The organism is Subdoligranulum sp. DSM 23681, assembly GCF_057005535.1.
Genome location: NZ_CM168050.1, coordinates 1,838,272 through 1,895,942 on the forward strand (window position 1 = coordinate 1,838,272; position 57,671 = coordinate 1,895,942).

Annotated in this window: 44 protein-coding genes, 4 tRNA genes and 3 rRNA genes (2 of these 51 only partly in view); 43 read left to right on the forward strand and 8 right to left on the reverse strand. The window is 49.1% G+C overall.

Annotation, left to right across the window (positions count from 1 at the left end; genetic code table 11):
- The 3 genes from AC127K_RS08425 to AC127K_RS08435 all read left to right on the forward strand — a co-directional run.
- Nucleotides 1-600, forward strand: the 3' portion of a protein-coding gene (locus tag AC127K_RS08425) for an AAA family ATPase (protein WP_483720220.1). The gene continues 645 nt to the left of window position 1, outside the view; 600 of the gene's 1,245 nt are visible here — the last part of the coding sequence; the start codon falls outside the window, past its left edge; it ends in the stop codon at nt 598-600.
- A 97-nt stretch (nt 601-697) separates the two neighbouring features.
- Complete coding sequence (locus tag AC127K_RS08430; protein ID WP_483720221.1) at nt 698-1,789, forward strand: tyrosine-type recombinase/integrase; 1,092 nt, start codon at nt 698-700, stop codon at nt 1,787-1,789.
- Nucleotides 1,790-2,010: 221 nt separating this feature from the next.
- Nucleotides 2,011-3,186: a tyrosine-type recombinase/integrase gene (locus tag AC127K_RS08435; protein WP_483720222.1), complete on the forward strand. Its 1,176-nt coding sequence runs from the start codon at nt 2,011-2,013 to the stop codon at nt 3,184-3,186.
- 61 nt (nt 3,187-3,247) lie between these two features.
- Here the strand turns inward: AC127K_RS08435 and AC127K_RS08440 are convergent, their stop codons facing one another.
- The gene (locus tag AC127K_RS08440) at nt 3,248-4,597 is read right to left on the reverse strand and encodes a PTS transporter subunit EIIC (protein ID WP_483720223.1); all 1,350 of its coding nucleotides are present in this window, start codon (nt 4,595-4,597) and stop codon (nt 3,248-3,250) included.
- Between the two features lie 26 nt (nt 4,598-4,623).
- A complete protein-coding gene (locus AC127K_RS08445; RefSeq protein WP_007048508.1) occupies nt 4,624-6,090 on the reverse strand; it encodes a family 1 glycosylhydrolase in 1,467 nt (488 codons plus the stop codon).
- Nucleotides 6,091-6,227: 137 nt separating this feature from the next.
- Between AC127K_RS08445 and AC127K_RS08450 the strand changes: the two genes are divergently transcribed.
- Nucleotides 6,228-7,217, forward strand: a complete 990-nt coding sequence (locus AC127K_RS08450) for an AraC family transcriptional regulator (RefSeq protein WP_007048507.1) — start codon at nt 6,228-6,230, stop codon at nt 7,215-7,217.
- A gap of 71 nt (nt 7,218-7,288) precedes the next feature.
- Here AC127K_RS08450 and AC127K_RS08455 read toward each other — a convergent pair whose 3' ends face one another.
- Complete coding sequence (locus tag AC127K_RS08455) at nt 7,289-7,462, reverse strand: ribbon-helix-helix protein, CopG family (RefSeq protein ID WP_483720224.1); 174 nt, start codon at nt 7,460-7,462, stop codon at nt 7,289-7,291.
- A gap of 918 nt (nt 7,463-8,380) precedes the next feature.
- On the opposite strand from AC127K_RS08455, the gene AC127K_RS08460 reads away from it, so the two are divergent.
- The 9 genes from AC127K_RS08460 (at nt 8,381) to AC127K_RS08500 (ending at nt 20,757) form a co-directional block, all read left to right on the forward strand.
- Nucleotides 8,381-9,928: an ATP-binding protein gene (locus AC127K_RS08460; protein ID WP_483720225.1), complete on the forward strand. Its 1,548-nt coding sequence runs from the start codon at nt 8,381-8,383 to the stop codon at nt 9,926-9,928.
- Entirely contained in the window at nt 9,918-12,743 is a 2,826-nt protein-coding gene (locus tag AC127K_RS08465) for a Z1 domain-containing protein (RefSeq protein WP_483720226.1), read from the forward strand. The genes AC127K_RS08460 and AC127K_RS08465 overlap by 11 nt, the downstream gene beginning before the upstream one ends.
- Nucleotides 12,733-13,761, forward strand: coding sequence for a PD-(D/E)XK motif protein (locus tag AC127K_RS08470; RefSeq protein WP_483720227.1), 1,029 nt, complete (start codon nt 12,733-12,735; stop codon nt 13,759-13,761). Before AC127K_RS08465 ends, AC127K_RS08470 begins: the two co-directional genes overlap by 11 nt.
- A complete protein-coding gene (locus tag AC127K_RS08475) occupies nt 13,736-15,850 on the forward strand; it encodes an AIPR family protein (RefSeq protein ID WP_007048500.1) in 2,115 nt (704 codons plus the stop codon). Before AC127K_RS08470 ends, AC127K_RS08475 begins: the two co-directional genes overlap by 26 nt.
- A gap of 20 nt (nt 15,851-15,870) precedes the next feature.
- The gene (locus tag AC127K_RS08480; protein ID WP_007048499.1) at nt 15,871-17,568 is read left to right on the forward strand and encodes a DNA cytosine methyltransferase; all 1,698 of its coding nucleotides are present in this window, start codon (nt 15,871-15,873) and stop codon (nt 17,566-17,568) included.
- Entirely contained in the window at nt 17,546-17,935 is a 390-nt protein-coding gene (locus tag AC127K_RS08485; RefSeq protein ID WP_483720228.1) for a very short patch repair endonuclease, read from the forward strand. Before AC127K_RS08480 ends, AC127K_RS08485 begins: the two co-directional genes overlap by 23 nt.
- Nucleotides 17,936-17,937: 2 nt before the next feature.
- The gene (locus AC127K_RS08490) at nt 17,938-18,177 is read left to right on the forward strand and encodes a methionyl-tRNA formyltransferase (RefSeq protein WP_483720229.1); all 240 of its coding nucleotides are present in this window, start codon (nt 17,938-17,940) and stop codon (nt 18,175-18,177) included.
- A gap of 234 nt (nt 18,178-18,411) precedes the next feature.
- Entirely contained in the window at nt 18,412-19,974 is a 1,563-nt protein-coding gene (istA, locus tag AC127K_RS08495) for an IS21 family transposase (protein ID WP_483720230.1), read from the forward strand.
- Between the two features lie 6 nt (nt 19,975-19,980).
- On the forward strand, nt 19,981-20,757 hold the full coding sequence (locus AC127K_RS08500; protein WP_302380986.1) for an ATP-binding protein: 777 nt from the start codon (nt 19,981-19,983) through the stop codon (nt 20,755-20,757).
- Between the two features lie 295 nt (nt 20,758-21,052).
- Here AC127K_RS08500 and AC127K_RS08505 read toward each other — a convergent pair.
- Together AC127K_RS08505 and AC127K_RS08510 are read right to left on the reverse strand one after the other, a co-directional pair.
- Nucleotides 21,053-21,129 (reverse strand) — tRNA-Arg (locus AC127K_RS08505).
- Nucleotides 21,130-21,741: 612 nt separating this feature from the next.
- Nucleotides 21,742-22,521, reverse strand: a complete 780-nt coding sequence (locus tag AC127K_RS08510) for a type III pantothenate kinase (protein WP_483720231.1) — start codon at nt 22,519-22,521, stop codon at nt 21,742-21,744.
- Nucleotides 22,522-22,999: 478 nt separating this feature from the next.
- Here AC127K_RS08510 and AC127K_RS08515 point away from each other — a divergent pair.
- The 10 genes from AC127K_RS08515 (at nt 23,000) to AC127K_RS08560 (ending at nt 32,260) form a co-directional block, all read left to right on the forward strand.
- Nucleotides 23,000-24,514, forward strand: a 16S ribosomal RNA gene (locus tag AC127K_RS08515).
- Nucleotides 24,515-24,675: 161 nt separating this feature from the next.
- Nucleotides 24,676-24,751, forward strand: a tRNA-Ala gene (locus AC127K_RS08520).
- Nucleotides 24,752-24,754: 3 nt separating this feature from the next.
- Nucleotides 24,755-24,831: transfer RNA gene (locus AC127K_RS08525), tRNA-Ile, on the forward strand.
- Between the two features lie 214 nt (nt 24,832-25,045).
- Nucleotides 25,046-27,878, forward strand: a 23S ribosomal RNA gene (locus AC127K_RS08530).
- A 101-nt stretch (nt 27,879-27,979) separates the two neighbouring features.
- Nucleotides 27,980-28,096, forward strand: a 5S ribosomal RNA gene (rrf, locus tag AC127K_RS08535).
- Together the 16S, 23S and 5S rRNA genes with 3 tRNA genes alongside form the textbook arrangement of a ribosomal RNA operon.
- Nucleotides 28,097-28,262: 166 nt before the next feature.
- A tRNA-Lys gene (locus AC127K_RS08540) sits at nt 28,263-28,338 on the forward strand.
- A 156-nt stretch (nt 28,339-28,494) separates the two neighbouring features.
- Entirely contained in the window at nt 28,495-28,965 is a 471-nt protein-coding gene (locus tag AC127K_RS08545; protein ID WP_483720232.1) for a helix-turn-helix domain-containing protein, read from the forward strand.
- 178 nt (nt 28,966-29,143) lie between these two features.
- Nucleotides 29,144-30,598: an ABC transporter substrate-binding protein gene (locus AC127K_RS08550; protein WP_483720233.1), complete on the forward strand. Its 1,455-nt coding sequence runs from the start codon at nt 29,144-29,146 to the stop codon at nt 30,596-30,598.
- Between the two features lie 10 nt (nt 30,599-30,608).
- Nucleotides 30,609-31,484 (forward strand): carbohydrate ABC transporter permease, encoded by an 876-nt coding sequence (locus tag AC127K_RS08555; protein ID WP_483720234.1) that lies wholly within the window; start codon nt 30,609-30,611, stop codon nt 31,482-31,484.
- Nucleotides 31,481-32,260, forward strand: coding sequence for an ABC transporter permease family protein (locus AC127K_RS08560; RefSeq protein ID WP_483720235.1), 780 nt, complete (start codon nt 31,481-31,483; stop codon nt 32,258-32,260). Before AC127K_RS08555 ends, AC127K_RS08560 begins: the two co-directional genes overlap by 4 nt.
- Nucleotides 32,261-32,335: 75 nt before the next feature.
- On the opposite strand, the gene AC127K_RS08565 is transcribed toward AC127K_RS08560, so the two are convergent.
- Together AC127K_RS08565 and AC127K_RS08570 are read right to left on the reverse strand one after the other, a co-directional pair.
- A complete protein-coding gene (locus AC127K_RS08565) occupies nt 32,336-32,698 on the reverse strand; it encodes a plasmid mobilization protein (RefSeq protein WP_204647964.1) in 363 nt (120 codons plus the stop codon).
- Nucleotides 32,699-32,764: 66 nt separating this feature from the next.
- Entirely contained in the window at nt 32,765-33,871 is a 1,107-nt protein-coding gene (locus AC127K_RS08570) for an SAP domain-containing protein (protein ID WP_483720236.1), read from the reverse strand.
- Between the two features lie 399 nt (nt 33,872-34,270).
- Between AC127K_RS08570 and AC127K_RS08575 the strand changes: the two genes are divergently transcribed.
- Complete coding sequence (locus tag AC127K_RS08575; RefSeq protein ID WP_483720237.1) at nt 34,271-34,570, forward strand: hypothetical protein; 300 nt, start codon at nt 34,271-34,273, stop codon at nt 34,568-34,570.
- A 262-nt stretch (nt 34,571-34,832) separates the two neighbouring features.
- On the opposite strand, the gene AC127K_RS08580 is transcribed toward AC127K_RS08575, so the two are convergent.
- On the reverse strand, nt 34,833-36,056 hold the full coding sequence (locus AC127K_RS08580) for an IS110 family RNA-guided transposase (RefSeq protein ID WP_087185407.1): 1,224 nt from the start codon (nt 36,054-36,056) through the stop codon (nt 34,833-34,835).
- A gap of 573 nt (nt 36,057-36,629) precedes the next feature.
- On the opposite strand from AC127K_RS08580, the gene AC127K_RS08585 reads away from it, so the two are divergent.
- The 19 genes from AC127K_RS08585 to AC127K_RS08675 all read left to right on the forward strand — a co-directional run.
- A complete protein-coding gene (locus tag AC127K_RS08585) occupies nt 36,630-37,949 on the forward strand; it encodes a radical SAM protein (protein ID WP_483720238.1) in 1,320 nt (439 codons plus the stop codon).
- Nucleotides 37,950-38,146: 197 nt separating this feature from the next.
- Nucleotides 38,147-39,757, forward strand: a complete 1,611-nt coding sequence (locus tag AC127K_RS08590; protein ID WP_204646460.1) for an ABC transporter transmembrane domain-containing protein — start codon at nt 38,147-38,149, stop codon at nt 39,755-39,757.
- Nucleotides 39,758-40,503: 746 nt separating this feature from the next.
- On the forward strand, nt 40,504-41,427 hold the full coding sequence (locus AC127K_RS08595) for a ParM/StbA family protein (RefSeq protein ID WP_204646462.1): 924 nt from the start codon (nt 40,504-40,506) through the stop codon (nt 41,425-41,427).
- Nucleotides 41,424-41,702: a hypothetical protein gene (locus AC127K_RS08600; protein ID WP_204646464.1), complete on the forward strand. Its 279-nt coding sequence runs from the start codon at nt 41,424-41,426 to the stop codon at nt 41,700-41,702. Before AC127K_RS08595 ends, AC127K_RS08600 begins: the two co-directional genes overlap by 4 nt.
- Before the next feature lie 145 nt (nt 41,703-41,847).
- The gene (locus AC127K_RS08605; RefSeq protein ID WP_204646472.1) at nt 41,848-42,396 is read left to right on the forward strand and encodes a translation initiation factor 2; all 549 of its coding nucleotides are present in this window, start codon (nt 41,848-41,850) and stop codon (nt 42,394-42,396) included.
- A 117-nt stretch (nt 42,397-42,513) separates the two neighbouring features.
- On the forward strand, nt 42,514-43,572 hold the full coding sequence (gene dcm, locus AC127K_RS08610) for a DNA (cytosine-5-)-methyltransferase (RefSeq protein ID WP_483720240.1): 1,059 nt from the start codon (nt 42,514-42,516) through the stop codon (nt 43,570-43,572).
- 118 nt (nt 43,573-43,690) lie between these two features.
- A complete protein-coding gene (locus AC127K_RS08615; RefSeq protein WP_483720241.1) occupies nt 43,691-49,054 on the forward strand; it encodes a SpaA isopeptide-forming pilin-related protein in 5,364 nt (1,787 codons plus the stop codon).
- Nucleotides 49,051-49,779, forward strand: coding sequence for a class B sortase (locus tag AC127K_RS08620; protein ID WP_204646480.1), 729 nt, complete (start codon nt 49,051-49,053; stop codon nt 49,777-49,779). Before AC127K_RS08615 ends, AC127K_RS08620 begins: the two co-directional genes overlap by 4 nt.
- A 39-nt stretch (nt 49,780-49,818) precedes the next feature.
- The gene (locus AC127K_RS08625) at nt 49,819-50,502 is read left to right on the forward strand and encodes a DUF3846 domain-containing protein (protein ID WP_483722184.1); all 684 of its coding nucleotides are present in this window, start codon (nt 49,819-49,821) and stop codon (nt 50,500-50,502) included.
- 99 nt (nt 50,503-50,601) lie between these two features.
- Nucleotides 50,602-51,744: a methionine adenosyltransferase gene (gene metK / locus AC127K_RS08630; RefSeq protein WP_483720242.1), complete on the forward strand. Its 1,143-nt coding sequence runs from the start codon at nt 50,602-50,604 to the stop codon at nt 51,742-51,744.
- Nucleotides 51,744-52,715 (forward strand): DUF3991 domain-containing protein, encoded by a 972-nt coding sequence (locus AC127K_RS08635; RefSeq protein WP_483720243.1) that lies wholly within the window; start codon nt 51,744-51,746, stop codon nt 52,713-52,715. The genes metK and AC127K_RS08635 overlap by 1 nt, the downstream gene beginning before the upstream one ends.
- Nucleotides 52,716-52,735: 20 nt before the next feature.
- Nucleotides 52,736-53,767, forward strand: coding sequence for a hypothetical protein (locus AC127K_RS08640; RefSeq protein ID WP_483720244.1), 1,032 nt, complete (start codon nt 52,736-52,738; stop codon nt 53,765-53,767).
- Nucleotides 53,768-53,779: 12 nt separating this feature from the next.
- The gene (locus tag AC127K_RS08645) at nt 53,780-54,586 is read left to right on the forward strand and encodes a DNA-methyltransferase (protein WP_483720245.1); all 807 of its coding nucleotides are present in this window, start codon (nt 53,780-53,782) and stop codon (nt 54,584-54,586) included.
- Between the two features lie 99 nt (nt 54,587-54,685).
- A complete protein-coding gene (locus tag AC127K_RS08650) occupies nt 54,686-55,024 on the forward strand; it encodes a DUF7768 domain-containing protein (protein ID WP_204646491.1) in 339 nt (112 codons plus the stop codon).
- Between the two features lie 155 nt (nt 55,025-55,179).
- On the forward strand, nt 55,180-55,446 hold the full coding sequence (locus AC127K_RS08655) for a hypothetical protein (RefSeq protein WP_483720246.1): 267 nt from the start codon (nt 55,180-55,182) through the stop codon (nt 55,444-55,446).
- 70 nt (nt 55,447-55,516) lie between these two features.
- Nucleotides 55,517-55,930, forward strand: a complete 414-nt coding sequence (locus AC127K_RS08660) for a hypothetical protein (RefSeq protein ID WP_483720247.1) — start codon at nt 55,517-55,519, stop codon at nt 55,928-55,930.
- 2 nt (nt 55,931-55,932) lie between these two features.
- Nucleotides 55,933-56,241, forward strand: a complete 309-nt coding sequence (locus AC127K_RS08665; protein ID WP_483722185.1) for a plasmid mobilization protein — start codon at nt 55,933-55,935, stop codon at nt 56,239-56,241.
- Nucleotides 56,235-56,996: a hypothetical protein gene (locus tag AC127K_RS08670; RefSeq protein WP_483720248.1), complete on the forward strand. Its 762-nt coding sequence runs from the start codon at nt 56,235-56,237 to the stop codon at nt 56,994-56,996. The genes AC127K_RS08665 and AC127K_RS08670 overlap by 7 nt, the downstream gene beginning before the upstream one ends.
- Nucleotides 56,997-56,999: 3 nt before the next feature.
- Nucleotides 57,000-57,671, forward strand: partial view of a relaxase/mobilization nuclease domain-containing protein gene (locus AC127K_RS08675; RefSeq protein WP_483720249.1) — the 5' portion only. The gene runs 645 nt beyond the window's last position; 672 of the gene's 1,317 nt are visible here — the first part of the coding sequence; its start codon is at nt 57,000-57,002; the stop codon falls past the right edge of the window.

Genomic DNA, 57,671 nt, shown 5'->3' on the forward strand with positions numbered 1-57,671 from the left:
AAAGCGGTGGCCGACCGGAACGATATCTGTATGGTGGTTGTACACCATCTGCGCAAACTGAAGGATGAGGATCCTTTCAAGCAGATGTCGGGAACGAACGGGCTGAACGGTGCCGCCGACGGATCAATCGTTCTCGACCGCCGAAAACGCCAGGAAGGGACGGCTACGATGTCAGCCACCGGACGGGATATCGAAGATATGGAACTGACGCTGGACTTTTCCGACTGCCGCTGGAGCCGAGGCTGCTCACCGGAGCAGCTGCAGATGCTTCAGCTCCTGTCCGCTCTGCAGCATTTGTTGGCCGACAAGCCGTTTTCCGGTACTGCCACCGAATTGACAGCCCGGCTGGGGGACGAGGGAAACTTATGGGGGCCGGCTCAGCTGTCCCGGTATCTGCAGAGCCATGAAGAGGAACTGGCAAGGTATGGTATTTTGCTGAGTACCCGGCGTACCAGCAAGCAGCGCCTTCTGCAGCTTTGCTACCGTCCGTATGACGAGAATGACGGTTGTGACGCTTCTGACACGGGATTTGAAATACCGGATATTTCGTCGCAACCGTCACAACCGTCACTGACGTCACTCACGTCACAGGCATCTTAAGGAAGGAGGAACAAACATGGCCTATATTCAACAACGCGGAGAAAGAAAATATAAAATTACAGTTTGTAATGGCTACACCACAACAGGGAAAAAACGGATGCAGGCACGCACCATTGATGTTCCCAAGGAAGTTCCAAAGCGCGGTATCAAACAATATGTCTATGCAGAGGCTGAGCGCCTGGAAAAACGATTCCGTACTGGTATCGACGAAAGTGAAAACACCAAGTTCGAGACCTACGCGGAGCATTGGATGGACCGGGCAGCCAAGCGATACAAAGCCAGTACGCTGGCCGGTTACCGAAAAATGCTGGAGGTGGCTTACCCAACCATTGGCGGTTTGCCGCTCTGCAAAATCCGGCCCATGGTCCTGGAGGAATTTGCAGAAGAACTGCGCAAGAGGCCCGGGCGGGGCGGCAAGCCTCTGAGCGAAAACACCGTACATAAATATCTGGATGCCGTTTCCGCGGTGCTGCAGGACGCAGCGAAAAATGACATCCTGCTCTACAATCCTGCCCACCGGGTCGAGAGAGTCCGGGTGGAAAAGGTACAGCAGCGTATTCCCCAACAATGGGAGATGCAAAAGCTCCTGCAGTGCATTTTGCAGGAGCCGCTGCTTTATAGAGTGTATTACCTGATGGCCCTCTCCACTGGCCTGCGCCGCGGTGAGCTGTGCGCCCTTCGGTGGAGTGACCTGCACGGCGGCAATCAGGTGAAAATTCAGCATTCCCGCAGCACTGTGGTGGGGCAGGGCGTGCTGGAAAGCGACACCAAGAATCACCGCACCCGCATCGTGGTCATGCCTCAGATCGTCTTCGACGATCTGGGAGAACTGTTCACTGAGCAGGCCCTGGAAAACAACGGGGCCGACTGGAACGGGTTGATTTTCCAGCGAAAAGGCAAGCCAGTACACCCCAATACTTTCAGTCACCATCTGCGGCGGCTGTATGACCGGAACGGTTTTCCCGAGGAATACCACCTGCACACCATGCGGCATTTCTTCGCCACCTATCTGCTGGAACATGGCACCAGCAAGCAGGTAGCAGCCGACCTGCTGGGACACGCAGATACCGCCTTTCTGGAACGAACCTACTGCCATCCGCAGGATATCTGCAAAGAGGAGGCTGCCGGGTTGTTTGATTCTCTGCTGGCACCGGCAGAGGAAGAATACTGCGACACTTTGCAGGACTAACATTCCCCGGGCAATGAGCCCGGGGTTTTTGTTTGTCCGGCACACCCACAGTGAGGATTTTCCCTTTTGAGAGAATCCTCACTATTAGTTATGTTTGCAAACTCTCGGTGTTTTGCCAGGTTTACACAAGTATCGTGGCCGTTCTTCGTTGGGTTTGGTGATAGCTTTGTATCGCAGAGGTTGGTATCCTTTGTGTCAATACACACAAAGGAGTGGTCAAAATGGCAAGCATCCGAAAACGAGGGCAAAACAGTTATCTCATCGTGGTATCCCGCGGCTACGATTACGAAGGGAACCGACTGAAAGCCGCACAGAAAACAGTACATCCACCGAAAGATCTCACACCCGGCCAGTGCAAAAAATGGCTGAACGAACAGGCTGTTCTGTTCGAGCGGGAAGTGCGGCACGACCCGCAGCCGGTGAACCATGCCATGACGCTGGCAGCGTATACAGAACACTGGCTGCGGGATATCGCCCCAGGCAAGCTGGCAGCCAGCACCTATTCCCGTGACCAACAGGATATCCGGCGCATCCTGCCAGCACTGGGACATTACAAACTGACCAATCTGCGCAAGGAAACCATCCGTGCCTTCTACGAAGCCATGCGTTCGGAGCCTAAACTGACGGACGGACAGCCGCTCTCAGAACGGTCAGTGGAGGGACTGCACAACACACTGTGCAGCATCTTGTCCGGTGCCGTGGAGGAAGGTTATCTGACCCATAACCCGGCCTGGCGGGTGTACAAGCCAAAAGGCGTGCGTAAAGAGCGCCCGGTGGCCGACGAGGAAACGGTGCAACGCCTCATCGCCGCTCTGGAAACACAAAGCATGAAATATGAGGTGTACTTCAAGCTGGTACTGGCCACCGGGATGCGCCGGGGTGAAGCCTGCGGACTGCGCTGGTCTGACATTGACTGGAGGCACCGGGCCATCCATGTGCAGAGGACGGTGGTCAAACTCAGCGGACAAAAGATCTTTACCAAGGAGCCGAAAACCGCAAGCGGCAACCGGAGAGTGTACATCAGCAAAGAGATGTGCAAGCTGTTGAAAGCGTGGAAGCAGGAATGTACCTGGCAGATGGAACAGGCAGAAGGGCAGGCCCTGACGGAGGAAGATTACCTTTTCCGGCAGCCGAGCGGCGATCCCATGGTACCCACGACCTTTACCTTCCGCTTCAAGAAAATCCTTAAGGAAAATGGGTTGCCTCAGAACTTATCTGTCCACAGCCTGCGCCATACCAACGCCAGCCTGCTCATTGCCCAGGGCGTGGATGTCCGCACCGTGGCAGGACTGCTTGGTCACTCCCAGCCCAGTACCACACTGGATATCTATGCCCACGCCTTTGATAAAACCAAGCGAGAGGCACAGGAAAAGCTGGGAAAGGTGATGAGGCTATGAAAATACATAAAATGCCCCAAGCGGAGCAACATTTTGCTCTGCTTGGGGCACATTGTTTTATTCAGGATTTGTTCTTTCTGGCGATATGCCCACCCAGCACAAAACTGACCACACAGCTGACAGCCCAGCTGACCAGGATGCAAACTACCATCAACAGAAGGTTTGTCAGAGTACCATCACTACCTGCATATACAGGCAGCGACGTAATACCGGGCATCACAAAGCCGAAGCACTTCACCCCCAGGATCACAGTCAAGGCACCGCCCACACCGTTGCCGATCATGGCTGCGATCAACGGGGTTCGATTCACCACCTGCACCGTGAACAGTGCCGGCTCGGAAATACCGAGAAATGCCGAAAAACTGGTACTCATAGCAGCAGCACGCATTTTGGAATCTTTCATTCGCAGTGCAGCGCCCATGGCGGCACCGGATTCTGCCATATTGTGGCAGAAAGAAACGGGCAGAAGATAATCATACCCCAAGGTGGCAATATTGGAGATCTGAATTGGAGAAGTAGATTGGTGCATACCACACAGCACAATGAGCGGCATAAAGAAGCCCAGCAGGAAGCCGGCTACCGGTCCCAGTGCAGAGAAAAGCCAGACGATGCCGTTTGCCAGCGCCAGACCACCGTAGTTGCCCAGAGGGGCCAGCACCAGGTAGGTGACGGGAATGGTTACCACAAGAGATACCATGGGCACAACGACCATTTTGAGAACATCGGGAATAAAGCGATCCACAAAGTGGTATACAATGGCCAGCAGGCCAACACCCAGCACTACCGGAAATACCGAACTTGCGTAGCTGAATACCGGAATGGTGATTCCCAAGAAAGAGAAAGGGTTTTCCGCCGCACCAACCGCATCCACAAAGGTGGGATACATTAGTGCGCCCGCTACGCAAAGTCCCAGATACTCGTTGACCTTGAATTTTCTTGCGGCGGACACAGCCAGCAGGAATGGCAGAAAATAGAACGGAACATCAGAGATGACGCTGAATACTGTCCAGGTCCCTCCGCCGGAGGACATCCCCATGGCCTCCAGCATAGCCAGAATGCCCTTGAGCATACCGCCTGCCACCAGTGCGGGCAGAATGGCAGAGAAGATGCCTGTAATGATATCCAACACATTGCCCATCCGGGTCTTGGGCGCTTCGGAACCGCTGTGCCCCAGCAGGTCCTCCACTTCCAGGAACACATCCGCCACCATGGGACCGATGATGATCTGATACTGGCCATTCTTGATCTGCATACCCATGACGCCGTCAATGGCTTCAATGGCCGCCCCATTTACCTTGGCATCCTCTTTTACATTAAAGCGCAGCCTCGTGACACAATGCAGCGCGTTGGTGATGTTTTCTTTTCCACCCAGGTGTTCGATCACCTGTTGTGCAACTTTGCGGTTATCCATTTCTGAATCCTCCTTACATGACAGAATTATTCAAGATCTTCTCCATTGGAGGCAATGCATTTTTTATACCAGTAGAAGCTGTCTTTGCGGTACCGCTTTCCGCTGCCTTTTCCGCCGTTGTCCAGATCCACATAGATCACGCCATACCGTTTATCCATGGTCAGCGGTCCACAGGACACCACATCAATGATTCCCCACATGGTGTAGCCAATCAATTCCACGCCGTCAATGACTGCTTGCTTCATCTGCTCGATGTGAGAGCGCAGGTAGTCGATTCTGTAGGCGTCGTGTACCGTGCCATCCTGCTGCAAAATATCGGTGGTCCCCAGGCCATTTTCTGCCACAAACAGCGGCAGGCCGTATCGGTCGTACATCTGGTTCAGCGTGACCCGCAGCCCGATGGGATCCATCTGCCAGCCCCATTCGCTGGTTTCCAGATAGGGGTTCTTGTTGGCCATGATCAGGTTGCCGGCAGTTTTCTCCCAGCCCTGGTCGCTGGTGGACACCTGGGAGAAATAGTAGGAAAAAGACAGAAAATCCACCGTGCCGTTGCGCAGAATCTCGTCATCACCTGGTTCTTTTTCAATGCAGATGTGGAAGCGGTCAAAGTACCGGTCCATGTAGGCGGGATAACGTCCCCGTGCCATAATGTCGGTATAGAACCAGTTGGCATACTGATCATCCTGCAGAGCCTGCAGAGCATCCTGCGGCTTGCAGGTGGCCGGGTAGGTGGTGAACCGGGCGATCATGCCGCCGATTTTTGCCCCTGGCAGCATCTGGTGGCACAGGGCAACAGCCCGCGCGCTGGCCAGAAACTGGTGATGCAGGCATTGGAAAACCGCCTGATTGAGGTTTTCCTCCTGATCGGGGATCAGACAGACTCCGTCCCACGGCGCAAAGCGTCCTGCATTGAACTCGTTGAAGGGCAGCCAGAAATCCACCAAGTCCCCGTATTCCTCAAACAGAACCTTGGCATACCGCAGATAAAAGTCGATCGTTTTTCGGCTTTTCCAGCCGCCGTACTTCAACACCAGCTGAACCGGGATGTCGTAATGCAGCATAGTGGCAAAAATCTTGATGCCGTACTTCTTGCATTCCTCGAACATGCTGCGATAGTACGCGATTCCCTGAGCATTGGGCTGTGCATCGTCGCCATTGGGAAAGATGCGGCTCCAACAGATGGATGTGCGGAAGATCTTCATACCCATCTCAGCAAACAGAGCGATGTCCTCTTTGTAGTGATGGTAAAAATCGATGCCGCGGCGGTTGGGGTAGTAGGTAGTGTCCATATCCTGCAGTGCCTGTTCAAACTCCTGTGTAGAGAAGGGACTGCCGTGGTGTTTGGCCTCTACCTGTTCCCGATCCCAGCTGGGATCCAAATACCGCAGATCCTGGGTGGATACTCCTTTGCCCCCGTCCCGAAAGCCGCCTTCTGCCTGGGAGCAGGAGATTGCACCGCCCCACAGAAAACCTTCCTCAAATCCCTGTTTCACGCATAGGCCTCCTTTGTGTTTCTTTGCCGATAGTACTTGACGGATCCGTTATCCTCATTATAGAATGGGAACAAACAGATGATAATGTCATCTTTTCACCAATTTATTATCATATTTACAGGTTCGGAGGTCTGTCTATGACGCCGGAACAGCTGGAAACCTTTTTGCTTGCCGATACCGAAAGTGAGCTGTGGCACCTGGAACACCCCGGGGTCCTGAGCCCCGCTTATCAAAACATTCCGCTGCGGGAATATGAAGGTGAAAAGGTCTATTTCTTTGATTTCAAAAACACCCTGCTCTCCCAAAACATTGCCATTGTCAAGGAGAGCCGTTACACCACCATCCCCGCCCATTTCCACAAAGATATGGAACTGAATTACATCTATCGCGGAAGCTGCACCTTCGTGATCAACGGGCAGCCGGTGGTGATGCAGCAGGGAGATTTGTGTATCCTGGACTCTAACGTGCGGCACAGTGCCGTAAGCTACAAAAACAAAGAGGATATCGTCATCAACATTGTTTTCCGCAAAGCCTTTTTCAACACAATGTTTTTGAGCCGACTTTCTTCCCACGGTATTGTAAGTTCCTTTTTGCTGGACGTGATCTCCCAGAATCGGGCCCATGACCGTCACCTGATCTTTCATACCCAAAACAACTGCAAAATCCACCCGCTGGTGCAGTTTCTGCTGTGCGAATATTTTTCCCCCAGCGTCTGTGCTCAGGAACTGATTCCTATTTATGTGTCCGCTATTTTCACTGAGTTGATCAACACTCTGTGCCACAGCGATGAATTCCGCTTGCCAGAGAAAAGCAACGTACTTCTGATTCTGAAGTATATTGAACAGAATTACAAGACTTGCACATTGCAAAGTACCGCCCGGTATTTTGGTTACAATTCCAATTATCTTGGAAATCTGTTGAAACAGCGCACAGGCAAGACTTTTCGGGACCTGAAACTGATGCAGCAGCTGACACAGGCTGCATTGCTGCTGGTAAACTCCGACGAAAGCGTTCTGGATATTATCGACAAAGTCGGCTGCACCAACTGCTCTTATTTCTACCGAAAGTTTGCAGCGGCCTATCGTTCTACCCCTCTGCAATACCGCCAGCAACATGGCAACCCATGAAAGGCTTCCTTTCTTTGCTCTACACATTCTAAAACAGGCAGTTACCCTCGTTTGAGGGCAACTGCCTGTTTTTATTCTTCAGTGATTTCCAGCCGGGCCAGCGCATAGTCGATGCACATCTTCACAAGCTCATTGCGGGAACGGCCCGTTTTAGACGCTGCGTCCTCCAGCTTCGCCAGCATGGTGTCGGGCAGCCGCACCGATACCACCGTGGACTTTGCTACCACGGGTTTGCACTGCGGCACAATAAATTTATCCTCCTGCGCCTGCAATATTCGCAAATCCGGGGAATCCTGGTGCTGCCGTTCCGCGGCTACCAAAGCTGCTGGACAGCGGCCCAGCAGGCCCAAACGGCGCGGATTGAATCGCGGGTCGATAAGGTGGTCTACTGCTGCGATACCCCCAGCTGTGAGGCCTTTCTGGCCCGCGACCGGCATCTGGTGGACGGCTCAGCCTACTGCATTGGTTGCTGCACGAGAGCTGCCGGCGGTACGGCATACACACTGCGGTACGCAGAAAGACCTAGATTACAAATATGCAATATAGGCCAGCTCGCTTCTACAAAGTAACTACGAGATTGCGTCCCCTTGTAAGTTAGAACCTTACAGTTGAGCAATTTGCTGTACCGGTGATATGGCTATAATAGTTCTTTCTGGAGAAAATCCGGATTGTCTCTATGTCCCATCTAAAAGGTAAGTGAGAATATCTCCCAACTAAGGCGGCGGTGTGCAACGGTCACAGACGTCCATAAATTTACTTTTAGGAATTGATAAAAGCAGGTTCTATGAACTCTGCTTATATTTTCCGAGTAAAGATCCCTATTATTGGACCGGTAAGGTTGTATTCTAAAATTATGAGAAATTATGAGAAAAATGTTTCTCTTGTCCAGTACCTAGACCGCCTGATTTTGAATACTTCGACTGGCGATATCTGATGGAATCCGTACTAGTGAGCCACACAGGTGAGCCAATCGGTCATCGAAACACTTATCAAAATACCGTGACTCAGGACCTTTGGTTTTCTGCTGATAACCTTTAAATTATACCATATATCTGATATACTTAACTAAATAACAGCTTTAAAAGGGCAGGATGTTAAGAATTCTATGAGAAGCGCAAAGGAACTATTCAAGCAGTCGGCCTTTTAACTATTGGAGGCGCAATATGCCGAATCATCAGTGGAACAATCCATCTTCAAATAGTTTTGCTCTCAGCTCGGAGGAGTACGATTTGGCTGTACCCAACGCTGCTTCTCTCATGCAGTCTTTGCGTGCTTTTGGCTATGATATTGCAACTGCTGTTGCCGATTTAATTGACAACAGCATTACAGCGCAGGCAAATAGGATTTCCGTTCAATTTGAGTGGAACAATGGGAACCCTTGGATATCTATATCCGACAACGGATATGGAATGACCGAGGATGAATTATTTGAGGCAATGAAACCCGGCAGCAAGAATCCTCTTGATGAACGTTCCGAAAATGATCTTGGACGTTTTGGATTGGGATTAAAAACTGCTTCTCTTTCTCAATGCAAACGCCTTACCGTTGCCTCTAAGAAAGACGGCGGAAGAATCTGCTGCAGATGTTGGGATTTGGATGTGGTAACCCAAAAAAACGCATGGCTCTTACTCAAAGTTCCCACAGAAACAGCAGCGACTATAATACAGAAACATTTGGACAAGTGCCCATCCGGCACTATCGTCATATGGGAGAAAATTGACCGAATAATTCCTGGAGAGCATGTCGGAGACGAGGAATATCAGCGTGCCTTTCTTAACTATGCTCAATCCGTCAAAGAGCGCATTTCTGTTGTGTTCTCATCATACATGTCTGGCCCTCATAAAGTTGCCTTTGAAATGAATGGCCGCGAAATTTCGATGTGGGATCCTTTTATGACCGATAATCCATTGACCACCCGGATGCCTACTGAGTATCTCTATGTAAATGGAAACGAAGTCAAAATCAAAACATTCATTCTGCCGCATCAAAAAAAGTTGTCGTCCAACGAATTCTCTCTTTATGCAGGTGCACACGGCTGGAATGCTCAACAAGGTTTTTATATTTTCAGAAATAATCGGCTGATCGTTGAAGGCAGCTGGCTCTTAAATGGTTTTGAAAAAGCAGAGCAATACCGGTTGGCCCGCATACGCATTGATATCGGAAACGAAACCGACAGTGAATGGAATATCGACGTAAGAAAATCGACAGCCGTCCCGCCTATATCGATACAAAATGATATAAAAAGAATTGCCATTGCAGCGCGACGAGAATCAGCGACAATCTTTCGCAACAGAGGCAAAAAGCTGGCCAGAAGGGCGCGGAAAGAGCAATGCTTCGTATGGCATCAAAATATCCGAAACGGGAAACTTGGCTATACAATCAATCGCGATCATCCCATTATTCGAGAAATGATTAATGCAGATGAAAAAAATCAAATCAAAAAGCTGCTTACCCTGATCGAGGAAACTATACCTGTTCCCATGATTATTTCTGATTACTCAGAAAGGGCGGACAATATTCTGACTCCTTTTGAAGGAAAAAGCACCAATGATTATGATCCCATGATAAAGACCTTGTATGACGTATATCGTAAGGCTGGGTGCACAATTCAAGAGGCGATTGAAAATATTGCGGGAACCGAACCCTATATCTATGAGCCAGAGAAGGTAACATTATTCTGTGAAAGAGAGGACATCCCCTATGGCGAGTAATGGTCAACTATATTCAATGTTATATGATAATGTTATGAAATTGCTCACAACCGGTAAAATTGTGCCGGATCAATTGGGATCAGAAATTCAAAAAATGCATAACATGTTTCAAAATTACTACCCTGATGAGGAATTGGATGAAGAAGAGCTTTTACGCCAAATTGTACGCGATTTTGGCATTTTTGAAGGGTCTGCCAAAATTCTCGAGGATAACCGTGACCACAGAGAATGGCTCGCTGAAGAACGATCAAAAATACAATGGGTTTTCTGGGGACGATACAAAAAATACCTTGAAGTCAGTGAAAAAATGCCGCCTGCCGTTGTTAAAAGCATAGATGATACGACAGATGAAATTTTAAAACGACTGGAAAGCCCCAAACGTCCCGGTAGCTGGGATCGCCGCGGGATGGTTGTAGGCAATGTTCAATCAGGCAAAACCAGCAATTATATTGGACTAATCACAAAGGCTATCGATGCAAAATATAAAATCGTTATTGTGTTGGCGGGACTAAATAACGATCTTCGAAGCCAAACACAAAGGCGAATCGATAAAGGCTTAATCGGCAGGGACACTTGTAAGAAGGATTCGTACAATCAGACATCCTCTCGCATTGGCGTGGGGTTGCTGCCAGGTTTTCCCGAACCTCCGATTATCGCTGTCACAAGTGCTGATACAAATGGTGATTTCAAGAAAAATGTTCACAGCACGGTTACGATTACGCCGGGCGGAGATCCTATTATCGCGGTTGTAAAGAAAAACGTCACTCCTTTAAATAATCTTCTTAACTGGTTTACAAGCGCTAATAATTCCGGCAAAATAGCTAACATTCCTCTGTTGCTGATTGATGACGAAGCCGATAATGCATCAATTGACACGAAGGCGGCAAAGCGCATTGGCGGGACAGCTGTTGATCCAGACGAAGCAGAGCGTGACCCAACGAAAATTAACGGACTCATCAGGCAAATTTTAAATTGCTTTTCTCAAAGTGCATATGTGGGATATACCGCAACGCCTTTTGCTAATATTTTTATTTATCCAACAGATCCAAGCAATGAAACCGACACTTATGGAGAGGATTTATATCCGCGCAGCTTTATCGTGAATTTGCATGCGCCATCCAATTATATCGGACCTGAGAAAGTGTTTGGGCTTTATGAAGATCGGACAGCAAACATTAAAGAGATCAAACCGCTGCCTCTTACAAGAGATGCGGATGATTATGTAGAAGCATTCCCGGATCACCATAGAAGCTCCTTAAATGTAACTAGTCTGCCGAACTCGTTGTACACTGCAGTCTATTCGTTTATCCTTGCTTCTGCAGCTCGTGACGCTAGAGGACAAGGGCGAAAGCATCATTCGATGCTGGTTCACGTCACACGATACGTTGACGTACAAATGAAGGTAACTGAATTGCTCAAAAATGCGATGCAGGATATTGTTGCCGAATTGGAGTTTCAAACTGGTCCGCAGTATCAAAAGCTGATCAGCGATCTGGAATATTTATGGCACAACGATTTTGAACCGACAACTCGTGCTGTCATGGAAACACTAGACGACAACGGAATTGCCCCTGTTGCATGGGAGGAAATCAAAGAAAGACTGTTTACATGTGCATCAAAAATTGAAGTCAAAGCCATCAACGGCAAAGCAGCTGATGGCGGACTCGATTATGATTCTTATCCGAACGGTTGTTCTGTCATTGCTGTAGGCGGAGATAAGCTTTCCCGTGGATTGACGCTTGAGGGACTGATGGTCAGCTATTACGCTCGCCTTTCGAGAATGTATGATACCCTTCTCCAGATGGGTCGTTGGTTTGGCTATAGAAATGGCTATGCTGATTTGTGCAGACTATATACCAGCAAACAGCTGATCGGCTGGTATAGACATATTGCGGTTGCCAATGAGGAACTCCGCCAGGAGCTTGATGATATGGCAGAACTGCATGCGATCCCGGAAACATATGGACTGAAGGTTAGAACTCATCCGGATGGTATGCTTATCACCGCAATGAATAAGATGCGTAATTCGGAAAGCCGAACTGTTACATATGCGGGAAAGCTTGTTCAAATCACACGGTATTATAAAGATAATCCATGCAATTTTAAAAATATCAGATTTGCAGATACGTGGCTGAGGGAGTTAGGTACTCCGATTACCCCTTCTCCTAAAACAAGGAACAACTACTTATGGACCAATGTTGGCTACGAACGAATCATTGATTTCCTGCAGAATATAGCTATACATAGTTCCTGCTTTAGTGCATCGCCCAAAATTGTAAGCAAGTATATTCAAAGTCAAGTTCAAGACGGTGAATTGGTTAATTGGACAGTTGCTCTGGTTTCAACCCTATCTGGTAAGACATATCCTATCGGCGGTGTTGATATTGGCTTGTCTTGGCGCAGTGATGATGCTGCCGGTTCATCCTTGCAATCTAAGCACGCAGGGCTCGAGGACAACACGATTTACTTGATACGGAATAACCTCATTACAGAAACCGATCAAGAGGTCGATCTAACTGAAGAAGAGCGGCAAAATGCGATCAATCATACAAGAGATAATTGGAAGCCCAATAAGCGTTCGTCAGTTCCGCCGACGGATCCATCTCCTGTATGGGTTCGAAAGTGCAGAAGCAAAGAAAGAGGATTGCTCCTGATCTATGTTTTTGAGTCTGGCAATATAGTAAACGGCATGCGCATGCCATATAACGATACATATTTGGGATATGCTATTAGTTTTCCTGACAGTAATACAGCTCGGCCGGTCGAATATAAGGTTGATGAAGTCTATCTAAGGAATGATTTTGATGAGGACTGATAAACTGGAGAAAATCTGGGAAGAAATCGAAGGGCAAAGAGAAAATTCCAGTCAAACAATACAGCGGCAGCGCATGATATGCATTGATATGCCATGCCGAATCTATGTGGGAGTCAACGGTATTCCGTCTTGCAGATTCATGGCTTTTGACATTCCCAAGGAAGATATTTCACGGTTTAATCCATTCACTTCGCTAAGAGGTATTACGGTTGCTATTGCTGAGCCAATTCTTCAGCACGAGAATTTTTACGCATGTGTCCTTCAGGCAGCTTCTTGCGATCAAAATGATGTCTTTACAATAGTGGCTTCAGATATCCTTCAAAAGATGCACGACTGCTCATCGGCTGATAACTATGTTGAGGTTCTCAAGCAGCGGATCGAAAAGTGGCGCATTTTTTTCGAAAAAGCTGTAGGGCAGCAACTGTCAGACCGGATGGTAATAGGACTGTGGGGCGAATTAAATTTAATTCATGAACTGCAAAACGAAAAAATCATGACTGCAGAAGATTTATGGAATGGCCCCTTAAAGTCTGCACAAGATTTTCAAGGGAATGAAATAGCAATAGAGGTAAAAACTTCCGTTTCTAATCAGTTGGAAAATGTCATGATTTCCAGCGAAATTCAGCTTGATGATTCGCACTTCAACGCCTTATTCCTTATCGCGTTTAGAATTGAGCGAAATGATGAAAACGGAATAACATTGCCTCAGCTCGTCGACATGGTCTCCTGCAAGTTGGCGGATGAGCAAAAGAAAAGATTTTATGCGGCTCTTTTATGTTTGGGATATGACCCATCCCATAGCCAGTTGTACACTAAGGGATATATTTTGAAGGAACAAAGGAATTACTATGTGAAGTCTGGATTTCCCAGAATAATACGCAGCGACGTACCTCACGGAGTATGCAATATAAAGTATGAAGTTTCTTTAAGCACCTGCAGTGAGTTTCAGGTCGACTGGGACAGAGTGATTGCCGCAATAAAGGAGTACGAATATGGCCAAGCCGGAGGAACTCAGTAAATTCTATACTGACCTAGAGCAGGAAATTATTAATAAGGCCGCCCTTGACGAAACAGAAGATTTTCGAGAAAACATTTTTACCCAAATTTACATAGATTACCTTTGTGAAGCGGCAGAAATTGAGGATGGTAATGTTTGCTTCCATGAAGGCCGCGGCGTTAAGGTTAATGGATACAGCATCTCAGAAGATGAAAGTAATATAACCTTGTTTGTCTCCATTTACAAGAACAATCCCTCGATCTATTCCGTACCTCCTTCAGACGCGGTTGCAATGATTAATAGAGCCAAGCAGTTTTACTTAAAGTCTCTGAAAAAGTATCAGACCGATATCGAAGAGGCTTATGCGGCTTTTGATTTGGCCAGAAGTATATATGAATCTAAAAATCGCATTACAGAAGTAAAAATCATTCTGCTGACAAACGGCACTATTCGCTCCACACAGCTGGCAACAGAAGAGCTTGAAGGCGTAACATTTATACCTTCTATTTGGGATTTGGAACGTATCTACCGGGTGAGTACATCTGGTGCCGCACGCGAGAAAATAGAATTTAGCCTGCAGGAGCTAACAGGCAAAACGTTAGATGCTATTCGAATCACCGTTCCTGAAGAAACTAAAACGACAAAAAATGGGGACGTTATTACAAGCGGCGGATATACTTCTTATTTTACGGTCTTTCCTGGTGATGTTCTGTATAAAATTTATGAGCAGTATGATGCACGGCTGCTGGAAAAAAATGTACGAGCATTCCTTCAGGCAAGGGGCGGTGTAAATAAAGGGATCAAATCTACCATTTTGGAAAATCCTGAAATGTTTTTGGCATATAACAACGGCATCTCTGCAACAGCCGAACAGATAACCGTTTCTAATGAGCATGGAAATACCTGCACTATTACTGGGTTAAAGGATTTTCAAATTGTTAACGGCGGTCAAACAACAGCATCTATCTATAACGCATGTATAAAAGATAAGAGGCCGCTGGAGAAGATTTTTGTACAGGCAAAAATCACGGTCTTGTCAGATCAAACTCAAATGGAGCAAGTTGTTCCTCAGATTTCTGCTTGCGCGAATACACAAAACAAAGTGCAGCTTGCAGATTTTTCTGCCAATGATGAATTTCATCAGGCCATTGAAAGTCTTTCCAGAACAGTATGGGCTCCAGCGAAAACAGGCGGCGAGCAGCAAACAAAATGGTTTTATGAGCGTGCACGAGGCCAATATGCTGATACTCGTTCCAGAGAAAAAAATGTTAAATACTTTGATTCGATTTATCCAAAGGCACAATACTTCGATAAATTGGAGCTGGCGCGATATGAAAATGTCTGGGAACAATTGCCGTATGTAACGAGTAAAGGCGGTCAGGCTAGTTTCAGAGACTTCACTATCCGATTAAAACGGCGTGGGAAATTTGTGCCGGATCAAAATTACTACCAAGATTTAATTGCAAAGGCAATTTTGTATCGGCGTGTTCGTCAAATAGTTAAGTCCCAAAGATTTCAGGGCTTTTGGGCAAATATTGCCGATTACACGGTGGCCTATATCAGTTTTAAGACTGCTCAAAGAATTGATTTAAAAAAGATTTGGCGCACACAGACAACGACGGAAGCCTTTGATAATATGGCTGCAGCAGTTGCAAATGCAGTGTATAATTATCTGACGGAAACATGTTCTGGAATTAACACCACCCAGTGGTGTAAAAAGGAACAATGCTGGAATGCCATAAAGGCTGATATTCACGTACCAATTGAAAAAGGGCTTGTATCGGAACTTCTTCCAGTGGGTCAAAATAATACAGCTGGTATCGATGCTTTGAATGATCCAGAAAAGGTGCTTATTGAAGATATTCACGGCGTAAGCGCGGATATTTGGTTTGCAATTGCATCGTGGGGAAAGGAAACTGCAAATCTGCGTGGCTATCAATGTGGCATTGCCGGAACATTAGGCAGATACGTTGGCTGGAGCAAGATGCCATCTATTAAACAAGCAAAGCAGGGAATTAAAATCCTGAATACAGCATATGCAAAAGGATTTATCGTCGAAAGCAAAATAAAAGAATTGGTAGAGAAGAACAGCGCGTTTTTGGATGACTAATCGCGTGAAGGAATTAGTATATGGATTATAGGTATAAAGTAGTTGATCTTTTTAGTGGTGCGGGGGGACTGAGTCTAGGGTTTCTTCAAACCAAAAAGTATGATATTAAAGTAGCGTTTGAAAACAGCCCCTATATGCAGGAAACATATAAAAAGAATCATACAGGTGTCGAAGTACAAGGTGACGTATGTGCTGCCGATTATGCCGATATTGTGCGCCGATACGGAAAGATTGACGTTGTTATTGGGGGGCCTCCATGTCAGGGCTTTTCAAATGCAAATCGTCAAAAAAACCATGCAATCAGCCAAAACAACAAGCTTGTAAAGCAGTATTTAAGGGCCATTTTAGAACTTCAGCCCAAAGCCTTTGTGATGGAAAACGTAAGCATGCTTAAATCGGAAGTACATCGCTTTTATATGGAAAAGGGAGATGAAGAAATCGTTAAGCGCTGCAATATTCCTGTTAAGGATACATTTCTTCATCTTTTGGACGGTGCCTTCTTATTCGACGGCGCAATTGATATTGTGAAAGACGAAAACCTCATCAATCAATATCTGTGGCCGGAAGCCGACTACTTTGAGCTAAATGTCATTTATAAGTCTGCGAAAAACATTTCTAAAATGATAAATGCCTTAGACCATCACAAAAAGAAATTGGAATCTTTAATCGAAACATATACCAACTTAAAAGGTGATGATCATATTGCCGAAGAAGCACGAAAGGCATTTTCAGCAATCAAAGCATACTATGATGGGACCCTTCCAGCAGATGAAATCAAAAGCAAAATTGAACCCTCTGTTATGATTCAGCGGATGCTGAGTAAAGCACAAGAAATTTTTCAAAACAACATTATTGTAGATGAATATGTACAGGGATCTGACTTAGCCGCCAAAATTCGGTCCTTTGCTGTTTACGATTATCTTAAGGACATTTTGACTGCACCAGAAAACAATTATGTCATTTACAGCGATGTGCTCTGTGCAGCAGATTATGGAGCTCCTCAAAAGAGAATGCGTTTCGTTGTGATCGGAATTAAGCGTGATATTTCAGAAAAAATTGCGCTTCCCAAGGGATCATACGATGCAGACGAGTATCGTACGGTTAAAGATGCAATTGGCGATTTGGAAGATATTAAGCCTGTGTATACTCTTGCTGAAGATAAGCAAGGAATCGTGCTGCCAAAGGCGGAAAATTTAAGCGAATTAGCGTCAACATTAAGAGACTCTCCCGTTCTTCATAACCATATAGTAACGAAAACAACGGATACAGCTCTTGAACGGTTTCGAGCATTAAAACCGGGACAAAATTTTCATTGTCTCGACGATTCTCTTAAAACCAATACCTATACCGATGCGAAAAGAACTCAAAACACGATTTACCAGCGGCTGAAATATGATGAACCAAGCGGTACGGTAGTGAACGTGCGAAAATCGATGTGGATACACCCGGAACACGATAGAGCAATCAGTATTCGCGAAGCTGCTCGACTGCAGACATTCCCAGACAGCTTTGTCTTTTATGGCTCTAAGGATAAGCAATACCAGCAGGTTGGAAATGCGGTGCCCCCAATTATGGCAAAAGCTATCGCAAAGAAACTTGCGAAAATCCTTTCCAAAAAACGTAATGCAGACGCAAAAAAGAACTGCACAAAAGGAAATGGCAGACAATCACACAAAAGAAATTCGCAGCATAAACATGTCGCATATCCGCAGCACTAATTCTAAGCCAGAGGAAATTGTGCGAAAATATTTATTTTCAAAGGGATTTCGATATCGGAAAAATGTCCGTACCCTTCCAGGATGTCCGGATATTGTATTGCCTAAATACAAAACAGTTATTTTTGTGAATGGTTGTTTCTGGCACAAGCATAACTGTCCTAGGTTTGTCTGGCCTTCTTCCAACCAGGAATATTGGCGGCCTAAAATACTCAGAAATGCAGAGAGAGACAAATTGAATTCCCAATTACTAACTGAAATAGGATGGAAGGTTCTGACGGTATGGGAGTGTGAGCTTAAAAAGAAAGTGCGTGATGACCGACTTGCAAAGTTGGAACAGGAAATAAAAGGTCAGAACGGAGAGGTATAATTATGGCTCAAATTAGCTTGGATAATATTAAAAAGATCGAGAAGAACCGAAACACTATCCATGAGAAAGTACACGCAGCATACACAGTATTCGAAATGGATGGCGAAAAGTATGTACAGATTGACACTTATGGTCGTATAGATCGCGAAAATCCCGAAAAGATCAGCCAGTCAATTCAATTTGATAAAGAGACTGCGACTTTTCTGGTAAATCTTCTAAAAGAAGAATTTGAATTGCATTAACTTCTTACAAACTTTTGCGGTTCGAAATCCGAAATCTTCCCATAAAAACAAAAACTGATAAAATAGCTCTCGTTGAGTATTCCGGGCGGTTTTACACCCCTATTCCGGAGATTGGAAACCATCGTTCCGATATGAAGGAAACCGCAATTCCGTTTTAATGGAAACCGCAGCTTCTTTCCTTATAATGTATTTATGCGTCGCTTGACGTAAATACATTTTAGGAGGTCAGCTGTTATGACCAAATACCGTGAGATTATCAGACTTGCCAGTCTGAATCTCAGCCAAACAAACATCGCGCTTAGCTGCGGTGTATCTAAGAAAACGGTCAATAAGGTTTTAAAAGCTGCAAGAGAAAAAGGAATCTCATGGCCGCTTGACCCAAAACAGACCGATGCAGTGATTGAGCAATTGCTGTTCCCAAAGAAGAACAGCCCTGAGTCTCAATCAAACAGGCGTATGCCGGATTATTCGCATATCCGCAAGGAACTTCTCCGCAATGGAGTAAATAAGAAACTCCTCTGGACAGAATACCTTGAGGAATGCCGCCTTTCCGGGGATGAGCCGCTTATGTACTCACAGTTTTGCTATTACATTCAGCAGGATGAACAGAAGCGCCGTGCCACCATGCATATCAACCGCAAACCTGCGGAACAGGTTGAGGTTGACTGGGCCGGAGATCCGGCGCATATCATCGATCCGGATACCGGCGAAATCCTGGATGCCCACATTTTTGTAGGAGTTATGACCTATAGCCAGTACCCATATGTAGAAGCGTTCATGGATGAAAAGCAGCCATCATGGATTGCGGCGCATGTGCATATGTACGAGTACTTTGGCGGTGTCGCCAGGATTCTCGTGCCGGACAACTGCCGCACTGCGGTGGATCACAATAAGGGTTGGAACGATCAGCGAATTAATGCTGTCTATCAGGAGATGGCCGAACACTATGGCACTGCGATCATTCCGGCCCGCGTCCGGGCTCCGAAGGACAAACCCAATGCCGAAGGCAGTGTGGGGAATATTTCCACCTGGATCACCGCAGCCCTGCGTAATGAGCAGTTCTTCTCCCTCGGTGAGTTAAACCGGGCAATCCGACAGAAACTGGAAGATTTCAGCCATCGCCCTTTCCAAAAGAAAGAGGGCAGCCGGTATGAGATCTTCCGCGACGAAGAACAGCCACTCCTGGCACCTTTACCTGCCGCCCCATATGAACTGGCGGAATGGAAACAAGCCACCGTTCAGTTCAATTATCACATATCCTTTGCCGGAATGCTATACTCAGTTCCTTATGAATATATAAAACGCAAAGTTGATGTGAGGGTTACCGATAAAACCATTGAGATTTTTTACAACCATAACCGGATTGCATCCCACCGCCGTCTTTATGGCCGCAAGGGACAATACAGTACAGTTACAGAGCATATGCCGGAGTCCCACCAGCAGTATCTGGAATGGAATGGTGACCGTTTCCGCAAATGGGCGGAGCGGATCGGTTCCAGTACCTGTCAGGTAGTAGACGCAATCCTTACCTCCAAGCGTGTAGAACAACAGTCCTACCGCAGTTGTATGGGGCTTTTGAAGCTGGCCGACAAGTATTCCTCCCATCGATTGGAAGCCGCCTGTCGGAAAGCACTCTCCTTTACGGCTACTCCCAGTTATAAGAGTATCAAGAACATCCTTGATACCGGAAACGACCAGATGGAGATGCCAGATAAAAGGAAGGCAACAGGCAGCCATACAGAGCCAACAAAAAACAGCCACGCGCTTACAAGAGGCGCGGATTACTACAGGAGGTAAGGAACCATGACCACACAAAGCACGATAGATAAACTGATTGAAATGCGCCTGACTTCCATGTCAGATGCATTCCGCACCCAGATGGAGGACCCCAGGATGAAAGGGATTCCTTTTGAGGATCGTTTCGGGATGCTGGTGGACATCGAATACAGCAACCGTAAAAGCAACAGCCTGAAACGCCTGATCCGCAATGCCGGGTTTGACCAGCCGGAGGCATACATTGGAGATATCAACTATACTTCCGGGCGCAAGCTGAACCGGTCTTTGATTGAGCGGCTTGCAACCTGTGAATATATCACAGAGCATAGGAATCTCTTTATTACCGGCGCTACCGGAAGCGGGAAAACCTATCTGGCCTGTGCGTTTGGGATGGAAGCCTGCAAGCAGCGCTACAAAACGAAATATGTCCGGCTTCCGGATCTGCTTCTTGAACTGGAGCTGGCACGTAATGACGGTACATACAAAAAAGTTCAGGCGAAATATGCCAACCCAATCCTGCTGATCATTGATGAATGGCTCCTGCTGAAACCCACGGAATCGGAACAGCATGATATACTGGAACTTCTCCACAGGAGACGCAGGAAGTCATCTACCATCTTCTGCTCTCAGTATGATTCCAATGGCTGGTATGATCAGCTGGGTGGTGATGACAGTCCTCTGTCGGAAGCAATCCTGGACCGCATCAAGCATGACGCATATAAGATCAACATCGTTCCAACCGATCCTGCGAATTATCGATCTATGCGGGAGGTATATGGATTAGATCCAGCCTTAAGCGAGTGAACTCGCAGGTAACAATCAATTAAGTGCGGTATCTCTGTTCCGGAACAGCGGTTTCCTGCCGCTGGATTGGCGGTATCCGTTCCTCCGGAACAGCGGTACTCCCGCACAAGAATATCCATCTCGTGCTGCCCGATGTACAAAACCAGCACGGAAAGGAGATTCCATGAGCTATCTTATCAGTTTTTTCGTGTCTGTCATGGCCGATGTTGCCGCGTAGCGTCAAAAGATGGATTGACAAGCACTGAGTCGTGACAAAATAAAAAAAGTCGCTGTACTGCAATACAGCGACCTTTTTTGGTGCGGCCGGGGGGATTCGAACCTCTGGCCTTTGGAGTCGGAGTCCAACGCTCTATCCAGCTGAGCTACGACCGCACATGTATGAAAATCGTCGCTGGGACGAGATTCATCGTATAAAATTGTGAAAATCGGGTTGGTGGTCAATTCGTGGTCAGTCTACCGCGAACCACCGGGTGATGTGCCTGCTTTTTCACGTTATGCCGAGCAATTTCTTGCCGACTACCTAACGTGCCACAGTTGTCGGAGTCCAACGCTCTATCCAGCTGAGCTACGACCGCACATTTATGAAAATCGTCGCTGGGACGAGATTCATCGTATAAAATTGTGAAAATCGGGTTGGTGGTCAATTCGTGGTCAGTCTACCGCGAGCCACCGGGTGATGTGCCTGCTTTTTCACGTTATGCCGAGCAATTTCTTGCCGATTGCCTAACGTGCCACAGTTGTCGGAGCCGAACGATCTATCCAGCTGAGCTACAACCGCACATCATATATCGCGGCGTTACCACCGCTGAAACATATCTACTATACCACATTTCCGGGGCAAATGCAATCACCCGGTAAAACTTTTCTCCCTCTTGCCTATTAAAAGTCCATGTGTGACAAAAGAAAGATCCTGTTTTCTTATAACTATACCTTATATAATGCTTAATGCTGCAAAAGTTCTGCAAATGCCGCCCCCACGGATGCTCAGTGCCGGGTGTTGCGCTGCCAGATAGCAAACAGGCCGTCCAGAATCAGGGTGTCACGATATTCAATGGGGGTCTCGCAGGCATCCCGGATGCTGGCGGGCAGGGTACCAGTGGCGATGACCGGAGCCTCGGGCGCATGGAGCTCCGCCAGGATCTTGGCAGCCATGGCATCCAGAGTGGCAGCGGTGCCATTTACCATTCCGCTGTGCAGGCAGTCGGTGGTGTTGGTGCCCAAAAGCCGTTTTGGGGTGCTTTCCAGGGCTACCTGAGGCAGCTGTGCCGTGTTCTTGACCAGGGCGGCCAAAGACAGCTGGGGACCCGGCAGGATCATCCCGCCCACCAGGCTGCCCTCCTTGTCCACGGCCAGCAGGGTGGTGGCGGTATCCATGTTCATGACCAGCAGAGGCGGCTTGTGTCGCCGCAACGCGCCCACTACCGCACACAGCAATTCGGCCCCCAGCTGGGCCGGATTGTCCATCCGGATGCGCACACCGCTCTTCAACCCGGGCCCCACTTCCATGATGGGGGCCTGGGTCATTTTCTGTAAGGCTTCCCGCAACCGTCCGGTGAGCACCGGCACCACGCTGGCCAGAATAACCGCCTCCATGTCCGCAGGTCCGGCCCCGTACAGGTCCAGCATGCTGATGATTTTGTAGCACAGCTCGTCAGAACTGAGGGATGTATCCGCGTACAGTCGGGACGAGAACGCCAGCTTGCCGTCCAGCGCATAAGCGCCGAAGGTGATATTTGAGTTGCCGATATTCAATGCCAACAGCATGGAAGAGCCTCCTTATAGAAAAGGAAGCCGCCGCCGCCTTTTCTTTCTACCGTAATACTACTATAATCAGACGGAAAAAGCAATTCAAGAGGGGATAAATCGGCATTTGGAGAGCAAGGTAAAAAATGTCGAGAAAAGTGTTGACAAATCGGATTTCGCATGGTAATATAAATAAACCGTTTCGCGAGAGACGGAATGGCGCTGAAAGATATTCGTAAAGATTGTCGAAAGCTTCAAAAAAATCTCAAAAAAAGTGCTTGACAAAAAGAACTTTGCGAGATATAATAAATAAGCTGTCCCGCTGAGGGCGGCGCCACGCAGGACCTTGAAAATTGAACAAACCTGAAACTTGTGGAACCTTACAGTGTTTGGAAAAAACACTTTAATCAATTCCAAAAAACAAGTAATTCAACAGGACGCAAGCGATTGTGTCTGAGAAATTACAGTGATTTAACACTTTGTAAGTGATTAAATACCATTTATAAAGAGTTTGATCCTGGCTCAGGACGAACGCTGGCGGCGCGCCTAACACATGCAAGTCGAACGGAACTTGAGAGAGCTTGCTTTTTCAAGTTTAGTGGCGAACGGGTGAGTAACGCGTGAGTAACCTGCCCTGGAGTGGGGGACAACAGTTGGAAACGACTGCTAATACCGCATAAGCCCACGGTGCCGCATGGCACAGCGGGAAAAGGATTTATTCGCTTCAGGATGGACTCGCGTCCAATTAGCTAGTTGGTGAGGTAACGGCCCACCAAGGCGACGATTGGTAGCCGGACTGAGAGGTTGAACGGCCACATTGGGACTGAGACACGGCCCAGACTCCTACGGGAGGCAGCAGTGGGGGATATTGCACAATGGGGGAAACCCTGATGCAGCGACGCCGCGTGGAGGAAGAAGGTTTTCGGATTGTAAACTCCTGTCGTACGGGACGAATCATGACGGTACCGTACAAGAAAGCCACGGCTAACTACGTGCCAGCAGCCGCGGTAAAACGTAGGTGGCAAGCGTTGTCCGGAATTACTGGGTGTAAAGGGAGCGCAGGCGGACCGGCAAGTTGGAAGTGAAATCTATGGGCTCAACCCATAAATTGCTTTCAAAACTGCTGGCCTTGAGTAGTGCAGAGGTAGGCGGAATTCCCGGTGTAGCGGTGGAATGCGTAGATATCGGGAGGAACACCAGTGGCGAAGGCGGCCTACTGGGCACCAACTGACGCTGAGGCTCGAAAGCATGGGTAGCAAACAGGATTAGATACCCTGGTAGTCCATGCCGTAAACGATGATTACTAGGTGTTGGAGGATTGACCCCTTCAGTGCCGCAGTTAACACAATAAGTAATCCACCTGGGGAGTACGACCGCAAGGTTGAAACTCAAAGGAATTGACGGGGGCCCGCACAAGCAGTGGAGTATGTGGTTTAATTCGAAGCAACGCGAAGAACCTTACCAGGTCTTGACATCCGATGCATAGTGCAGAGATGCATGAAGTCCTTTGGGACATCGAGACAGGTGGTGCATGGTTGTCGTCAGCTCGTGTCGTGAGATGTTGGGTTAAGTCCCGCAACGAGCGCAACCCTTATTGCCAGTTACTACGCAAGAGGACTCTGGCGAGACTGCCGTTGACAAAACGGAGGAAGGTGGGGATGACGTCAAATCATCATGCCCTTTATGACCTGGGCTACACACGTACTACAATGGCGTTTAACAAAGAGAAGCGATACCGCGAGGTGGAGCAAAACTCAAAAACAACGTCTCAGTTCAGATTGCAGGCTGCAACTCGCCTGCATGAAGTCGGAATTGCTAGTAATCGCGGATCAGCATGCCGCGGTGAATACGTTCCCGGGCCTTGTACACACCGCCCGTCACACCATGAGAGCCGGGGGGACCCGAAGTCCGTAGTCTAACCGCAAGGAGGACGCGGCCGAAGGTAAAACTGGTGATTGGGGTGAAGTCGTAACAAGGTAGCCGTATCGGAAGGTGCGGCTGGATCACCTCCTTTCTAGGGAGTCAGACGTAAGAGATAAGCTGGTCTTACCTCTTACGGACAGGTAAGCAAATTTCAGGATTGTTCAATTTTGAAGGCCTTGCGGAAGCCTCTTGAGAGGTTTCTGAAAGATCTTCAGCATAAGGGCAGCGAAACCCGAAACGCTGGAAAAGCGCGGGGGTATAGCTCAGTTGGGAGAGCACCTGCTTTGCAAGCAGGGGGTCAAGGGTTCGAATCCCTTTATCTCCACCATCCGGGCTGATAGCTCAGCTGGTTAGAGCACTCGGCTGATAACCGAGAGGTCGATGGTTCGAGTCCATTTCAGCCCACCACCGGATGCTCCGGTGACGGGGCGTCCCAAGAGTCCTTATGTGGGTAGTTCGCTATCCGGTATGTACCTTGAAAACTGAATATAGAACTGCGAAACAAGATAACAGAAAGAAACAAGATAACAGAAATGTTATTACCCAAGTAAAATTATGTAAACTATAATTTCACCAAGCGGTAAAATCTTGTTGGCAAATGGAGAATCAATCTAAGGAAAACGGTCAAGCTAGAAAGGGCGCAAGGAGAATGCCTTGGCACTGGGAGCCGATGAAAGACGTGGTAAGCTGCGATAAGCCTTGGGGAGGAGCAAACATCCTTTGATCCAGGGATTTCTGAATGGGGCAACCCGGCGATGCTCATACATCGTCACCGTGCACTGAATTCATAGGTGTACGGAGGGAACCGCCTGAACTGAAACATCTAAGTAGGGCGAGGAAGAGACATCAACATGAGATTCCGTCAGTAGTGGCGAGCGAACGCGGAAGAGGGCAAACCGGAGGGAGAAATCCTTCCGGGGTATGGACTGCTTTTAGGACTGGAATGGTTAATCGAAGGGCATGGGAAGGCCCACCGAAGAGTGTGAGAGTCACGTAGATGAAAACTTGAACAGCTGCGCAGGATCCAGAGTACGGCCAGACACGTGAAACCTGGTCGGAATATGGGGGGACCACCCTCCAACCCTAAATACTACCCAGTGACCGATAGCGTATAGTACTGTGAAGGAAAGGTGAAAAGGACCCCGGGAGGGGAGTGAAATAGAACCTGAAACCTTGTGCCTACAAGCACATAGAGCCCGTCAACGGGTGATATGGTACTTTTTGTAGAACGGTCCGGCGAGCGATTGTACGTTGCGAGCTTAAGGTCTTCAGGACCGGAGGCGTAGCGAGAGCGAGTCTGAATAGGGCGTTCAGTAGCGTGCAATGGGCCCGAAACCGGGTGACCTACCCATGATCAGGCTGAAGTGAAAGTAAAATTTCATGGAGGGCCGAACCGACCTCCGTTGAAAAGGCGGCGGATGAATTGTGGGTAGCGGAGAAATTCCAATCGAACTCGGAGATAGCTGGTTCTCCCCGAAATAGCTTTAGGGCTAGCCTCATGTTAGATATCCGGAGGTAAAGCACTGAATGGCCTAGCGCCCGAGAGGGTAGCGAAGCCTATCAAACTAAGAATGCCGGAATATTGATGCATGGGAGTCAGACAGTGTGAGATAAATCTCATTGTCAAGAGGGAAACAGCCCAGATCTACAGCTAAGGTCCCAAATTGTATCTAAGTGGAAAAGGATGTGGAGATACGCAGACAACCAGGATGTTGGCTCAGAAGCAGCCACTCATTCAAAGAGTGCGTAATAGCTCACTGGTCGAGCGTCTCTGCGCCGAAAATTTAACGGGGCTAAGATACAAACCGAAGCTTAGGCTGCGTCGTAAGACGCGGGGTAGGGGAGCGTTGTGTACGCGGAGAAACGATAGCGTAAGCGGTCGTGGAGTGTACAGAAGTGAGAATGCCGGAATGAGTAGCGCGAATGCAGTGAGAATCTGCATGGCCGAAAGCCTCAGGTTTTTGGAGGAAGGTTCGTCCGCTCCAAGTTAGGCGGGAGCTAAGGTGAGGCCGAAAGGCGTAGCCGATGCACAGACGGTAGAGATTCCGTCCCCACCGAAAGATTTAAGCGCAGGGACACTTTTTGAAGGTCAGAGCCGGGTGTTGGTTCCGGTAGTGATCGAGGGAAAATTAGTACCGAAGTCTGGCTGGAAGAGAGGCGAGAAAAGCTGCGTGTATATCTAAGGTGCCCGTACCGCAAACCGACACAGGTAGGTAGGAAGAAGATTCTAAGGCCAACGGGAGAAGGGTTGTTAAGGAACTCGGCAAGTTGACCCCGTAACTTCGGAATAAGGGGTGCTCACGAGAGTGAGCCGCAGAGAATAGGCCCAGGCAACTGTTTACCAAAAACACAGGTTTGTGCTAAATCGAAAGATGACGTATACGAGCTGACGCCTGCCCGGTGCTGGAAGGTTAAAAGGAGATGTGCAAGCATTGAATTGAAGCCCCAGTGAACGGCGGCCGTAACTATAACGGTCCTAAGGTAGCGAAATTCCTTGTCAGGTAAGTTCTGACCCGCATGAAAGGCGTAATGATCTGGGCACTGTCTCAACAGCCCGCCCGGCGAAATTGTAGTACCGGTGAAGATGCCGGTTACCCGCGACAAGACGGAAAGACCCCATGGAGCTTTACTGTAGCCTAATATTGGGTTTCGGTGTTGCATGCACAGGATAGATGGGACACTGGGAAGCTAGGGCTTTGGCCTTAGTGGAGTGGCCGTTGGGATACCATCCTTGCGACATTGGAATTCTAACCTGCGCCCTTGAATCAGGGCGGGGGACATTGTTAGGTGGGCAGTTTGACTGGGGCGGTCGCCTCCTAAAGAGTAGCGGAGGCGTTCAAAGGTTGGCTCAGCATGGACGGAAACCATGCCAGAGAGTGCAAACGCAAAAGCCAGCCTGACTGCGAGACTGACGGGTCGAGCAGAGACGAAAGTCGGAGTTAGTGATCCGGTGGTATGTGAGTGGAAATGCCATCGCTCAACGGATAAAAGTTACCCTGGGGATAACAGGCTGATCTCCCCCAAGAGTCCACATCGACGGGGAGGTTTGGCACCTCGATGTCGGCTCATCGCATCCTGGGGCTGTATTCGGTCCCAAGGGTTTGGCTGTTCGCCAATTAAAGCGGTACGCGAGCTGGGTTCAGAACGTCGTGAGACAGTTCGGTCCCTATCTGTCGTGGGCGCAGGATATTTGAAAGGCGCTGTCCCTAGTACGAGAGGACCGGGATGGACGAACCTCTGGTGCACCAGTTGTCACGCCAGTGGCACAGCTGGGCAGCTATGTTCGGATCGGATAAACGCTGAAAGCATCTAAGCGTGAAGCCGACCTTAAGATAAGATATCCCACTGAGTCAATCAGGTAAGACCCCTTGAAGACTACAAGGTTGATAGGCACACAGTGTAAGCGGAGTGATCCGTTCAGCTAGCGTGTACTAATAGGTCGAGGGCTTGACCCCATTTTCTTAGAGTACTTCATTTGCCAAGCAGTTCGATATTCAGTTTTGAGGGTATATACCTCAAGAAAAGAGAAGCATAGCCGATAAAGGTCATGCAAATGGCCGGTGTCGATGACGGTGAGGATCCACCTGTTCCCATTCCGAACACAGAAGTTAAGCTCACTCGTGCCGAAGATAGTTGGCTGGAGACGGCCTGTGAAAATAGGTAGATGCCGGCTTCTCTTGAAAACAGCAGCCTCCGGGCCGAGCCATAGGCCCGGTCCGGAGATTGCTTTTATATGCGCCATTAGCTCAGTTGGTAGCGTTAGTAGCCAATACTAAAGCTGCGAACGAGAGTGAAAGTGCAAACAGGGTTTGACGCTGTAACGCGGAAAATCCTCATACGCGCCATTAGCTCAGTTGGTAGAGCAACTGACTCTTAATCAGTGGGTCCTGGGTTCGAGTCCCCGATGGCGCACCAAAGAAACGCCTTGCTGGAAAGCAGGGCGTTTTTCATATTGATCGATATTGGGAGGATTGGCACAGAGTGCCGGTCCTCCCTTTTTTCATGTAAACCAGACGAATATAGTATGTTAACGCTTCGAACGTGTCTACAAGGTGGAGGCAGAATTATATCATGAAAATTGGAACTAAAATTCGTCTAATCCGTCAACATCGCCACATGACGCAACGGGAGTTAGGTGCGCGGATTGGACTGGGAGCGAGTGGGGCAAATCGTATCGCTCAATATGAGATAGGGTATCGAACTCCAAAACGTAACCTGATTAAGAATATAGCTCACGCGTTGAACGTGCCGGAAACAATTCTCTCCATAGAAGAAAATGAATCGTTGCAGACGTTGCTTCGTCAGCTATTATGGTTGGATCAAGAGGATTGCGCCCTCATTGAATTCATTCCGGTAAACGAGGAAAAATGCCAACTCCCTTGCACTTGCAATCCATTAGCATTTGAGCACATTGCGATTGTAGTTCACAACCAGGCATTCCAGAATCTTCTCACAAGATGGAGCAATGAGAAAACATTCCTTTTAGGCGGCATTATTAATCAGAACGACTATTTCGGATGGAAGATTGGTAAGCTATTGTAAATTTTTGAGTAATGGCTGAAAGATTTACTCGATTTGCTTCCTGCTTGCTTGTTGCACCTATTACCGTATGCTATAATGATAAAAACGTGCATGTTATGTACTTTTTTGTGCGTGAAGTATTCCTACTAAATTACAAGATATCTTAACTCACCTGGAATGTTAATCGAAAGGATATGGCATGAAAAAAGCTGCTGCTCTACTTGTGGCTTCTATCGTTCTTCTGATAAGCTGTACCTCGTGCGTTTCAACAGCATCAAGTAGCTCAGAAAATCCAAAGAGTTCGAACACTCCCACCATGAGCTCATCACAGAAAAACGAAACTGTCACCCTGTCCGTGTATCTGGAAGCCGTTTACACTGATGAAGAAGCGCATTTTCCCATCTACGAAAAATTAAAGGACTTCGAGGATTCTCATCCGGAAATTCATCTGGAATTTGTATCTCCTGTAAGTGGTGCCAGCGATCAAGCTGCACGAGAATCGGAGATCAACCAGCTGAATACTGAGATCATAACAGGTGGCGGACCCGATATTTTTCTGATGCAGACTTTGCGATTCACGGATGAGAATTTGTTCCCGGACGTTCAAAAAGCAATGAAGAATCACTCCTTTTTGAATCTTTCCGACTATGCAGATGCCAATTCATTTGACCCTGCTAACTACTATTCCGCGGTTCTTGCTACCGGGCAACTGGATGGCCAGCAATATATTTTGCCACTTTCTTTTTCGGTCCCTTTATTTGTTGGAGCAGAGAACGTTATCACAGAAAGTGGATTTCAACCGGATATAGCCTCAGCGAATCAAACAGCTTTTTTTGAGGAATTGTCCCGTGTCCTGAAGGAAAACGGCAAACAGGTCGAATATTCCTTGAGCTTGACAAACCTACTTGATCAACCGTTGATTGACTACCAGGAAGGCGCTATTCAGTTAGATACTGATGCTGTCCGTCAGGCTTTAACCATTGAAAAGGATTACACCACCCATCAGCTTAATTTTTTCAACAACTATGACTCGCAGCAGATTGATGCGTTAGCTGCGGGAACACCTTTTGGCCTTCTGGAAATGTCAGACATCGCGCTGGGAACCTTGCACCCCCTGGATACCAAAGGCATCGCCCCGTTTGTTCAAGGAATTCCCAACGAAAATGGCAGCATTACTGCAGAAATTTCCAGCTACGCAATGGCTAGTGCAGGCACACAATATCCAGAGCAGTGCGCAGAACTGCTATATTATCTGATGAGCGCTGAATGCCAGGATGCCGCTGCTTATCCCTGTACCACGGAAGAACTGCCTGTACGCCGCGACAGCACAAAGTCTTCGCTTGAAAATGAGCATCAGTTTCTTGTCTACGATGCTTCCAAGGAAAAGCTCTCCGAAGAGGACATTGCCTTTCGTGAGAAAACCTATGGTGGTAATCTGCAAGACACCACTGTGCAGAGCATTCAGTCTATTTGCGACCAAATAACATCCGCACATTTTCATACCATTTGGTACAGTGCATTGGAGCTGGGGCAGAGTGAAACGGGAGATGATATACTGACATCCTCCTTGAACGACTATCTCTACGGAGACACATCACTGGATGAATTGATTAACACGCTGACGCCCAGACTGCAGATGTATCTGGATGAATGAAAGGAATTCCATGAATTTCTTTGTAAAAAGTGGATCACTGTCCCGACAACGACATATCATAGGCTGGCTTTTACTAGTACCCATGCTTCTGGCCTTTATGGTCAATTATCTGCTTCCTTTTGTTATAGCGTTCATCCGCAGTTTTTACCATGGTATGGGGAATACCTTCGTGGGGATGGAAAACTATATAGAACTGTTGCAGAATCATACCTTCTTGCTGGCAATTCGTAATCTTCTGATTCTTTGGGCATTTGTCCTGCCTTTGAATCTTTGTATCGCGTTTCTTCTGGCATTACTGTGCCATCGTATCCACGGTGGTAGATCATCGGCTCTCTTCTTTTTACCCGCCGTTTTGCCAGCCGTCTGTGTGGTAGAAATTGTTTCCCAGTTGTTCGGAACTTCGCAGATCGATGGTCTGTTTTCCCTTTTACCTGCAGATTGGTCTACGGGACAAGTGGCTGGTATGGTTTTTGGCTGTCTCGTTCTTTGGAAAGGGCTTGGATATTCGCTTCTGATTCTAATAGTCGCGTTGGGCTCAATTCCGGAAGAATACTTGGAGGCAGCTGCACTGGAAGGGGCCTCTTATTGGCGAATTGTTTTTTCCATTCGCCTTCCTCTTACAGCCCCTTCTTTGGGAATTTGTGCCATCCTAGCTGTATACAATTCATTTCGCTGTTTCCGCGAAGCCTTGCTTTTGGGTGGGGCGCATCCTACAGAATCACTGTACAGTTTACAACATTTCCTGCAAAACAATTTCAGTAACATGAATTTTGCCAGACTGGAAGCGGCTTCTGTTTTTCTCATTGCCGTCCCGTTGTTCTTACTGGTATCCTTCTCCGCCCTTTGGAGATCCCGAGCCCGGAAAGGAGATATACAGCAGCGATGAAACATTCCTACTGGCACCGCCCGCTCTTCCGATTGCTTGTGCTGTTGTACGTTCTCCCCTGTGCAGCCTTGCTTCTCCCATTTGCAAAAGCCGGTATTCTTTCCCTTTGGGATAATTCTGTAAAACCTGAAACGACCTATTGGGCTTCCTACCTGAACACGTTCTTACTTGCTTCCGGGAATCTGCTGCTGCAATGGCTGGTCAATCTTCCCGCGGGCCTTGCACTTTCAAAAATGCTTCCGCACCACACTGCCCGAAAACTGCTCTATCTCTGCCTTTTGTTGATGCTTCTTCCGCAACAGGCGCTTATACTTCCGCAATATCTTTTACTGGATCGGATACATCTTTTGCACCACGCGGGCGGTGTCGTGCTTATGTCTGCTTTCCAGCCTTTCCTTGTTTTGCTGTTCTGGTTTGGCAGTGAGCAAATCCATTCCAGCCTGTTCGAAGCTGCAATCTGTGAAGGTGCCTCTACCCGGCAATGCTTTTTCCGGATTTATATCCCAATGCTTTCCCCCTACATACTGGCAGGTAGCCTATTATCGGTGGCTGAGAGTTGGAACATGCTTGAACAACCCATGACCTTTTTGCAGACAGATAGCCAGTTGGTATTGTCAACTTACTTTCTGCAACAAATAGGTGCCGACCCAAGCGTAACAGCTATACAAGCACTATTATCTGTGTTTCCGTTGCTACTGGTTTTTGCTTTTGCAGTTGCAAAGCTGCATAACCCAAATTCAATAGTATCTAGCGAAGAAAATTCTTTTACATTATAGTGGTCGTAAAACAGTAATAGGTGAAATTCTTGGAACAGGCATGATTTCGGTCATGCCTGTTCTGCTTTTATCAGTTCATCTACATTTCAGATGGGAAAGAGAAAGCAGGATTTTTTTAATGCCTTCGTAAATTTCCTCCTGATTCCTTTTGATTTCTTCAATGTCAGCTTCGTAGATGTTACCCGTTGTGTTGAGCTGTTTGGCAATTTGGTTTTCGCTGTTGGATATCCGTTTCATTTTGCAAGTCAACTCACGGAGTTCAGGCATATCCAAATTCACAACATACCCGTCGATTGCCATTTTGCGGAGATAGGCACTCATGTTGTTCGTTCCCATCTGTGCCATTTTCTGTTTTATCAGGTCAAGCTCTTTTTCGTCTACAAAAAACTTGACCTGTATCGGGCGTTGACGGGTTGGTGGTTTTCGTTTTTCAGTCATAAGATGATACCTTACATATAAATTTCCGAATTAATTTAGATGCTATGAAAGGTAGTTATTAGTTGCTCAATTCTTTTTCTTTGCCATTTGTTTCGCCTGTAATTCTTCAATTTTTTTAATATAGGCATCTGCTTTATGTGCATAAGTCGGCTTCTGTTTCTTTAGCTTTGTCACAAAGGCAAGAGCATCATCATACCTCTTAGCTTTAATATATAAATCCGGCAATTCAAAGTGCCAGCCTGCACCCTCGAATTTTAGTCCACCGTTTTTCCAAAGGCTTTCCCAAAAAGCAATATATGTATCTATATCTCTATCTTCATTGAATCTTTCTTTTGCTTTTTGGACAGCCTCAATCTGTTGATCTTGAGTTTTTAATACCCTGTATCCCTCCGGATCGATCTTTTTCAAATCCTTCATAAAAGCGTCATTTCTGTATGCTATTTCTTTGTTTATTTTGTGTTCTTGCTCATCTACGATTTTTTTCCAATTAGACTTATCGCCAGAACCAAGAAGTTTATTAATACTCCAAACATTAAATGTCAATCCAAATCGAGGATCTTCGGTTGTTTTATTAGGAGCTTTATGCATATAGGGAACATATGCGTTTTCACTTAATTCCTTTGCTCCAGTTTCAGTCAATCTGTATTTTGGCCGAACACCTGCTGCAAGTAGCGTTTCTTCCGATATTGTGCCAGATACACGAGCTACCAACTCCGCTTTCTTTCCAGTGGTAGACTCTCCATGCTTTATAAGCAGATCTTTCAGCTGAGAAACTGTTAAATCATTTACGGATTCTTTGACAGAACCAAACGCAATATAGCCACGTTCTTCCAAATTTTTAAGGACTACATCCACATTACGGATACCATATTCGGACCACCAGAATCCTGGATATCCGTTTTTGGGGCCAGGATAAGCACCTTTAGAACAGTACTCCAACAGCAAAATTTCTGCCGGATAGAGTCCTCCGGCAGAGGGGATTGCTGTTTTCTTTCGCTCTTCAAACGATATGACTTTCTTTTCAAAGGAAGTACCTTCCGCTATATCCTCCGTGTAATATTCTTCTGGTTGGTAATCCCTATTTTTCGTTTGGGGTATTATGCCTTCTTGTTGTTTTTGGTCTGTATTGCTTGTAAAGCCTTTCCTTTTTTTGAATAAATCAAACAATCCCATACTATTCTCCTCGATAATAATAAGTCATCTATGTCATAATTTTCGGCTTCGTCTGTCTACTTAACTCTGCTCTTGTGTGTACACACATAATTATACGAGAATACGCTATATTTTTCAAGATTGGTTTTCAAGTTCACCAGAGCAAAGCGTAATTTTTTATTGGCACCGCTATAGTAAAACAAGAGTTGCCCCGCTGAATGGCAGGGCAACTCTTACTCGTTGGCAACAATAAATCAAGGCGTTGGTATCCGTAACTTTTTTGAGGTAGACAGCAGGATCACCGTTAAGGATTAAATCGGTATATACAGCTAAATCGCCCGTTGTTTCGATTTCGCTTGCTCACCCGATGTTCTTGTTCCCAAATGCTTATATTAGAATATCAAAATAGATAGGACAAGTATGCCCATTTTTAGCCGCTCGGTTTCTGGCAATGCCGGAACCGGGCGGCTTTTTGCTTTTCCCCCTCTCCACACCTCTCCCCCTAGTATAAATTTACCGGCTGGGAAGAAAAGTTATCTACCAGCCGTTTACATAGATCCGCAAATTTTAACGAAAAACAAAAGTGAGGCAAAAACCATGAACATTGGCATCGATCACGGCTATTATGCTATCAAGACGCGGCACTGCTCTTTCCCAGCCGGTCTTACAGCCTACGGCAGCCACGAACCTTACACCCGCCAGGAGAAAAGTGCAAGCTAAAAGGAAAATGCGAAGATAGCCCTCATTCCTCCTAAAGCAACATAAGTGACCGCATGTTTGTGCATTACTATGCTTTGGTAACGGCTTTTGTTGACACCAACTGTACAGAATGATATATTTAGTTATATATGAGTCCTGCAAACAAAAGTCAATAGATGAAATAAAAAAAGTCCCGCAAATTTTGCGAGGCTAAAAAAGGTACAACAAACCAGACCGGAGAGAAAGCATCTCGCCAGCCGGAAAGAAATTCGGTTGTTAAAGATTACGATTGCTTAGCAGGTTCTGTATCAAAAGCCTCCAGGCATTCTTTCACGCGGGCGTAGTAGATGCGCAGGAACTTGTTCTGAGCGGCAGTCATGTAGACAAAGTAGGGCTTGCCCTCTGCGCGTTTCTTATCAAGGAACTGGTACACCGGCTCATCCGCTGGAGACTTTTTCAGGTATGTGCAGATGATTTGGTAGAGTGTTTTACGCAAATGTGGTGAGCCTCGCTTTGTGGTGGGAACGCTCTTTGCGCTGTGCTTGCCGGATTCATCCACGCCGGGATCAACACCTGCAAAGCCCACGATGGAGCTGCGGCGCGGGAAACGGCGCACATCTCCAATTTCGGCCATAAGCTGCGCGGCAGTTATTTTCCCAACGCCGTACATGGCGCACACGGTTTCGTATTCTGGAAGTTGGGATGCAAGCCGCGTCATTTCCGCCCGCAGAGTGGCCAGCGTGGTCTTTCCCGCCAGAAGTTGTTGAGCAGCCGTGACAATGAGCAGCTTTGTGTTCTCGTTTTTCGGCAGTGTCGTAAAATGGCCACAGCTTCCGGCGTAAATGTCCAGCGCCTTCTCTGCACTGAAATGGTATCCCTTGCGTTTGCACCACTTCTGGTAACGTTCTGTAAACGCCTTTTCGCTGGCACGGCAGATGCAATCGCAATGCCAGAAGGTCATGACAAAATCCACCCATTTCTGGTGGCCGTCAGCACGCTCTGGGCTGGAGAAAAGCTCGTTTACACCGGGAAAGGTCTTGTCGGTCAGCGAAATGAGATTGTTTTGCAGCGACACCACTGTTTTCATGTAGAGATTGTATTGGCGGCTGCACAGCTTCAGTTGTTGTCTAATCGTATCCATGGGAGTATATTCCCGCAGATCCACCCAGTTGTCAAGGCCATACTTTGCAATCTTCAGAGCGTCAGCCTTGTCGGTCTTGACCTTGCGGATGGAGCCGCCGCCGCTCTGCTTGATGAGCAGCGGATTCAGGACGCAGACGTAGATCCCGTACTCATGTAGTGCTGCCGCTACCGGTTCGTGGTAACGGCCTGTGGATTCCATGATGACGCGGGTATCTTCGCCCAATGCGACGATGGCGCCAGCCATCTGCTCCAAACCAACTTCGGTATGGAGAAATTCCTGTGGCAGAAATGCCACTTCACCCATTGGCCGCAGGGCAGCCACCGTGCTTTTCCCTTTGGAAATGTCGATCCCTACTGCGTTCATTTTGCTCCTCCTTCTGATTGGATATGGCTTTCCGCCGTTTACTCATCGCCTGTTCAATCTCCTGGGTGACGCGAACGCACCGCAAATCGGTGGTACAACCTGCGCAAATCGAATGCTGCGAATGAGAGAGGCGGCTGACGGACTCATTTACGGGCGTGTCGGCCCAAGGTGAGCTATGTCAGGCAATTTGCTCTCCCATTCTAACAGCTTCGGCTTTGAGATGGAAAAAGACGCGGCTGGCTGCCGCGCCTTGAACCGTAACTTTATTGTAGGAGGTGATTTATAGTATAGATATTCGCATCAATTTTATAAACACTCTGAGTATATTAGATTTTCTCCACCAAGAGCGTTATAGACACACAATGTATCAGCCAAGGATTCTTATATGATGTCTATTATCTATGCTTTCAAGCGTAATCCACATACTCGTTTTCCTCTTAATATTTCATTAAGCGATGGGAGTGGTGACCTTTGAGTTTATGTGAAAGCATTAAGAGACCGCAAGGAGCAAGCACAAAAATATATTACTTTCTTTGACATAAAACTGCAATATATAAGGAAGGGATTATTGCAATGAAGGTCACCAAGTATTGGCACGCTTATCCCCTAGACGAGAAAGGGCAAATGCTTCTCTATAATGCATTTACCAATGCATTAGCCCGCATCGAACTCGAAAAGTTCCAGCAGTTTATAAGTTTTGCAAAAGCACAAACTCCTATTGATGATTCAGAGTTAAAAAAGCAGCTAACGATAGGAGGATTTTTGCTCGAAGATAATGTTGATGAACTGGCTCTCCTACGCTTGCGTTTACACTCAACCAGATATGATAGCACCTCCTTTGGGTTGACCCTGGCCCCCACTATGGATTGCAATTTCCGGTGTGTTTATTGTTATGAGAGCAAGGTAATTCACCACACCTATATGAGTGTTGAAGTACAAGAAGCAGTGGTGAAACTTCTTGAAGAACGGGCTAAGCATATTCGCAATTTCTCTGTGACATGGTATGGTGGCGAACCTCTACTGGCATTTGAAATAATTCTCCGCCTTTCTAAACGGTTTATTGAAATTTGCGAAAAAAATGATATTACCTACACTGCAGGAATCATCACCAACGGATATCTCCTCACCAGAGAAAAAGCGGAGATGCTAGCAGCTGCAAAGGTCACTTTTTATCAAATCACTATTGATGGTACCAGAGAAAGCCATGACGCATCCCGGCCACTAAAAAATGGCGCAGGAACCTATGATAAGATATTTGACAATTTGGTACAATGTGCGGACTTATTAACCAATGTTTCTATGCGTGTTAATGTGGGCCACAATAATGTACAGGCAGTGGATTCCATTTTTGAAAAATTAGAGGAATCTGGTCTTTCTGACCATGTTGTACCGTATTTGGGAAAAATCACTAATGATAACGGAGATCCAGAGTTAGAGTCTATTTGTTTTACAACTTCAGAATTTGCAAAGCTCGATTTGGAATACACTTTTTCGCACTCATCCCACCTTGACTGGTTCGGAAAATATCCCACTTTAAAAGGCAATTATTGTGGAGCCGATTGTTACCAAGCGATGGTAATTGATCCTGACGGATTTATATACCGGTGCTGGAATGAGATCGGAAATCATTCTTACGCGGTAGCGAACCTCTTGAGGAGCACACCAGACAATTTGTCTCTTTATTTTGATTATATGTTATTTGATCCTACAACTGACCCGCAGTGTTCACACTGTGATGTCTTGCCTTTGTGTATGGGAGGATGTCCTTATTACCGTGTACATGACCGGCAGGAAAATCGGTGTTCAGTTTACCGTACAGAACTGCAAGAGTATTTGATCGCTGTTGCACATAAATTATTAGAAGAAAAGAAATCTGCCGGTTGCTCTGATTGAGAAATAGTATATGGTTCTGCAAAAGCGGAGCAATATATTTTTTCCTTCTACTTGGATTGAACGGCCCATATTCCATGTAGACGGCAGGCATTATTTTTATAGATTAATAATCGATTGTCCAACTGACATCCGTTACTTCCAAATAGGATGATGTCAGCGTGGATCGCTCCTCTATTCTAAGGGAGTGACAATAGATAATGACAATATTACGCGTATGTAAAAAATACTTTCAAAACAATTATGGCAAGCTCATTATTTTCACGGGGCTTGCGATGATTTCTCAACTTTTTGGGTTACTGATGCCATACCTAATCGGTAGCTTTATTGACGGACTAAATCGAAATCAAACACTGGACTTTGTTTTGAAATATTGTTTAGCCTTTCTTGTATTCTCGTTATTGGGGTTACTATTAAATTATATTATCAATCTCCTATATGTTAATTTACAAATGTCGTCGGTCTATCTTTTCAATACAAATCTAGTATTCCATGTCCAACAGGCCCCAATATCATATAGCGAAGGGAAAGATCTCGCCCATCTTAATCAGCAAATTAACACAGATGTAAATGTTTTGATCATGTTTACACTTGGAGTGCTGCAGAATTTTATAGCAAATTTGTTTATACTTCCAATTGTGATATCCGTCTGTGTCATACTAAATTCATTAGTAGCTAGCGTATTACTTGCCTTCTCAGTTCTTTACATTTTTCTCTTCCTAACGACCAAAAAAATGTTATTCCTTTATGACTACACCTGTAAAGAGGCACAAAGCCATTTTTTCGGGCGAATGTACGAGCAATTGGCAAATATCCGTTTTCTGAAAGAGAATAGTGCCGAGAATTTCTTTCGGGAGCGGTTAGACACACCCTATCAGGAGCTCTACAAAGCAACAATAAATAGTCAAAAATTTTTAATGGTGTTTGGAAGCCTAGATAGTGTAATTGGCTTTGCTTTACAAATCGCACTTTTTCTATTGGGTGGTTATAGCATTCTTTCTGGCCGATTCTCTATTGGTCTCTTTGTAATGTTCTCTTCCTATTTTTCTATTGTAATGTCTTGCTTACGTTACTTTTTGAGCTTCGGCAAAGAGTATGAAAGCGCGTCTGTTTCGCTCAAGCGTTTACTAGATATACAATACGTTCCAGAGGAAAAGACTGGAGCAATCAAAATCAACGAATGTCAAACAATCAAGGTACAACACCTGACATTTCGGTATAGCGAAACAGATCAGGAGGTTTTTCAAGATATTTGTTGCACTTTTTCAAAGGGAAAGACATCATGCCTTGTTGGGCACAACGGTGCTGGAAAAAGCACATTGATCGGTCTATTGTTGGGCTTATATAATGAGAAATATCCTAAAGGATGTATTTGGTATGATGACTATGACCTTCAAGATTTGGATACCGGTTATCTACGTAAAAATTTGATCTCTGTGGTAGCACAAGCTCCTTACACTTTTGCCGGTACACTTTGGGATAATCTGCTCTTGAAAAATCCTACTTTGGCACAGTATCAGCGCGTTGAGAAGCTGGTAGATATTTTTGACTTGCCCAAAAGTTTATTAGCCAGGGACGTTCCTATTCAAGGACTATCAAATGGAGAACAGCAAAAAATATCTATTATTCGAGCTTTTCTGCGGGATACACCAATCATTATTTTAGATGAACCCACATCGTCTCTGGACACAAAAAGCGGCAAAGCTTTAATGGAATTAATCGATAAGAGCAAAGAAAATAAGATTATCATTTTAGTCTCACATGATTTATCAGTGATTCAACAATGCGATACAGTAGTACATTTTTCGTGACAGTTGTGGACGACTGCGGACAGCCGGTTCTTTTTGATTAATAAATTTCCTAATTCTTGTATGAAGGAGGTTTGATGTATGGAATACCTTATATTACCATCTGCAACACCCGAGCCTTCTGATGGAGGACACTGCTGGATTGTTTGCCATGGCCGTTGTGGTATTGTCATGGGAAGCCCTACCAAAACACCACAACCTACGGCAACACCTAGCCCGACTCCCTCACCAACGCCGAATGCTTCTCCTACGCCACACAGATGCTGGCTGAAATGGCTATTCTAAAATCCAAAAGCATAATCAAACTAGATGTCGGCCTAGACTCTTAGTCCGCACCACAGCTATTACGCTGGTTTGTTGTTTAAGCAAACAGCGCAATAACAGCCGCTTTTCTACTCTTAGATGGGAGAAAGCGGCTGTTTTACATTGGGAAAACAATGGTGAAATCACGCATCATTTTTATGGATGGCTGATTTTTTGAAAGATCATCAGGATTTACAATTAGTTATGGAGAACCGCTACTAACCGCAGTTTAAACATTTTCATAAACAGAAAACTACATGGGACAAGTGCGCCCATTTTTAGCCGCTCGGTTTCTGGCAATGCCGGAACTGAGCGGCTTTTTGTTTTTCCCCCCTCTCCACACCTCTCCCCCTAGTATAAATTTACCGGCTGGGAAGAAAAGTTATCTACCAGCTGTTTACATAGATCCGCAAATCTCAACGAAAAACGAAAGTGAGGCAAAAAACATGAACATTGGCATCGATCACGGCTATTACGCCATCAAGACGCGGCATTGTTCTTTCCCAGCCGGTCTTACAGCCTATGGTAGCCACGAACCTTACACCCGCCAGGGACTCCTTGAGTTCGGCGGGTGTTTTTTTGTTTGCGGAACCGGACGGCAGCCGATCCAGCGCGACAAAACCATCAACGACAACTACTACCTGCTGACACTGGCAGCATTGGCACAGGAAATCCGCAGCCGGGGCGCACCCACCGAGTGTACGGTGCGGATCGCGGCGGGCCTGCCGCTGACCAGCTATGGCCGGGACAAGCCGAAGTTTCGCAGCTATCTGCTTCGTCCTTCCCAGCCGGTTCAGTTCCGTTACGAGGGCGTGGAATACAGCATCACCATCTCGGATGTGCAGTTGTTTCCCCAGGGTTTTGCGGCCCTGATGGCCGAGCCGGACCTGCTGACCGATGAACCGTCGCTGCTGCTCATGGACATCGGCGGCTGGACGGTGGACCTGATGCGGATCGACAATGCCCTGCCGGTAGCGGAAACGGCACACAGCCTGGAACTGGGGATGATCCGCTGCATCGATGAGATCCGGGAGCGCGTCCGTCAGGAAACCGGACTTTCGCTTACCGATGCTCAGATCGAGCAAATCCTGGCAGGCCAGCCCTGCAGCCTGTCGGACGAGGTGCGCAGCATCGTGAACAAACAGGGCCGGCTGTATACCGAGCGATTGTTCTCCGCGGTCATGGAAGCGGGCTTTGACCTACACGCTATGCCGCTGGTCATGCTGGGCGGTGGGGCCTGCATTGTGAACCGCCACGTCAGCCCCAAAGACGGCCTGTGCCGCGTGATTCCGCTGCTGGATGACCGGGTGAACGCCATCGGTTTCGAGCGCGCCTTGGGCCGCGTTCAAGGCACGGTGAGCGAGGGGTGAAGCGTCCGCAATACGTTTTCAGGCCGCAGCTGAGCATCCCGGATCACCGAAAAGCGTGGGCTTATCTTCAGCAGATGCCAGCAAATCAACGCAAGGATTTTCTAGTCAGGGCGATCCTAGCTGAAGAACAGCGGGAAGCATTCAAGCAGATGCTGCGGGAAGTGATCCGGGAAGAACTTGCGCATGGAGTTGTGATCCAGGAGCCTGCAAAACCTACTGCGGAGAAAGAGGTACCCAAACAAACGCTGGATTTTTTGGCGTCCCTCTGCGACTGACCGCTCAATCTCCATTGTTGCTTATGATGTGTTTTGGACACCGTATTCGATGTATTATCGTTGGTTTTAGTGAATAGCTTTCTGCTTGCGTTTGCAGTATGCTTTGCTTAGCCCAAGAGGAAAAGCACAAGAAAGGAGCCATAGCATGAGCAAATTAACGGTAACACTTCCGGATGATCTGCACGCACAGATCCGGCAGGAACTGGAAGAAAAGGGCATCACCACAGGCCAGTTCATCGAGATGGTGGTCACGAAATACTTTACGAAAGACAAGAAAGGAGAAAACGATATGGCAACCAGAACCATCGCATTCCAGGTATCCGAAGAACTCTACCAGCGTATCAAAGACTACCTCAAGCACTATGAGGAAACCTACGGACGGAAGCTGAGCCAGAAAGACTTCATGATCCAGCTTATCGAGGCCGAACTCGATGCTGTTAACGAGGAAGCCGAGGCTGCAGCCGCGCAGGAGCAGGACCCCAGCGCGGAGATACACGACACCGTGGGCGATGAACCTGCGGAAGATCCGGCAGAGTCGGACGATGAAGAGGAACCGGGCCTTGATCAGGAGAACAACGACCCTGATGAGGACAGTGACACCGGCGAGGGGACTTACACCGAGGACGATTCCGATGAAGCCACGGATGGCGAATCGGAATACGGCGAAAGCGGTGATGCCTACACAGAAGAATAACCATAACAGCCAGCCCCGCAGGTCAACAGCCTGCGGGGCATTTTTCATATCTCTATGAAAGGGGGAATGCCTTTGCTTGTGCCCTGAATAACAACACCATCGATCAGAAAGGAGCGGATGCGAAAGACCATTCACTATATCGATATGTTCGCTGGCATGGGCGGCTTCCGGGAGGGGCTGACCAGGGCCGGCAATTTCATTTGCATGGGACACTGCGAGATCGACAAATACGCTGACCGCAGCTACTGTGCCCTGTTTGACACGGAGGGAGAGTGGTCCATTGCCGATGCCCGAAAAGCAGATCCCGAAACAATGCCTGACTTCGAACTGCTCTGCGGAGGATTTCCTTGCCAGGCTTTCAGCCTTGCCGGCAATCGACGAGGGTTTGGAGATCCCCGCGGGACTCTCTTCTTCGAACTGGCCCGACTGGCTGAAGCCCGGAAGCCTCGCTATCTGCTGTTTGAAAACGTACCCGGCCTGCTTTCTCATGACGGCGGACGGACGTTTGCGACGATCCTCCATACGCTGGACAGACTGGGGTATGGTGTGGAATGGCAGGTGCTTAACAGCAAAGATTTCGGCGTTCCCCAGTCCCGCCGCAGGGTGTACCTTGTCGGATATCTTGATGCTCGATGTAGAGGAAAAATACTTCCTTTCACCACAGCAGCAGGAAATGCTCTTGCACAAGTTCGACCAGGTACCCAGGAAGAACGAATCTATTCCCTCAACGAAGTAAGCCGTATCCTGGCTGCACAAGCGGGTAGCTTCGGAGGTCGTACCATTGGTGTGCCCGTCAAGGAGGAAATCTGGAAAGGCCGCAAAATTGCCCACACCCTCACCACTGGATCAACACAAGGGACACCATGCTTTATCGACATGAACCGTGAGCCGGAAATCACCGAGATTGCCAGATGCCTGACGGCAAAACAGACTGGAGGGATTCACAATCACAAGAGGGAGGCCTCCGGCGTTCTGTACAATGGCCGCATCCGCCGCCTGACACCACGGGAGTGCCTGCGTCTGCAGGGCTGGACGGATGACCGCATCGACAAGGTGCTGGCTATTCAAAGCGACAACCAGGTCTACAAACAAGCCGGAAATGGCGTGACGGTCAATGTGGTGGAAGCCATCGGGCGGCGGATGATCGAATTGGAAAGCCAGATTGCACAGAGATAATGAAAGGAGAGAATGGTATCAGAGAAACTACAGGTAATCGAAACACCAATTTTGAGGAAAGCCCTCTTGCAGAAAATGCAAGGGGGCTTTTTGTTTTCCATAAACTGGGAGGTTGGATATGAACCATAAAAAATGGATTCGCCTGGTCTGCACAGTATTGGCACTGCTGCTTTTCGTTACGGGAAGCGGTGTGAGCTTTGCTATGGCAGAACAGCCGGATAAGGAAACAGTGCTGACCGAAGAACAGGCCGCCACACCCGAAACCGCTGAATCCGCAAGACTGAGCCTGACCGTTCTGGACTCGGACTACTCCGGCCCTGAAAACGGCAATATCGATGAGAGCCTGTTCAACACGGAAACCGATCATGCTGAGATTGCAGCCGGTAAGATCGTTCCACTTCTGCTGCAGGTGGATGGACCTGCTCAGGGCAGCAGCGTGACAGTCAAGTTGGATAAGTCGGCCCAATTTTGTGATCCCCGCGGTCAGGAACTGTCTGGACAGGAATGGAAGCGCACGTTCCAGCAGGAAAGCCAGTCCGCCTGGATGCTGTATGTGACGTCAGGTGCTGACTTTACGGTAACGGCTATCTACGAGGATCAGTCCGGCAACCGTGTGACCCGGGCCGCAGACATTGCGAGGAAGGCGGCCCCGACACTGTTCCGGGCTGCCCAGGCGAGATCCACCACGCAGTACCACATTACCGATGTGTCCAAAGTGGGCGGTGAGTGGCTGATTACCTTTGAAGGTGAAAACGAAAGCTACTGTATGGACGAAGGATTGAGTGGCCGTCCCACATCGAGCGTGTACTGGACCTATTACGGTACAACAGACCTGCTGGACAAAGCAGCGGCAGCCGGCTGCACCAGCAAACTGGATGTACAGAGATACGTCTGGGCACATCGGGGAGAGGCAAGCGATTCCGGCAGTGCGTATGTCTATGCGGCTTCGGAACCGGGCTGGCAAAATGTAGTGACGCGGTATGCCCCGCCGGATCTGCCGACAGAACCGGGAGAACCTGAAGAACCGGAACAGCCGGAAGAATACTATGCCAGCTGGGAAGCCCCCTCTCAGTCTGCCGGCGGCAGCTTTGATATGAAGTTCACCGTGAATACGGACAAAGTCGGTCTGGATACGGGTGAGAAAGTGGACGGTGCCAAAATTACCATTACCCCGACAAAGACAAGCGGCAGTGTTGACGGCGGCAGCTGGCAGATGAGTCCTGCTGGGGCGCAGACTATTACCACTTCCGGTCACACAAACGATGACAGCTATCAGAACAACGGTGGCGATGGCACGGTAACCTGGTCGGTGCATTATGATGTCAGCAAGACCAGCACTAGTACACTCAGCGGCCAGGTTGGGCCCTTCGGCAGCCAGGATGAAGCAGATGCAGCGGCAGAAGAAGCCAAGAACGCAGCAGTCTCGCAGCTGCAGAACGAGGCGCAAGGCATGGTGGATGCAGCTATTGCAGCCGCCCGTGCTGAGCTGGCGTCGATTCGTTTCTCCTACGATGAAGTGGAAATCCCGTATGGTTTCGAGGAATTCAATGGCAGTCTTGGCAGCCACCAGACCATCACCGTGCCTGCTGACAGTTCCAACGACTACATTATGAAGAACGATGAGTGGTCACTTCAGATCAACTTGAAAAAGGTGGACAGCGAAACTGGCCAACAGATTGCTGCCGACGCCGCTTACGAGGTCTATGAATGGGACACCGTGACACAGAAGTATATCCCGTATGGTGGGTACAATCAGTACACGGTTATTCGCAATGAGGATGGAACCTACTCTGTGGCAAACGGATCAGCGTATGCTTCCGGTGACCCAATCAAAAGCCGGACAATGTATTACACGCAGCGCAATGAAGGACGATTCCTTATCGTGGAAACTCGTGCGCCCTCCGGATATTATGGCGATTGGACTGATGCGAAACATCCCGGTACTGCAGGCACCCCCTTGGGTAAGCGTGCGTATTCCATTGTCATCACGCAGGACAATGACGGCAGTGTGATCTGGTTGGACAATGCAGATTACAATGCCGACATCGCCTTCGAATACACTGGCGGCACAAAATTGCTGACCTCCGGCGGTGTGGAAACCACTGTGACGATCAGCGATGAAAAGAAGGATGCCACCCGTGTCTATAAGACCGACAGCACCGGCCTCGCAAACAACGAGGACAGCTACACGATGACTCCGAAGGATGGCAACTTCCAGAATGATCGCGTCTTGGGCGAGATTATTCTGACGAAATCAGATCTGGATCAGCTGCGACAGAATGCACCCCGCAGCACCAGCAGCTCTGCAGTATCCGGTACCGCACCCCACGGAGAAGTCAGCATCGAAGGGGCCGTGTACGACCTTTACGCGGCTGAGGATATTCTCCATCCCGATGGCGTGACCGGGGTGGTTGATTACAGCAAGATTGTGGACAGTAGTGGCAAGCCTATCTGGCATACCACTGTGCGTACCAATAGTGGCTGGGATGAGAGTTATCTTCCCATTCTTGCCAAAGACCATCTGGTGGCCAGCGCCGAGATCAAGGATGGAAAGTTGGTGTTCGGAAACCTTTATCTTGGTCGGTATTATCTGGTTGAACGCGCTACCGGTATTGTCCTGCCGGTGGATACCAACAGCAAGTTCTACATCACCGGACAGTATCCGGAACTGAACCGCAAGCTGGAGCCGACCGGCCAGTATGCACCCCTGGAGCAGTCCGATGGTGAGTATACCGACTACGTCTACAAAAATCTGTACTCCGCCGTGGCAGAGGGCCGTGCGCTGGACGGCAGCAAAACGTATGATGGCTACTACCTGAGCTACGCTGAGGGGTACCTCTGCGATGAGGTCAACCACTATCAGACTCTGTCCTATGGTGATGAGTCCGGGTATGTGATCCGTGAGAATGAGCACAGCCTGGATGCCGTGCTGAAGGGCGGTTTCGAGCTGCGCAAGCTGGTGAGCACCACCGGCCCGGGCAGCCCCGCTCCCAAGCTGGAAGGTGCAGGCTTCACCATTTACCGCATCCCCGATCTGAGCAAGGCAGATCAGTTTACCCGCAACCCGGACGGTAGCTACAACATCCAGAGCGTGCTGGACGCCTACCGCAAGGACAATTACGACTCCGAAACTCTGAAGTATGATTTTTCCAGCGAAACTCAGGCCATCACTCGGATGTTCGAAAGCGACACCGATCTGGTGTATGCCTACAATGCTACCCTGACAGAAGCAGGCGACAATGCCAACGGGAGCGGTCTCGGCTGGATTCCCACCGGCACGACCAATGAGTACCGTCTCGATGAGATCTTTACCAACGAGGAAGGTGTGTTCCGAGTGACTGGCCTTCCCTATGGGCAGTATCTTGTCGTGGAGTCCACCATCCCGAAAGACGTGTTCCAATGTGATCCCTTTGGCTTTACGGTGGACAGCACTACTCCGCAGAGCGTCATGTGCCAGCCCAACGGAAGTGTGACCGAGCCCAGCAACAGCTACCTGACTTATAACATCCTCGATGAGGAGATGGAAGGTTATCTGAAACTGATCAAGGTGGATGCCGAGACCGGCAAGGCAGTCAAGCTGGCCAACACCTCTTTCGCCATCTATATGCTGCATGAGGATGGAACCAAAGAGCGCCTGTCCATGGTTGATCCCAGCAGCGGTGATCCGACCGAGAAAACCAACGTGTTCTATACCGACAGCGAGGGCCGCATGAAAACCCCCGAAAAACTGCCCCTGGGCCGATATGAGGTCGTGGAGCTGGAAGGCCCCAACGGCTTCTTCAACGATGAGCAGTATTCGGTGGAGTTTGAGATCTCTTCCGACTCGGCGTGGGAAGTGGTTGGCAATGCTGTCAACGACATGGATGAGTATATCCTTACCCAGGAGTACATCAACCATGAGACCTTGGGCCGGCTGACAATCCGTAAAACGGGTGAAGTCCTGACCGGCTGGGAAGAAGAAAGCAGCGACCAGGTTGACCCGCAGTATAGCGGAGAGGCGTGGCCCGGCCACTTCGTTTACGAGGATCGGCCCATTCCGTGTGCCGAGTACACCATCACAGCCAATGAGGACATTTTCACGGGGGATCATCAGGTCGACGCCGATGGCAACCGGACCCTTTGGTATGCCAAAGGCGATGTCGTTGCTGTTGTACAGACGGGTGACGGTACCAGCGATATCGTTACATTCGCACCTGGCCGCACCAATTCCACCTATGATTTCCTTTCGATTGTCCACGATGGAACCGTAGGCGAAGTGACAGTGACGCTACCTCTTGGCAGTTACCACATTGAGGAAACCAATGCGCCGTATGGTTATGTTGGCACCAAACAGAGTTATGATGTGACCTTCGTTTGGGACAAGCAGACCAATGACGTAGTCATGGCTCAGAGCATTACCTCTACCGATGAGGAAGGCAATGCATCCACGGATACCTTTGAGGTTGTCAACGCGGATGAGGCTACCTCCGAACAGGTAGAGGCGCAGGTCCTCAAGTTCTACAACGAGAGGGCCAAAACGGAGCTCACCGTCTGCAAGCGGGACGTCAAAACGGATGCGCTGGTTGCCGGTGCTGTCTACAACCTGTATACGGTGGATGATATCTACAATGGCTCTGGCGAGCTGCTGTTCCATGCAGGGGATCTGATCGCAACCTCGGCTCCTACCGACTCCGAAGGGCGCACCACGTTCACCTGTGATCTGCCGCTGCGGGGGTTCTACTATGGCATGAGCAACGTACAGATCCCCGAAAACACCACCGCAAACAGTGGACGCTATCTGCTTCGTGAGCTGCGCGCACCGGAAGGATACTACCTCGACGCACCCGACCAGGAGCTGGCCTTCATCTATGCAGGCAGCAGCATGCCCGTGGTAAAACTTGAGCAGACCTTCAAGAACGACGCCACTTCCTTCTTCATCAGCAAACAGAAGCTGACTGGAGATGAGGAGTTGCCCGGGGCAACACTTACCATCCAGGACGAGGACGGTACTGTTGTGCGCCAGTGGGTCAGCGGCGACAAGCCCACCGAAATCCGTGGATTGCAGTTTGATAAGATCTACACGCTGGTCGAAACAGCTGCGCCCAACGGGTATGAAGTGGCTGAAAGTATCCGTTTCAAGTTGGTACAGAGCAAGGATGAAAACGGCGATCTGCTCAATGCGGCGGATGTCTATGTCTGCACCGGTAAAGATTGGCTGATTTTCGATCATTGGACATTGATGGAAGACGGCATGGTCATTATGCGCGATGCCCCCAGCCCTGAGACTCCTCCCACACCGGATAATCCGACTCCTACTCCGGAACAGCCTGTCAGTACTCCCGCACCGACGCCGACGCCTGTCACCAGCCTTCCTCAGACCGGAGATATTCCGTGGCTTCCGGCTGTCCTGTTCGGAACAGGGGTGGCGGCAGCCATGGGCTTGGGACTGACTCGGAAGAAGAAACACACTGGAGGACAAGACAGCCAGAGTAAAGAAAAATGATGCACCGCTTTGTAAAGGGGCTCCTGCTTGGAATCCTTTTCATCTGCAGCATAGGATTGCTCTGGTTTCTGGTAATCCAGCCGTTTCTGACGCAGAAAGATGCAGAGGATCTGAAAGCCCAATACATTGTCACTGCGCCGCAGGCTGAATCTGCAGAGAGTGAACAGGATGGCGGGGAAAAGCACCAATTGGATTTTGCATCCTTGCGTTCTCGCTATCCGGATGTTCATGCATGGCTTACCATTCCCGGAACCTGTGTGGACTATCCTGTAGTGCAAAGCAGTGCAGATGATCCTGAATATTACCTTCGGCGGAATTATGATGGACGGTGGAGAATGGCTGGAAGTCTGTTCTTCCAGTATGACTGTACCCCCAAAAGCAAGAATGTCGTGATCTTCGGTCACAACATGAATGATGGGACCATGTTTGGTGTGCTGGAAAAACTGGCCGACCAGAAGTTCCGTGAGCAGCATTCGACGATTCTCTTGGAAACGGAGGATGGAGTACTGGAATACCAGATCGCATCAGTTTTGACAACCGACCTGTCGAGAATCCCTTTTAACCGGACAGCGTTTGCAGATGAACAGGATTACCTCGCTTTTGCCGCCACGATGCTGGAAGGAACAGGGTATGAACCGCAAGCAGCGAAACGCCTGCTGACGCTGGTGACTTGTGCCTACAACTGGGATGGAGCTCGGACAGTCGTTGTCGCTGTAGAGAAATGAATTGCCTGAACGGAGAAAGGATGTGATAGATGGTTGAAAGTGCTGATCGTTGAGCCGGGGCAGTATCCCCGGGAAGCGGAAATCGAAAAGAGTCTGAAAGCGGAACAGGCGGTGGTCGGGGGACTCATAGAATGTGTGTATCCCTGGCAGGACAACGCTTGCATAGTCTGCAATGATGAAGGCAAGCTGGAAGGGCTGCCCCTTAACCGAACGCTGGATGACTATGACGTGATCGCCGGGACCTTCTTTGTGGTTGGGCTCACTGAAGATGATTTCTGCAGTCTGACCGATGAGCAGGTGGAGCGGTACAAAGCCATGTTTTTCAAACCGCAGCTGTTTGTTCCGTATCGCGGCGGTCTGATGCAGGTGCCGTATACCAACCCTGATCTTCCGAATACCCCGGAATCCATCAAGCAGGATTTTGCAATCCGGCACAACCTGCCGGAATTGAGCTTCTGTGCGGTTGAAGGATTCGACCATGTGATGCTCGTCCAGTACGGGAAAGATGGATATTGGGAGATCGATGCTCCCCCGGAAGGCATCGATGCCAAGACGTATGCGGAGCGCCTCAACGCCGCAATGGGTGTTACCAAACAGCAACAAACGGCCATGCTGTATGGTCTGACTGTTGGATGGGATATGCTGGCGCTCCGCTTCCCTGACATTGATGAACAAGGACGCATTATCCGGCCCCGAAAAAACCGGGATAACAAAGAGAGATAAGCCATGACCCAATATGTTTTTAACCAGGCGCGCAGCCCTCCCGGCTGTGCGCCTTTTTGTTTTGCCATAAACACCAATCAACATACAAAGGAGAAATCTATGCGCACTTTTTATTCTGCTGAATCTGTCACCGAAGGCCACCCCGACAAGCTCTGCGATCTCATTGCAGACAACGTCCTGGACGCGTGTCTGACCGGAGATCCCGCCAGCCGCGTCGCCTGTGAGGTCATGGCCACCCGTGGTCACATCATTGTGGCCGGTGAGATTACCACCGAAGCAAACCCCGACGTGTTCAACATTGCCCGGGACGTGCTGCACAGCGTTGGGTACGACCCCAAGAGCTTTCAGATCGACTGCTATCTGCATCCGCAGAGTCCGGATATTGCCGGAGCTGTTGAGGTGCCCGCAGACAGCCCTGAAGATGATGAGGCCATCGGGGCAGGGGACCAGGGTGTCGTCATCGGATACGCCTGCAACGAAACGCCCGAACTGATGCCCATGCCCGTGATCATCGCCCATCGTCTTACCAGTTTGCTGACCCTGGCCCGCATGACCGACGCGGTGCATGGCATCGGCTCCGACGGCAAAGCCATGGTGATTGTGGAGTATGAAGATGACAAACCGCTGCGGGTAGATCAGATCCTGCTGTCGGTCCAGCATGAAGCAGGGGTACATATCGAGGATATCCAGGCCGACATCTTTGCTCAGATCATTCTGCCCGCCCTCAAAGGGATGCCCACCGATGATCGGATGGAAGTCATCCTCAACCCCAGCGGAAGCTTCGTGGTGGGTGGCCCGGAAGCTGACACCGGCCTGACGGGGCGCAAGCTTATGGTGGATGCTTACGGGCCTTTTGTGAGCCAGGGCGGCGGGGCGTTGTCCGGCAAAGACCCCACCAAGATTGATCGGAGCGCTGCGTACATGGCCCGGTACATTGCGAAAAACATTGTGGCCGCCAATATTGCGGACCGGTGCCGTGTGGCCCTGACCTATGCCATCGGCATGGCCAAGCCCATGGCAGTGACGGTGGACACCTTCCAAACGTGTTTTCGCTGCGATGACGAATATCTGGCAGCGGCAGTACGCCATGTGTTCGATCTGACCCCTGCGGGCATGATCGAGACCCTCAATCTGCAGCAGCCGATCTATGCCCGTACTGCCGTCGGCGGGCATTTCGGACGTGAGGATTTTCCCTGGGAGCAGGTGGATAAGAGTAGCCTGCTGATGAGGGCCCTTTCCTGATGCCTGGTGTCAGTAAGGAACAGATCGCCGCCGCCAAAAAGATGACGGCCATTGAATTCTTGCGGCGGTATCGTTCCGCAGATCTGGTCAAGAGCAGCGCCCACGGCGAGTTTGAACTTCGCAGCCATGATAGCTTCAAGATCAACGGAGAGTCCAGCATTTGGCACTGGAAAAGCCGTGGAATCGGAGGCAAGTCTGCCCTGGACTATCTCGTCCATGTGGAACAGTGTGGCTTTGTGGAAGCCGTGCGGATGCTGTGCGATGAGGTACCTGGGTACATCCCTGTCGCCCATGAGGAGGTGGAGCAGAAGCGCCCGGAGTTCTCTCTTCCGCCTGCTGCCCGCAACAACGCCCGGGTTGTGGCGTACCTTTGCGGGCGAGGCATCTCCCCAGTGGTGCTCAGTTACTGTGTGGACCGTGGCCTCGTGTACGAAAGCCTTCCGTATCACAACTGTGTGTTTATCGGCAAGGATGAAAACGGCACGGCCCGGTATGCAGCCCTTCGGGGGACCTACAGCCATGGCCGTCCATTTAAAGCCGAAACGCCGGGCAGCGACAAGCGGTATGGCTTCTGCATTCCGCCGCTGCATCCTTCCACCACAGTGGCAGTATTTGAGGCGGCTATTGATGCCATGGCTGAGATGACTCTCTCGGATAATACCGCAGACAAATACCGCCTCTCGCTGGGCGGCATCTATGCGCCGAAGGAAGAAAATGTGGAGACCAAGACGCCGGTGGCGTTGGTAGAGTTCCTGCGGCAGCACCCGGATGTGGACACCATACAGCTGTGCATGGACAATGATGAGCCGGGCCGCCATGCGGCGCTGGCCATCGCTCGCAATCTCGGCGGCAAGTACAAAGTGTCCCTGTGCCTGCCGCAGATCGAGGGCGGCGACTATGCCGACCTCGCCAAACAAATCAAACAGGCAAGATGTGCCTGTACCAGACATCGCACCGAGTTGGCGCGATGACCATAACGGAGGTGATGCGATTGAGTGAACGCATTTTCAAAATGTACTCTCCGCTGACTGGTGAACTGTACCAGGCCGGAGAGTATGAATACGAGGATTCCGCCGACGAATACAACGGCGAAGAACTGCTGCTTTATGCGGAGGAAATTGAAAAGGCAGTCAAGGCCTACACCGACAACGGTACCGAAGATCTCATGAAATACTTCTATGAGAGCGATTACGTAAAGCAGCACGTTCGAAGTCTGGTCCCCTCGGTGGAGGTCTGGAACGGGCGGCTTTATGGCTGTACCACGGTGCGGGCGGATGAGGATCTTTCGGAACCCGGCTGGGACAAGCTCATGGACTACCTGGCCGGACAGTATTCAGACGGCTGGGGCGAGGGCTTCGAACAGCGTGAAATCGAAACCGAAGATGGCCTGCTGTATGTGCATTTCTGGCAGGACCACGACTTCGACTTCACGGTGGAAGAAGTCACGCCTTCGAAGAAGTACGAGATCACCGACATCGCGCATCCCAAAGATCCCAGCCTGCACCGTATCCGCGCCCTGCAGCGGGTGAGCGAAACCGTTGGCCCCGGCACCCTGGGCGGCTATGTCCAGAGCGAGGAAAATCTGTCCCAGGAAAACGACGATGCCTGGATTTATGGGGATGCGGTCTGCTGTGAGAAAGCATTCGTTTCAGGCAACGCATTTTTGACCGGCCAGGCACGGGTCAGTGGAACGGCACTGGTCGCAGGGACTGCGGAAGTCGGCGGGCAGGCCCGCGTCCGTGATTATGCAGTTGTGACCGGTGGTACGGTGCAGGAATGCGCATTGGTATGTGGGCACGCTGTTGTCCGCAAAAACCCGAGTACGGAGTGCATTCCTATGGTAGAAGGCCACGCCACCGTGATGGGAACTGTGGCCGGTGCGGTTTACCTGGGCGCGGATGCCTTTATCCTGCCGGGAAACACAGTGGATAACCCGACCAACAGTGTCCTGGCCATCAACGGGACCCATGTGCGGCTGTACAGCATTGAGCAGGTCAAGCCGCCGAAAGCACCTGAACGCTGAGTTACAGAAAGGATGATGCCTTTGACGAATACCCTCCAGCAAAACACGTTGTTTTCTTCCAACGATTTTTCTCTGCCCGCACCGGAACGGGTCAGCGGCAACAACTGGACGATCCTGCATGGCGATGTCATGCACATTGTTCCGCACATGACCAGAGCCGTCTTTGATGCCGTTATTACCGATCCGCCCTATGCCAGCGGCGGTGCCAACCAGACAGCCAAGAACCGCTCGACCACCGAGAAGTACAGCAGCCTGCGTGGCGGCAAGGCTCTGCCGGATTTCGACAGCGACCAGATGGATCAACGCAGCTGGACCCGGTGGACTTGCGAATGGCTTCAGATGGTGCGCGCTGCCTGCAAGCCCGGCGCGCCCATCTGTCTGTTCATCGACTGGCGGCAGCTGCCCTCCATGACCGATGCCCTGCAGTGGGCCGGGTGGATCTGGCGCGGAATCGCAGTGTGGGATAAGCCGTCCAGCCGCCCGCAGCGGGGGCGGTTCCGCCAGCAGGCCGAGTTTATCGTTTGGGGTTCCAACGGCAAGATGCCGCTGGAGCGCAATGTGGGTTGTTTGCCGGGGGTATTCCGTCAGGCCAACCCCGCCAACCGCATTCATGTGACCGAAAAGCCCCTGCAACTCATGCGGGACGTGGTGCAGATCTGTGAACCGGGAGGTCGAATCCTCGACCCGTTTGCCGGTTCTGGTACCACCATTCTGGCTGCGGTCCAGGAAGGCTATGAAGCGGTAGGCGTCGAGCTCTCCGCCACCTACTTCCAGCTTGGTACCCAGCGTGTGAAGCAGGCGCTCGAATCCCAAAAGTGAATCATGCTATGATTCACTTTTTCTGAACGTAACATAAACCGACAGCGGAGTGAATCATAGCATGATTCACTCCGCCTCATTTTTGGAAGGAGAACTGATATGAAACGTCCCTGGGCCTATGTGTGTGCCACCAATGACACCAATTCCAAGACTTTGCGCGGCTATTGCCGCACGATTTTTCAGTGCGGGTATGTGCCGGTCTGTCCTCGTTTGCAGGACGGGCAGTTCATTGTGCTGGAAAACCCTGATGAACGCCATGCTTTCAACGAAATTGTGCGGGACAAACTGCTCCGCTGCACAGTGTTGGTGGTTTGCGGCAAGCATTCGGATGCGACTACCAACGCGGAAGTGGGCCTTGCCAAGAAATACAGCAAGGTCCTCACCACGTTGGATGGCGTTTTGCAGGCCGCCGAAAAGGGAGAACTTCTCACCGACTGAAAGGGGAGGGGAACGACCTCTCACCTGCTGGCAGACGGTTTTGCTAGCATAGCGTTTGGATATCCAAACGCAGGTCCTTGGGGCGTACCCCAAACCCCCGACGGCCTGCAAGCGCAGCGCCGTTAAAATACAGAAAGAACACCGGAGGTGTACAAATGGAAAACGACAACGTAATGCTGCAGGAGTATCTCATCCACCTACTGGACGGAACCATCATCCGTTATTGTGAGGATTATGAGACGCCCAACGACAAAAGTATTGTCACTCGAATCAGAAAAGCTGAACCGACCAATGTGTTTTCGATTGGTGACCCGTTTAGTGGGTACAAGTATGTCCCCAAATCCAGCATACTGTATCTTGAAACTGGCGACGTAGTCGAAGAGGCCCCCGTGAGAAGGCTACTCCGGGAGTTGGCCTGTTAACGGTGCTTTGCATGAACGGAATCAGCAACGCCATATATTGATTATCTTGGAAAAGGAACAGGTGAAAACCATGAGTGGATTTGAGATGCGAGCACAATTTTACCCACTGGTGACCGACTTGGAACGGCTGAAAGAAGAAGCAGCGGAGGGCGTACCGTACCCCTTCATTACGGAAGAGGTGCTGGAGCTCTCGCCCAAAAACTACCGGCAGTTCTGCAGTGCCCTGGGACAGCGGTACGCCTTCGAAACTGACATCCCAAAGGATGGGTACGATACGGTGTACGGGGCTTTCCATTGTTCTCTGGTCACCACCGCATCTGAAAAAGAAGCAATCCTCCTGACCAGGGTGGCCGGGCAGATGTTCGGTGCCTATCTGCCGGACAAGGCACTTCTCGATCTCGTGGATGTGCCGAAGAAGCAGGTGACATTGGAACCCTGTATGTGTTCGGCGGGAAAAAACGAGCAGGTGATGTCTGTTCGTTGATCATGCGAAAGCGTCGCCATGTGATTCCGCTGCGGCTGACCGAAAAGGAACTGCAGCATTTGAATCGGCAAGCAGAACAAAGCGGGATGTCCCGTGAAAAGTTTCTGCGGGCGCTGGTTATGGGCAAGACCATTCACTCGTGCCCCTGCACCCATCACGCAGACCTACTGCGAAAAGTGTCCGGACTCTGTAACAATGCCAATCAGTTGGCCCACCGGGCAAACAGTACCGGTGTGGCCGGTCAGGAGAGCGTAGACAAGATGATTCAGATCTCACAAGAAATCTGGAAGGAGGTGAAGAGCAAATGGTGAAGGAATATCAGGAAACCGCCAATTTTATGTATGGCGCGCATAATGGTGATGAGCTTAAGAAGATGGCGACATCTCAGCCGCCATTTTTTCCTCCGCAGAAGTTCTTTGTAAAGAGAGCACTGGTACTCAACGAAACGGATTACCATTTCTTTGTGCATGATGATTTTCGCAATCCTCCGTATGCACTCAAAGCCTTGCGCCAATGCATGGGATTCGACATGGAAAACCAGGCATGGAACTGTGTGCTTGTGGTGAGCGAAACCGGGAAAGACGGTATTCTGGTCAGCAAAGAACCGAATGCTGAGAGATATTACATGGCCTATATTCCGGAACATGGCAAGCTGCATCTGCCGTCCGATTTGCCGATAGAGTTCTGGACCAATGTCTGTACAACCAATCTGCAACTGCAGCCGACAGCGGAAATCAATCCACCGAAAACAGAACAGGAAAACCGTCAGCAGCACTTTGCATCCTTTGTGGGCATGGAAATGTCGTCACTGTGCTTTGCGCTGCGCTTTATATCCTATGATCCCCAAAAGGACGAGATGGTGACTCGCTTGTATGGTGATCCCGAAGATTATATTGAGAGCCGTGGAACACCCGAAAAGATCGCCGAGGAAAACCATTTTGTGGGAAAGCTGAGAGAAATCTTCTTCGACATGGACTACCGCAACATCAGCCATCCGTGTCTGCCGGAAGAAACGCCGCAACCTAAACAGAAAACGCCCCGGAAAGCCAGGGAGGAAGGAAGATGAGCCATGGCTTATACATCCATTATCCCCGTCCGCCGCCTGGACCGAGCGGTGGACTATGTGCGGGATAAAACTAAGACGACACGCAATCCCAAGTCTTTGCAGGACGCAGTGGACTATGCCCTCAACCGCGAAAAAACGGAGTCGGATTGTTTTGAAACGGGACTCAGCTGTGTATGCGAAACCGCCTTCGAGGATATGCGGGATACGGTACAGCGCTGGCAGCAAACAGACGGTGTGCAGGGATACCACCTTGTCCAGAGTTTCGCCGAGGGCGAAGTCACGCCGGATCTGGCTCACCAGATCGGAGTGGAGCTGGCCGAGCAGCTGCTGCAAGGCCGTTTTCAAGCGGTGGTTACCACCCACCTCAATACCAGACACTATCACAATCACGTTGTTTGGTGTTCAGTGGCTCTGGACAATGGCCGGAAATACCACAGCAATGCCAAGTCCTACTATACCGAGGTGCGGGCTCGTTCCGATGCGCTCTGTAGAAAATATGGACTATCAGTGATTGAAGATCCAGAAGGGGAGAGGGGGAAAAAACAGTATGCCAAGTGGCAGGCAGAAGAAGCCGGCAAGCCGACCTGGCGAACCCTGATCCGGCAGGATATCGAGGAAGCCATCAGCCAGTGTGTGACCTGGACCCAGTTTGTCAGAGCGTTGGAACGCAAAGGG

What these genes read in the sequence shown, in the direction of transcription:
- AC127K_RS08555 (WP_483720234.1), top strand. Translation starts at nt 30,609, where the DNA reads ATGAATTTCTTTGTAAAAAGTGGATCACTGTCCCGACAACGACATATC.
- AC127K_RS08475 (WP_007048500.1), top strand. Translation starts at nt 13,736, where the DNA reads ATGGCCAAGCCGGAGGAACTCAGTAAATTCTATACTGACCTAGAGCAG.
- AC127K_RS08650 (WP_204646491.1), top strand. Translation starts at nt 54,686, where the DNA reads ATGAAACGTCCCTGGGCCTATGTGTGTGCCACCAATGACACCAATTCC.
- AC127K_RS08440 (WP_483720223.1), bottom strand. Translation starts at nt 4,597, where the DNA reads ATGGATAACCGCAAAGTTGCACAACAGGTGATCGAACACCTGGGTGGA.
- AC127K_RS08480 (WP_007048499.1), top strand. Translation starts at nt 15,871, where the DNA reads ATGGATTATAGGTATAAAGTAGTTGATCTTTTTAGTGGTGCGGGGGGA.
- AC127K_RS08560 (WP_483720235.1), top strand. Translation starts at nt 31,481, where the DNA reads ATGAAACATTCCTACTGGCACCGCCCGCTCTTCCGATTGCTTGTGCTG.
- metK (WP_483720242.1), top strand. Translation starts at nt 50,602, where the DNA reads ATGCGCACTTTTTATTCTGCTGAATCTGTCACCGAAGGCCACCCCGAC.
- AC127K_RS08605 (WP_204646472.1), top strand. Translation starts at nt 41,848, where the DNA reads ATGAGCAAATTAACGGTAACACTTCCGGATGATCTGCACGCACAGATC.
- AC127K_RS08460 (WP_483720225.1), top strand. Translation starts at nt 8,381, where the DNA reads ATGCCGAATCATCAGTGGAACAATCCATCTTCAAATAGTTTTGCTCTC.
- AC127K_RS08510 (WP_483720231.1), bottom strand. Translation starts at nt 22,521, where the DNA reads ATGCTGTTGGCATTGAATATCGGCAACTCAAATATCACCTTCGGCGCT.
- AC127K_RS08490 (WP_483720229.1), top strand. Translation starts at nt 17,938, where the DNA reads ATGGCTCAAATTAGCTTGGATAATATTAAAAAGATCGAGAAGAACCGA.
- AC127K_RS08575 (WP_483720237.1), top strand. Translation starts at nt 34,271, where the DNA reads ATGCCCATTTTTAGCCGCTCGGTTTCTGGCAATGCCGGAACCGGGCGG.
- AC127K_RS08620 (WP_204646480.1), top strand. Translation starts at nt 49,051, where the DNA reads ATGATGCACCGCTTTGTAAAGGGGCTCCTGCTTGGAATCCTTTTCATC.
- AC127K_RS08665 (WP_483722185.1), top strand. Translation starts at nt 55,933, where the DNA reads ATGCGAAAGCGTCGCCATGTGATTCCGCTGCGGCTGACCGAAAAGGAA.
- AC127K_RS08615 (WP_483720241.1), top strand. Translation starts at nt 43,691, where the DNA reads ATGAACCATAAAAAATGGATTCGCCTGGTCTGCACAGTATTGGCACTG.
- AC127K_RS08585 (WP_483720238.1), top strand. Translation starts at nt 36,630, where the DNA reads ATGAAGGTCACCAAGTATTGGCACGCTTATCCCCTAGACGAGAAAGGG.
- AC127K_RS08450 (WP_007048507.1), top strand. Translation starts at nt 6,228, where the DNA reads ATGACGCCGGAACAGCTGGAAACCTTTTTGCTTGCCGATACCGAAAGT.
- istA (WP_483720230.1), top strand. Translation starts at nt 18,412, where the DNA reads ATGACCAAATACCGTGAGATTATCAGACTTGCCAGTCTGAATCTCAGC.
- AC127K_RS08430 (WP_483720221.1), top strand. Translation starts at nt 698, where the DNA reads ATGCAGGCACGCACCATTGATGTTCCCAAGGAAGTTCCAAAGCGCGGT.
- AC127K_RS08545 (WP_483720232.1), top strand. Translation starts at nt 28,495, where the DNA reads ATGAAAATTGGAACTAAAATTCGTCTAATCCGTCAACATCGCCACATG.
- AC127K_RS08465 (WP_483720226.1), top strand. Translation starts at nt 9,918, where the DNA reads ATGGCGAGTAATGGTCAACTATATTCAATGTTATATGATAATGTTATG.
- AC127K_RS08580 (WP_087185407.1), bottom strand. Translation starts at nt 36,056, where the DNA reads ATGAACGCAGTAGGGATCGACATTTCCAAAGGGAAAAGCACGGTGGCT.
- AC127K_RS08660 (WP_483720247.1), top strand. Translation starts at nt 55,517, where the DNA reads ATGAGTGGATTTGAGATGCGAGCACAATTTTACCCACTGGTGACCGAC.
- AC127K_RS08590 (WP_204646460.1), top strand. Translation starts at nt 38,147, where the DNA reads ATGACAATATTACGCGTATGTAAAAAATACTTTCAAAACAATTATGGC.
- AC127K_RS08635 (WP_483720243.1), top strand. Translation starts at nt 51,744, where the DNA reads ATGCCTGGTGTCAGTAAGGAACAGATCGCCGCCGCCAAAAAGATGACG.
- AC127K_RS08435 (WP_483720222.1), top strand. Translation starts at nt 2,011, where the DNA reads ATGGCAAGCATCCGAAAACGAGGGCAAAACAGTTATCTCATCGTGGTA.
- AC127K_RS08670 (WP_483720248.1), top strand. Translation starts at nt 56,235, where the DNA reads ATGGTGAAGGAATATCAGGAAACCGCCAATTTTATGTATGGCGCGCAT.
- AC127K_RS08570 (WP_483720236.1), bottom strand. Translation starts at nt 33,871, where the DNA reads ATGGGATTGTTTGATTTATTCAAAAAAAGGAAAGGCTTTACAAGCAAT.
- AC127K_RS08565 (WP_204647964.1), bottom strand. Translation starts at nt 32,698, where the DNA reads ATGACTGAAAAACGAAAACCACCAACCCGTCAACGCCCGATACAGGTC.
- AC127K_RS08470 (WP_483720227.1), top strand. Translation starts at nt 12,733, where the DNA reads ATGAGGACTGATAAACTGGAGAAAATCTGGGAAGAAATCGAAGGGCAA.
- AC127K_RS08645 (WP_483720245.1), top strand. Translation starts at nt 53,780, where the DNA reads ATGATGCCTTTGACGAATACCCTCCAGCAAAACACGTTGTTTTCTTCC.
- AC127K_RS08595 (WP_204646462.1), top strand. Translation starts at nt 40,504, where the DNA reads ATGAACATTGGCATCGATCACGGCTATTACGCCATCAAGACGCGGCAT.
- AC127K_RS08655 (WP_483720246.1), top strand. Translation starts at nt 55,180, where the DNA reads ATGGAAAACGACAACGTAATGCTGCAGGAGTATCTCATCCACCTACTG.
- dcm (WP_483720240.1), top strand. Translation starts at nt 42,514, where the DNA reads ATGCGAAAGACCATTCACTATATCGATATGTTCGCTGGCATGGGCGGC.
- AC127K_RS08485 (WP_483720228.1), top strand. Translation starts at nt 17,546, where the DNA reads ATGTCGCATATCCGCAGCACTAATTCTAAGCCAGAGGAAATTGTGCGA.
- AC127K_RS08550 (WP_483720233.1), top strand. Translation starts at nt 29,144, where the DNA reads ATGAAAAAAGCTGCTGCTCTACTTGTGGCTTCTATCGTTCTTCTGATA.
- AC127K_RS08500 (WP_302380986.1), top strand. Translation starts at nt 19,981, where the DNA reads ATGACCACACAAAGCACGATAGATAAACTGATTGAAATGCGCCTGACT.